Source organism: Brenneria sp. L4-2C, from assembly GCF_040240335.1.
Classification (GTDB): domain Bacteria; phylum Pseudomonadota; class Gammaproteobacteria; order Enterobacterales; family Enterobacteriaceae; genus Brenneria.
The window spans coordinates 1-57,671 of sequence record NZ_JBEIAC010000024.1 but is presented as its reverse complement, the minus strand read 5'-3'; the positions used below and the strand labels follow the sequence as shown (position 1 = coordinate 57,671).

52 protein-coding genes, 1 tRNA gene and 2 pseudogenes (1 of these 55 running past the window's edge) are annotated in these 57,671 nt (G+C 51.5%); 29 read left to right on the top strand and 26 right to left on the bottom strand.

The genetic code is table 11. The features are described from left to right. The 11 genes from argF to nrdG all read left to right on the top strand — a co-directional run. On the top strand, positions 1 to 745 hold the 3' portion of the coding sequence (gene argF / locus ABRZ26_RS22400; RefSeq protein ID WP_319606312.1) for an ornithine carbamoyltransferase. 263 nt of this gene lie to the left of the window's left edge; 745 of the gene's 1,008 nt are visible here — the last part of the coding sequence; its start codon lies beyond the left edge, outside the window; it ends in the stop codon at positions 743 to 745. Between the two features lie 182 nt (positions 746 to 927). Beyond that, complete coding sequence (locus ABRZ26_RS22395) at positions 928 to 1,143, top strand: hypothetical protein (RefSeq protein WP_319606311.1); 216 nt, start codon at positions 928 to 930, stop codon at positions 1,141 to 1,143. A 121-nt stretch (positions 1,144 to 1,264) separates the two neighbouring features. Next, positions 1,265 to 2,200, top strand: coding sequence for an aspartate carbamoyltransferase (gene pyrB / locus ABRZ26_RS22390; protein ID WP_319606310.1), 936 nt, complete (start codon positions 1,265 to 1,267; stop codon positions 2,198 to 2,200). Between the two features lie 18 nt (positions 2,201 to 2,218). Then, entirely contained in the window at positions 2,219 to 2,683 is a 465-nt protein-coding gene (pyrI, locus tag ABRZ26_RS22385; RefSeq protein ID WP_319606309.1) for an aspartate carbamoyltransferase regulatory subunit, read from the top strand. 138 nt (positions 2,684 to 2,821) lie between these two features. Then, a complete protein-coding gene (gene ridA, locus ABRZ26_RS22380) occupies positions 2,822 to 3,208 on the top strand; it encodes a 2-iminobutanoate/2-iminopropanoate deaminase (RefSeq protein WP_319606308.1) in 387 nt (128 codons plus the stop codon). A 309-nt stretch (positions 3,209 to 3,517) separates the two neighbouring features. Further along, positions 3,518 to 4,951 (top strand): circularly permuted type 2 ATP-grasp protein, encoded by a 1,434-nt coding sequence (locus tag ABRZ26_RS22375; protein WP_319606307.1) that lies wholly within the window; start codon positions 3,518 to 3,520, stop codon positions 4,949 to 4,951. Then, positions 4,951 to 5,880 carry an alpha-E domain-containing protein gene (locus tag ABRZ26_RS22370; protein WP_319606306.1) on the top strand — a complete coding sequence of 310 codons (930 nt, stop codon included), beginning with the start codon at positions 4,951 to 4,953 and terminating at the stop codon, positions 5,878 to 5,880. Before ABRZ26_RS22375 ends, ABRZ26_RS22370 begins: the two co-directional genes overlap by 1 nt. After that, the gene (locus ABRZ26_RS22365) at positions 5,877 to 6,701 is read left to right on the top strand and encodes a transglutaminase family protein (RefSeq protein WP_319606305.1); all 825 of its coding nucleotides are present in this window, start codon (positions 5,877 to 5,879) and stop codon (positions 6,699 to 6,701) included. Before ABRZ26_RS22370 ends, ABRZ26_RS22365 begins: the two co-directional genes overlap by 4 nt. A 21-nt stretch (positions 6,702 to 6,722) precedes the next feature. Next, positions 6,723 to 7,460 (top strand): proteasome-type protease, encoded by a 738-nt coding sequence (locus ABRZ26_RS22360; protein WP_319606304.1) that lies wholly within the window; start codon positions 6,723 to 6,725, stop codon positions 7,458 to 7,460. Positions 7,461 to 7,877: 417 nt separating this feature from the next. Then, the gene (gene nrdD, locus ABRZ26_RS22355) at positions 7,878 to 10,016 is read left to right on the top strand and encodes an anaerobic ribonucleoside-triphosphate reductase (RefSeq protein ID WP_319606303.1); all 2,139 of its coding nucleotides are present in this window, start codon (positions 7,878 to 7,880) and stop codon (positions 10,014 to 10,016) included. Positions 10,017 to 10,135: 119 nt separating this feature from the next. Further along, positions 10,136 to 10,600, top strand: a complete 465-nt coding sequence (nrdG, locus tag ABRZ26_RS22350; protein WP_319606302.1) for an anaerobic ribonucleoside-triphosphate reductase-activating protein — start codon at positions 10,136 to 10,138, stop codon at positions 10,598 to 10,600. 16 nt (positions 10,601 to 10,616) lie between these two features. On the opposite strand, the gene ABRZ26_RS22345 is transcribed toward nrdG, so the two are convergent. From ABRZ26_RS22345 to ABRZ26_RS22335, 3 genes are read right to left on the bottom strand one after another with little or no spacing between them, the layout of a single operon-like run. Continuing rightward, complete coding sequence (locus tag ABRZ26_RS22345; RefSeq protein ID WP_319606301.1) at positions 10,617 to 11,270, bottom strand: Rossmann-fold NAD(P)-binding domain-containing protein; 654 nt, start codon at positions 11,268 to 11,270, stop codon at positions 10,617 to 10,619. Between the two features lie 30 nt (positions 11,271 to 11,300). Next, positions 11,301 to 11,732 (bottom strand): YhbP family protein, encoded by a 432-nt coding sequence (locus ABRZ26_RS22340; protein ID WP_319606300.1) that lies wholly within the window; start codon positions 11,730 to 11,732, stop codon positions 11,301 to 11,303. Positions 11,733 to 11,758: 26 nt separating this feature from the next. After that, the gene (locus ABRZ26_RS22335; protein WP_319606299.1) at positions 11,759 to 12,205 is read right to left on the bottom strand and encodes a winged helix-turn-helix transcriptional regulator; all 447 of its coding nucleotides are present in this window, start codon (positions 12,203 to 12,205) and stop codon (positions 11,759 to 11,761) included. Between the two features lie 150 nt (positions 12,206 to 12,355). Here ABRZ26_RS22335 and ABRZ26_RS22330 point away from each other — a divergent pair, with 150 nt between their 5' ends. Further along, a complete protein-coding gene (locus ABRZ26_RS22330; RefSeq protein ID WP_319606298.1) occupies positions 12,356 to 13,582 on the top strand; it encodes an MFS transporter in 1,227 nt (408 codons plus the stop codon). Positions 13,583 to 13,604: 22 nt separating this feature from the next. Here the strand turns inward: ABRZ26_RS22330 and ABRZ26_RS22325 are convergent, their stop codons facing one another. Together ABRZ26_RS22325 and ABRZ26_RS22320 are read right to left on the bottom strand one after the other, a co-directional pair. Beyond that, the gene (locus ABRZ26_RS22325; protein WP_319606297.1) at positions 13,605 to 15,839 is read right to left on the bottom strand and encodes a YgiQ family radical SAM protein; all 2,235 of its coding nucleotides are present in this window, start codon (positions 15,837 to 15,839) and stop codon (positions 13,605 to 13,607) included. A 212-nt stretch (positions 15,840 to 16,051) separates the two neighbouring features. After that, positions 16,052 to 16,732 carry a bactofilin family protein gene (locus tag ABRZ26_RS22320; RefSeq protein ID WP_319606296.1) on the bottom strand — a complete coding sequence of 227 codons (681 nt, stop codon included), beginning with the start codon at positions 16,730 to 16,732 and terminating at the stop codon, positions 16,052 to 16,054. A gap of 397 nt (positions 16,733 to 17,129) precedes the next feature. On the opposite strand from ABRZ26_RS22320, the gene cscK reads away from it, so the two are divergent. The 5 genes from cscK to ABRZ26_RS22295 all read left to right on the top strand — a co-directional run bounded on the left by cscK (position 17,130) and on the right by ABRZ26_RS22295 (position 23,701). After that, positions 17,130 to 18,065, top strand: coding sequence for a fructokinase (gene cscK, locus ABRZ26_RS22315; RefSeq protein ID WP_319606295.1), 936 nt, complete (start codon positions 17,130 to 17,132; stop codon positions 18,063 to 18,065). 189 nt (positions 18,066 to 18,254) lie between these two features. Then, entirely contained in the window at positions 18,255 to 19,787 is a 1,533-nt protein-coding gene (locus tag ABRZ26_RS22310; RefSeq protein ID WP_319606294.1) for a carbohydrate porin, read from the top strand. Positions 19,788 to 19,868: 81 nt separating this feature from the next. Then, complete coding sequence (locus ABRZ26_RS22305) at positions 19,869 to 21,239, top strand: sucrose-specific PTS transporter subunit IIBC (RefSeq protein ID WP_319606293.1); 1,371 nt, start codon at positions 19,869 to 19,871, stop codon at positions 21,237 to 21,239. Further along, positions 21,239 to 22,648, top strand: a complete 1,410-nt coding sequence (locus tag ABRZ26_RS22300; RefSeq protein ID WP_319606292.1) for a glycoside hydrolase family 32 protein — start codon at positions 21,239 to 21,241, stop codon at positions 22,646 to 22,648. The genes ABRZ26_RS22305 and ABRZ26_RS22300 overlap by 1 nt, the downstream gene beginning before the upstream one ends. A gap of 33 nt (positions 22,649 to 22,681) precedes the next feature. Further along, positions 22,682 to 23,701 (top strand): substrate-binding domain-containing protein, encoded by a 1,020-nt coding sequence (locus ABRZ26_RS22295; protein WP_319606291.1) that lies wholly within the window; start codon positions 22,682 to 22,684, stop codon positions 23,699 to 23,701. Between the two features lie 147 nt (positions 23,702 to 23,848). Here ABRZ26_RS22295 and exbD read toward each other — a convergent pair whose 3' ends face one another. The 5 genes from exbD to pepA all read right to left on the bottom strand — a co-directional run bounded on the left by exbD (position 23,849) and on the right by pepA (position 30,595). After that, the gene (gene exbD / locus ABRZ26_RS22290) at positions 23,849 to 24,271 is read right to left on the bottom strand and encodes a TonB system transport protein ExbD (RefSeq protein WP_319606290.1); all 423 of its coding nucleotides are present in this window, start codon (positions 24,269 to 24,271) and stop codon (positions 23,849 to 23,851) included. 3 nt (positions 24,272 to 24,274) lie between these two features. After that, entirely contained in the window at positions 24,275 to 25,306 is a 1,032-nt protein-coding gene (gene exbB / locus ABRZ26_RS22285; protein ID WP_319606289.1) for a tol-pal system-associated acyl-CoA thioesterase, read from the bottom strand. Between the two features lie 372 nt (positions 25,307 to 25,678). Continuing rightward, complete coding sequence (locus ABRZ26_RS22280; protein WP_319606288.1) at positions 25,679 to 28,534, bottom strand: valine--tRNA ligase; 2,856 nt, start codon at positions 28,532 to 28,534, stop codon at positions 25,679 to 25,681. 12 nt (positions 28,535 to 28,546) lie between these two features. Then, positions 28,547 to 28,996 (bottom strand): DNA polymerase III subunit chi, encoded by a 450-nt coding sequence (locus ABRZ26_RS22275; protein ID WP_319606287.1) that lies wholly within the window; start codon positions 28,994 to 28,996, stop codon positions 28,547 to 28,549. A gap of 87 nt (positions 28,997 to 29,083) precedes the next feature. Then, positions 29,084 to 30,595, bottom strand: a complete 1,512-nt coding sequence (gene pepA / locus ABRZ26_RS22270; RefSeq protein ID WP_319606286.1) for a leucyl aminopeptidase — start codon at positions 30,593 to 30,595, stop codon at positions 29,084 to 29,086. Positions 30,596 to 30,877: 282 nt separating this feature from the next. Between pepA and lptF the strand changes: the two genes are divergently transcribed. The 12 genes and pseudogenes from lptF to ABRZ26_RS22210 form a co-directional block, all read left to right on the top strand. Further along, positions 30,878 to 31,978, top strand: coding sequence for an LPS export ABC transporter permease LptF (gene lptF, locus ABRZ26_RS22265; protein ID WP_319606285.1), 1,101 nt, complete (start codon positions 30,878 to 30,880; stop codon positions 31,976 to 31,978). Further along, the gene (lptG, locus tag ABRZ26_RS22260; protein WP_319606284.1) at positions 31,978 to 33,048 is read left to right on the top strand and encodes an LPS export ABC transporter permease LptG; all 1,071 of its coding nucleotides are present in this window, start codon (positions 31,978 to 31,980) and stop codon (positions 33,046 to 33,048) included. Before lptF ends, lptG begins: the two co-directional genes overlap by 1 nt. A gap of 206 nt (positions 33,049 to 33,254) precedes the next feature. Next, positions 33,255 to 33,339: transfer RNA gene (locus tag ABRZ26_RS22255), tRNA-Leu, on the top strand. 186 nt (positions 33,340 to 33,525) lie between these two features. Then, a complete protein-coding gene (locus ABRZ26_RS22250; RefSeq protein WP_319606283.1) occupies positions 33,526 to 34,779 on the top strand; it encodes a tyrosine-type recombinase/integrase in 1,254 nt (417 codons plus the stop codon). Between the two features lie 271 nt (positions 34,780 to 35,050). After that, positions 35,051 to 35,320 (top strand): hypothetical protein, encoded by a 270-nt coding sequence (locus ABRZ26_RS22245; RefSeq protein ID WP_151243114.1) that lies wholly within the window; start codon positions 35,051 to 35,053, stop codon positions 35,318 to 35,320. A 51-nt stretch (positions 35,321 to 35,371) separates the two neighbouring features. Then, positions 35,372 to 35,944 (top strand): restriction endonuclease subunit S, encoded by a 573-nt coding sequence (locus ABRZ26_RS22240; protein WP_319606282.1) that lies wholly within the window; start codon positions 35,372 to 35,374, stop codon positions 35,942 to 35,944. Between the two features lie 6 nt (positions 35,945 to 35,950). Next, the gene (locus ABRZ26_RS22235; RefSeq protein ID WP_319606281.1) at positions 35,951 to 37,474 is read left to right on the top strand and encodes a type I restriction-modification system subunit M; all 1,524 of its coding nucleotides are present in this window, start codon (positions 35,951 to 35,953) and stop codon (positions 37,472 to 37,474) included. After that, positions 37,464 to 38,687: a restriction endonuclease subunit S gene (locus ABRZ26_RS22230; RefSeq protein ID WP_319606280.1), complete on the top strand. Its 1,224-nt coding sequence runs from the start codon at positions 37,464 to 37,466 to the stop codon at positions 38,685 to 38,687. Before ABRZ26_RS22235 ends, ABRZ26_RS22230 begins: the two co-directional genes overlap by 11 nt. Continuing rightward, positions 38,684 to 39,733, top strand: coding sequence for a virulence RhuM family protein (locus ABRZ26_RS22225; protein ID WP_319606279.1), 1,050 nt, complete (start codon positions 38,684 to 38,686; stop codon positions 39,731 to 39,733). Before ABRZ26_RS22230 ends, ABRZ26_RS22225 begins: the two co-directional genes overlap by 4 nt. Further along, entirely contained in the window at positions 39,730 to 43,014 is a 3,285-nt protein-coding gene (locus ABRZ26_RS22220) for a type I restriction endonuclease subunit R (RefSeq protein ID WP_319606278.1), read from the top strand. The genes ABRZ26_RS22225 and ABRZ26_RS22220 overlap by 4 nt, the downstream gene beginning before the upstream one ends. 30 nt (positions 43,015 to 43,044) lie before the next feature. Further along, on the top strand, positions 43,045 to 43,770 hold the full coding sequence (locus ABRZ26_RS22215) for a M48 family metallopeptidase (protein WP_319606318.1): 726 nt from the start codon (positions 43,045 to 43,047) through the stop codon (positions 43,768 to 43,770). 14 nt (positions 43,771 to 43,784) lie between these two features. Then, positions 43,785 to 43,997, top strand: a pseudogene (locus ABRZ26_RS22210) (hypothetical protein); the annotation flags it as partial. Here ABRZ26_RS22210 and ABRZ26_RS22205 read toward each other — a convergent pair. The 16 genes and pseudogenes from ABRZ26_RS22205 to ABRZ26_RS22130 form a co-directional block, all read right to left on the bottom strand. Further along, entirely contained in the window at positions 43,927 to 44,094 is a 168-nt protein-coding gene (locus ABRZ26_RS22205; RefSeq protein WP_222431670.1) for a hypothetical protein, read from the bottom strand. The pseudogene ABRZ26_RS22210 and the gene ABRZ26_RS22205 overlap by 71 nt on opposite strands. A 149-nt stretch (positions 44,095 to 44,243) precedes the next feature. Further along, positions 44,244 to 45,707 carry a radical SAM/SPASM domain-containing protein gene (locus tag ABRZ26_RS22200; RefSeq protein ID WP_319606277.1) on the bottom strand — a complete coding sequence of 488 codons (1,464 nt, stop codon included), beginning with the start codon at positions 45,705 to 45,707 and terminating at the stop codon, positions 44,244 to 44,246. Positions 45,708 to 46,443: 736 nt separating this feature from the next. Continuing rightward, positions 46,444 to 47,155 (bottom strand): annotated as a pseudogene (locus ABRZ26_RS22195) (phosphorothioated DNA-binding restriction endonuclease). A 181-nt stretch (positions 47,156 to 47,336) separates the two neighbouring features. Further along, on the bottom strand, positions 47,337 to 47,618 hold the full coding sequence (locus ABRZ26_RS22190) for a hypothetical protein (RefSeq protein WP_319606276.1): 282 nt from the start codon (positions 47,616 to 47,618) through the stop codon (positions 47,337 to 47,339). A gap of 200 nt (positions 47,619 to 47,818) precedes the next feature. Beyond that, positions 47,819 to 48,286, bottom strand: coding sequence for a transcriptional regulator (locus ABRZ26_RS22185; protein WP_319606275.1), 468 nt, complete (start codon positions 48,284 to 48,286; stop codon positions 47,819 to 47,821). Between the two features lie 108 nt (positions 48,287 to 48,394). Further along, the gene (locus ABRZ26_RS22180) at positions 48,395 to 49,843 is read right to left on the bottom strand and encodes a flagellin N-terminal helical domain-containing protein (protein WP_319606274.1); all 1,449 of its coding nucleotides are present in this window, start codon (positions 49,841 to 49,843) and stop codon (positions 48,395 to 48,397) included. Between the two features lie 16 nt (positions 49,844 to 49,859). Next, entirely contained in the window at positions 49,860 to 50,306 is a 447-nt protein-coding gene (locus ABRZ26_RS22175; RefSeq protein WP_319606273.1) for an IrmA family protein, read from the bottom strand. A gap of 134 nt (positions 50,307 to 50,440) precedes the next feature. Further along, positions 50,441 to 50,725, bottom strand: coding sequence for a YkgJ family cysteine cluster protein (locus ABRZ26_RS22170; protein ID WP_151243106.1), 285 nt, complete (start codon positions 50,723 to 50,725; stop codon positions 50,441 to 50,443). Between the two features lie 48 nt (positions 50,726 to 50,773). After that, a complete protein-coding gene (locus ABRZ26_RS22165) occupies positions 50,774 to 51,802 on the bottom strand; it encodes a hypothetical protein (RefSeq protein WP_136165049.1) in 1,029 nt (342 codons plus the stop codon). A gap of 12 nt (positions 51,803 to 51,814) precedes the next feature. Continuing rightward, positions 51,815 to 52,399, bottom strand: coding sequence for a hypothetical protein (locus ABRZ26_RS22160; RefSeq protein WP_319606272.1), 585 nt, complete (start codon positions 52,397 to 52,399; stop codon positions 51,815 to 51,817). A 19-nt stretch (positions 52,400 to 52,418) separates the two neighbouring features. After that, positions 52,419 to 53,990, bottom strand: a complete 1,572-nt coding sequence (locus ABRZ26_RS22155; protein ID WP_319606271.1) for a hypothetical protein — start codon at positions 53,988 to 53,990, stop codon at positions 52,419 to 52,421. Positions 53,991 to 54,019: 29 nt separating this feature from the next. After that, the gene (locus ABRZ26_RS22150; protein ID WP_319606270.1) at positions 54,020 to 55,045 is read right to left on the bottom strand and encodes a helix-turn-helix transcriptional regulator; all 1,026 of its coding nucleotides are present in this window, start codon (positions 55,043 to 55,045) and stop codon (positions 54,020 to 54,022) included. A 39-nt stretch (positions 55,046 to 55,084) separates the two neighbouring features. After that, the gene (locus ABRZ26_RS22145) at positions 55,085 to 55,228 is read right to left on the bottom strand and encodes a hypothetical protein (RefSeq protein ID WP_168197563.1); all 144 of its coding nucleotides are present in this window, start codon (positions 55,226 to 55,228) and stop codon (positions 55,085 to 55,087) included. 549 nt (positions 55,229 to 55,777) lie between these two features. Next, entirely contained in the window at positions 55,778 to 55,984 is a 207-nt protein-coding gene (locus ABRZ26_RS22140; RefSeq protein ID WP_136165127.1) for a helix-turn-helix transcriptional regulator, read from the bottom strand. A 173-nt stretch (positions 55,985 to 56,157) separates the two neighbouring features. After that, positions 56,158 to 56,748, bottom strand: a complete 591-nt coding sequence (locus ABRZ26_RS22135; RefSeq protein WP_319606269.1) for an inovirus Gp2 family protein — start codon at positions 56,746 to 56,748, stop codon at positions 56,158 to 56,160. Between the two features lie 784 nt (positions 56,749 to 57,532). After that, the coding region (locus ABRZ26_RS22130) for an IS3 family transposase (protein WP_319602909.1) at positions 57,533 to 57,671 on the bottom strand (139 nt) is incomplete at its 5' end.

Below are 57,671 nucleotides of genomic sequence, written 5' to 3'. Positions count from 1 at the left end.
ATCCATCAAGGATACGGCGCGCGTCCTGGGAAGAATGTACGACGGCATTCAGTATCGCGGCTACGGCCAGCAAATCGTCGAAACGCTGGCGCAATATGCCGGCGTCCCGGTCTGGAACGGGCTGACGGATGAATTCCATCCGACGCAACTGCTGGCGGATCTGCTGACAATGCAGGAACATTTACCGGCCAAACCGCTGTCGGAGATGAAAATGGCCTACGTGGGCGACGCCCGTAACAATATGGGCAATACCATGCTGGAAGCCGCCGCCTTGACCGGGCTCGATTTACGTCTGATCGCGCCCAGGGCCTGCTGGCCGGAAGCGGGACTGGTGGCGGAGTGTCAGGCGGTCGCCAAACAAACCGGCGGCAACATCACCCTGACGGAGGATATCGCCGCCGGCGTGACCGATGTCGACTACATCTATACCGACGTCTGGGTATCCATGGGCGAACCCAAGGAAGTCTGGCAGGAACGTATCGCCCTGCTGAAACCTTATCAGGTCAACATGGCGATGATTGCCGCGACCGGTAATCCACAGGTGAAATTCCTGCACTGTCTGCCGGCGTTTCATGACGACCAGACCACGCTCGGCAAACAAATGGCCGAACAGTACGGCCTGCATGGCGGTATGGAAGTCACCGATGAGGTGTTCGAGTCCGCGCACAGCATCGTGTTCGATCAGGCGGAAAACCGCATGCACACCATTAAAGCCGTGATGGTGGCGACGCTGAGCCAGGATTGATTCTGCCGGTTGGTATATCGGAGAGGAACGCCGGCGTTATCAGCCACGCTTTCCCCGTCCCCCCTTGCAATACTCCCGTCCCGTCATCCCCGCGCTGGCGGGAATCAGTCAAGGGCTATTCACGGTTCCAGCGGCAGATCCCCGCCTACTGACGCGGGGATGACGGTATTGGAACTGCGGGGATGGCGGCATTGGGAATCACGGGGTGCGGGATTGTAAAAAAATCAGGTTTCACGCTTGAATTGGCCTCTTCTGAGCGTATAATTCCCGACAATTTGCCGGGAGGGAACATGCGCCGCTGCATAAAAAAATTCGCCGTTCATGCTGGTTATCAACCACAACTGCCGTCCGGCAGCCGGCAGGCGTTTTCCTTCCATTGCTTGACCGATCGTTCATAAAAAAGCCCCTCGTTGAGGGGCTTTTTTTTTGTGGCCAGCCATCCCTGGCGGTCACCCTTCGAGCCGTCGTTTGTGGCGAATATCTGCTTATCAGGCCTAACCGTTGGGAGAAAATATAAAAATGGTCAATCCGCTTTATCAAAAACATGTCATTTCAATTAACGATCTCAGTCGCGAGGATCTGGAACTGGCATTGCAGGTTGCCGCCAGTCTGAAAGCGAATCCCCAACCCGAGTTGTTAAAACACAAAGTGATCGCCAGCTGTTTTTTCGAGGCGTCAACGCGCACCCGGTTATCTTTTGAAACCGCCATGCACCGCCTGGGCGCCTCCGTCGTTGGCTTTGCCGACAGCAGCAACACCTCGCTGGGCAAAAAAGGCGAAACGCTGGCCGACACCATCTCGGTCATCAGCCAGTATGTGGATGCGATCGTCATGCGTCATCCCCAGGAAGGCGCCTCCCGCCTCGCCACCGAATTTTCCGGCGGTATTCCGGTACTCAACGCCGGCGACGGCGCCAACCAGCATCCGACGCAAACGCTGCTCGACCTGTTCACCATACAAGAAACCCAGGGCCGCCTGAGCAACATCAATATCGCCATGGTGGGCGACCTGAAATACGGCCGCACCGTTCACTCGCTTACCCAGGCGCTGGCGAAATTCGAGGGCAACCGTTTCTACTTCATCGCCCCGGATGCGCTGGCGATGCCGGATTACATTCTGAAAATGCTGGAAGAAAAAAACATTACCTACAGCCTGCACAGCAGCATTGAGGATGTGGTCGCCGATCTGGATATTCTGTACATGACCCGGGTACAGAAAGAGCGTTTGGACCCGTCCGAATACATCAACATCAAGGCGCAGTTCATTCTGCGGGCCGCCGATCTGGACCACGCGCGCGCCAACCTGAAAGTGCTGCACCCGCTGCCGCGCATTGACGAAATCACCACTGACGTGGATAAAACCCCCTACGCTTACTACTTCCAACAGGCGGGAAATGGTATTTACGCCCGTCAGGCGCTGCTGGCGATGGTATTGAATCGCGAACTGGTTCTGTGAGAGAAAAGAGGAATAGTCATGACTCACGATAATAAATTACAGGTGGAAGCCATCAAACGCGGCACGGTTATCGACCACATCCCCGCGCAGGTGGGCTTTAAGCTGCTGACCTTATTCAAACTGACCGCGACCGACCAGCGTATTACCATCGGCCTGAACCTGCCCTCCAACCAGCTTGGCCGCAAGGATCTGATCAAAATCGAAAATGTTTTCCTCACCGAACAGCAGGCGAACCAACTGGCGATATATGCGCCGCAGGCCACGGTAAACCAGATCGATGACTACAATGTGGTGCGCAAACTGGCGCCGACGCTGCCCGATCACATCGACGATGTCTTAACCTGCCCGAACAGCAACTGCATCAGCCGCACAGAGCCGGTTTCATCCTCATTCCGCGTGAAGCTGCGCGAAGGCGAAGTGCAGTTGAAGTGTAAATACTGCGAAAAAGAATTTGAGCGGCAGGCGGTATTGCAGAATCACTGATTCCGCCCTTTGATATTAATCATAAAAGAACGCGCCGACGGTTTCTTCGGCGCGTTCCGCTCGCAATCATTGCCTGAGGCGGCGCTTTTTTGAATAATGGCATCTTCGCGTTATTGATACGTCACACAAGGAGATACTATGTCACGCAACATCAGCACCGAACACGCTCCGGCAGCCATTGGCCCTTATGTTCAGGGCGTCGATCTGGGCAGCCTTATCATCACTTCCGGCCAGATCCCCGTCGATCCGAAAACCGGTCTGGTCGCCGATGACGTGACGGCTCAGGCGCGCCAGTCTCTGGCTAACGTTCAGGCGATTGTGGAAGCCGCCGGTCTGAAAGTTTCCGATATCGTTAAAACGACGGTATTCGTTAAAGATTTGAACGATTTCACCACCGTCAACGCCGCCTATGAGGCTTTCTTTAGCGAACATAATGCGCCGTTTCCCGCCCGTTCCTGCGTCGAAGTCGCTCGTCTGCCCAAAGATGTAAAAATCGAAATTGAAGCGATCGCGGTACGTCGCTAAGCCCCATTATTGAGCATCATGCCCCAAAGACGCACCCTTTAGTGGCGTCTTGTTGCCGGCGGGTGGTTTTTTGCCCGCCACGCCGCAGGCCGACGCATTGCTTTATTGAGAAACGTTCCCAGCCGTTTTCCCCGCCCTTGCTCGCCATGACGTTTTCTCGCCCCACCGAAATAGTGCATTCATGGAAAGCCACGCACCAGCGCAGTGCGAAAAAATGGCAATACCGGCACATTCGCTCGTTTTTTCAATATGGCGCATTTTATGCATCATCCTGTTATCACTTTTTCAGCGTGATGCCAGAGGATGACAATGATAAAAATGACGCTTCCAATACCGTCTTACTATGACGAGATGCTTTCCGCAGAAGGCGAACAACGCCAACACTACAATTCCTATTGGCAATGGCTGCAACAGACCGATCAACAGGCAATCAGGCAAAAAAAAGAGCAGGCTGAACTGTTGTTTCACCGCGTAGGCATCACCTTCAACGTCTATGGCGAAGAAGGCGGCACCGAACGTTTAATTCCTTTCGACAGCGTCCCGCGCATTATTCCCGCTCACGAATGGCGCCTGCTCGATCTCGGCATTCGCCAGCGGGTACAGGCGTTGAATGCCTTTTTGTACGATATCTATCATCAACAGCATATTCTTAAAGCCGGTATTATTCCCAGCGAACAGGTGCTGGCGAACGAGCAATACCAACCCTGTATGCAGGGGGTGCATTTACACAACAACATTTACGCCCATATCACCGGTATCGATATGGTGCGCAACAGCGATGGTAATTATTACGTGCTGGAGGATAACCTGCGCACCCCTTCCGGCGTGTCCTACATGCTGGAAAACCGCAAAATGATGATGCGGCTCTATCCGGATCTCTTCGCCAGACAGCATATCGCCCCCGTCGAACGTTACCCCAGCTATCTGCTGCAAACGCTGCGGGAAAGCACGCTGGTCGACGACCCCACCGTGGTGGTGATGACGCCGGGGCGATTCAACAGCGCCTATTTCGAACACAGTTTCCTCGCTCAGCAGATGGGCGTCGAACTGGTGGAAAGCGCCGATCTGTTTGTGAAAGAAGGCGCGGTCTACATGCGCACCACCGAAGGCCCGTGCCGGGTGGACGTCATTTATCGCCGGGTGGATGACGCGTTCCTCGATCCGCTGGCGTTCCGCTCGGACTCCATGCTGGGCGTCCCCGGTCTGCTGTCGGTGTACCGCGCCGGCGGCGTGGTGCTGGCGAACGCCATCGGCACCGGCGTCGCGGATGATAAGTCCATCTATCCTTACGTCCCGGAGATGATTCGCTTCTACCTGTCTGAAGAACCGATTTTGGGCAATATCCCGACCTGGCAGTGCCGCGATCCCAAAGCGTTGAGCCATGTACTCAACAACCTGGATAGCATGGTGGTGAAAGAAGTACACGGCGCGGGAGGATACGGCATGTTGGTCGGCCCGCGGGCGACGCGTCGGGAAATCGAGGATTTCCGCCAGCGCCTGTTGGCGAATCCGCACAATTATATCGCTCAGGAAACGCTGGCGCTCTCCACCTGCCCGACCTTTGTGGAAGACGGACTGGCTCCCCGCCATATCGATTTGCGCCCGTTCGCGCTGTCAGGGGAAGAGATCCGCCTGATTCCCGGCGGTCTGACCCGCGTCGCATTAACGGAAGGTTCATTGGTGGTCAACTCCTCGCAAGGCGGCGGCACCAAAGATACCTGGGTCATGGAGGAGGATGAATAATGTTAAGCCGTACAGCCAGTGAACTCTATTGGATGGCCCGTTATCTGGAGCGGGCCGAAAGCCTCGCCCGGGTTCTGGACGTGACCTACAAGCTGTCCATGATGCCGCGTCACAGCCAGCAGCAGCGCGATTTGGCGCTACCGCTGAACCTGACCTATACGCATGAGTTGTTTCAGGAACGTTATTCGCGTTTCTCCATGAACAACCTGCTGAATTTCTTCGCGCTGGACAGCCAAAACCCCAGCAGTATTTATAACTGCATCGAGATGGCCTGGAATAACGCCCACGCCGTGCGCGGCAGCCTCTCTTCCGAAATCTGGGAATGCATCAACGCCACCCGGATCGATATTCGTAACCTGCGCTATCAGGGGGTGGATAAAATCGGCATTGACGCCTTCTTCGACTGGGTTAAGGAGCGCGCGCACCTGTTCCGGGGCGCGATGTTCGGCACCTTGCTGCGCGGCGACGCGCAAAACTTTATCCGGCTCGGCACGCTGATCGAACGCGCCTACGCCACCGCGCAACTGCTCGATTTGAAAAACCAGCAGTTGAATAGCGACCCGGATCCCGTGCGTGAATATTACCGGCTGGATACGCTGCTGCGGGCGGTCAGCGCCCGCGAGGCCTACCATAGCATCTATCGCCAGCCGATCAGCCGTGAAACCGTGACCGAACTGCTGATATTACGTGAGGATGTGCCGCGTTCGCTGCACGCCTGCGTGGACGATCTGGTGCAGCAGTTGGAGGCCATCGGCAGCAAGCGGGCCAAAGAGCCCCGACGCCTGGCCCATCTTCTGAACGTCGAACTGCGTTTCAGCACGATGGACGACATTATGGAAGAGGGGCTGGACGCCTATCTGAAGCACTTTTTAATTAAAATCAATGAACTGGCTGACAGTATCCGTCACACCTATCTGGAGGCGCTATGAAACTGACCATTAATCACCTGACGCATTATCGTTACGATGAGGAAGTGAAGTTCAGCACCCAGTATCTGCGCCTGACGCCGCAGAATTCAGCCCGTCAGCAGATTCAGTCGTGGAACCTGACGCTGCCCGCTTCGGCCGTCGCCACCACCGATACCTACGGCAACATCATGCATGTGCTGACCCTCGACATGCCGCATCGCGACATCACCATTCACGCTCAAGGTGTGGTGGAAATCGCCGATAACGCAGAAGAGTCTTATTACTACAGCGAGACCGATACGCTCTCGCCGCTGGTATTCTTGCGCGTCACGCCGTTGACGGAGGCCGATCGCAATATCCGCGAATTCGCCAGGCGTTATTATCAGCCGGCGTCGCCCGAAGAAAGTCTGATCGCATTGATGACGGAATTGCGGTTGAAAATGCCGTATACTCCCGGCGCAACGCAGGTGCAGGACACCGCGGCCGAAGCGTTCGCCATGCAAAAGGGCGTCTGTCAGGATCATACCCATGTTTTTCTGGCCTGCTGCCGCAGCCTGAATATCCCCGCCCGCTATGCCAGCGGCTATGTCTACAGTGAGGATACGCAGCATGTGGCTATGCACGCCTGGGCGCAGGCGTGGCTCAATGATCGCTGGCAAAGTTTTGATATTACGAACAATACCTGTCAGCTCAATCAGCATTTGCTGTTGGCGGTCGGCATGGATTATCTTGATGCCTGTCCGGTTCGCGGTACGCGGGTCGGCGGCGGATGTGAAGAGATGTTTTCCGAGGCTGAAGTCCGGCTGTTTGAACGACAACAGCAGGTACAGCAGCAACAGTAAATTTTTAACGAGAAGGTGGTTATGACGTACTGTGTGGCCATGCGTCTGTCCGACGGTTTAGTGTTTGCTTCAGATTCCCGTACCAATGCCGGAGTCGATCATATTGCGACTTTCAAAAAACTTCATGTTTTTCATGATGAGGGTCAACGCGTTCTGGTGATCCAATCCGCCGGCAATCTGGCCACCACGCAAAGCATCATCAGCCTGCTTAGCGCGCGCATCGAGGCGCAGGAAACGCCGAACCTGTTGCAGGCCGACTCCATGTACGATGCGGCGATGCTGCTGGGGGAAACCGTGCGCGAAGTGATCTACCGCGACAGTCAATCCCAGCAAAGCGGCAGCAATACCAATTTCGGCTGCAACCTTATTCTCGGCGGTCAGATTAGCGGCGAAGAGCCGCGGCTGTTCCATATTTACCCGGAAGGCAACTTTATCGAGGCCACCAAAGACACGCCGTATTTTCAGATTGGCGAGAGCAAGTACGGTAAACCGATTATCGACCGGGTGCTGAGCATGGATACGCCGCTCGAACAGGCGATGTGCTGCGCGCTGATCTCCATTGACTCAACCCTGCGCAGCAACCTGTCGGTGGGGCTGCCGCTGGACGTGATGATTTATCGTGCGGACAGTTTCGATGCCGGCGGACAGCAGCGTATCACCGAAAGCGATGACTACTTCATCAAGATCCGCAAGGCGTGGTCGGAAGGGCTGCTGAATACGTTTCGCCAGCTCCCGCCTTTTCCGGTTGCTGAGCGATAAGGGAAAACGGAGCGCCGCATATCAGGCGCTGTAAAGGTGACAGGCGACCCGCCGTCCATCATCGAACGTAATATCCGGTATCGCTGAAAACGAGTGACAAGCGCAAAAATGCGCCAGCAATAAAAAAGCTGACGCCTTCTTCAAAAATGCAACATGTTGACCCCATCCAAAAAAATGAGCCAAATCAAGCGTCTTTAACTGTACAAAAAATGCGCGCTGAGCAGCCTTTCGGCTGAGTTCTGAATTCTTTGTTTTAGATCAACAAAACGCGTACTTTCTCGAACCAAGAACTACATATAGGGTCTATTATATTAAAAATATCCATATATAGTGGTTATCCACAATGTCATCCACAGCGGACCTTCTTTATTTACCGCTGTGGTTTACCTGTGGATAACATCAACAGAGGAACAGAACGTGAAACCAGTAGTGATTAAACGGGATGGCTGCCAGGTACCTTTTGATGAAATTCGTATCAAAGAGGCCGTAGAGCGAGCGGCACAAGCTGCTGGTATCGACGATTCTGATTACTGTGCGACCGTGGCCGCCGCCGTCGCCCAACAAATGCAGGATAAACGACGCGTAGATATTCGCCATATCCAGGATGCAGTTGAAAATCTGTTGATGTCCGGCAAATACAAGCAGCTGGCGCGTACCTATATAGAATATCGCCATGACCGCGATATCGCGCGCGAACGCCACGGCCGGCTGAACCAGGAGATCCGCGGGCTGGTGGAGCAGAGCAATATGGCTTTGCTGAACGAAAACGCCAATAAAGACAGTAAAGTCATCCCTACCCAGCGCGATCTGCTGGCCGGCATCGTGGCCAAACACTACGCCAAACAGTATATCCTGCCGCGTGATGTGGTGCTTGCCCATGAGCGCGGCGAGATCCACTACCACGATCTTGATTACTCGCCCTTTTTCCCGATGTTCAACTGCATGCTGATTGACCTCGGCGGCATGCTGACCAAAGGATTCAAGATGGGCAACGCGGAAATCGAACCGCCGAAATCGATTTCTACCGCCACCGCCGTCACCGCGCAGATTATTGCTCAGGTCGCCAGCCATATTTACGGCGGCACGACGATTAACCGCATCGATGAAATTCTGGCGCCGTTCGTCGCCGCCAGCCATAAAAAGCATCAGGCCGTGGCGCGGGAATGGCATATTCCCGATGAGGAAGGCTATGCCCGCACCCGGACGGAAAAAGAGTGTTACGACGCCTTCCAGTCCCTGGAGTACGAAGTCAACACCCTGCATACCGCCAACGGCCAGACGCCGTTCGTCACCTTCGGTTTTGGGCTGGGTACCAGTTGGGAATCCAGATTGATCCAGGAATCGATTCTGCGCAATCGTATCGCCGGGTTAGGCAAAAATCACAAAACGGCGGTATTCCCCAAACTGGTGTTTGCCGTGCGCGACGGGCTGAACCGTAAGCCTGGCGATGCGAATTACAGCATCAAGCAACTGGCGCTGGAATGCGCCAGCAAGCGCATGTATCCGGATATTCTGAATTACGATCGGGTCGTTGAAGTGACCGGCTCATTCAAAACGCCGATGGGCTGCCGCAGCTTCCTTGGCGTCTACGAGGAAAACGGCGAGCAAATCCACGACGGCCGCAACAATCTTGGGGTCATCAGCCTGAACCTGCCGCGTATCGCGCTGGAAGCCGACGGCGATGAAAACCGCTTCTGGACGCTGCTCGACCAGCGTTTGGCGTTGGCGAAAAAAGCGCTGATGACGCGTATCGCCCGGCTGGAAAACGTGAAGGCGCGCGTCGCGCCGATTCTGTATATGGAAGGCGCCTGCGGCGTGCGCTTAAAAGCGGACGACAGCGTGGCGGAGATCTTCAAAAATGGGCGCGCGTCCATTTCTCTGGGTTACATCGGCATCCACGAAACCATCAACGCGCTGTTCGGCAACGAGGTACACGTATTCGACAATGACACGCTGCGTGAAAAAGCGGTGGCTATCGTCGCACGCCTGAAAAAAGCGACCGACCAATGGAAAGAAGAAACCGGTTATGGCTTCAGCCTGTACAGCACGCCGAGCGAAAACCTGTGCGATCGCTTCTGCCGTCTGGATACCGCCGAATTCGGCGTGATCAAAGGCGTGACGGACAAAGGCTATTACACCAACAGCTTCCATCTGGATGTGGAGAAGAAGGTCAACCCGTACGAGAAAATCGACTTCGAAGCGCCTTACCCGCATCTGGCGAACGGCGGCTTCATCTGCTACGGCGAGTATCCCAACCTGCAACATAACCTGAAGGCGCTGGAAGACGTCTGGGATTACAGCTACAACCGCGTACCTTATTACGGCACCAATACGCCGATCGATGAATGCTACGAATGCGGCTTCACCGGCGAGTTCGAGTGTACCAGCAAGGGGTTTACCTGCCCGAAATGCGGCAATCACGATTCGTCGCGCGTATCCGTTACCCGGCGGGTTTGCGGCTACCTCGGCAGCCCGGACGCCCGCCCGTTCAACGCCGGTAAGCAGGAAGAAGTCAAACGCCGGATCAAACACTTAGGCAACGGGCAACTCGGTTAATTTACGCCGGATAGATCTCGTCGCACTCCGGCAAGGCGCCCTTGCCGGAGATATCTCCCCGCGGACGTGACGAACCGCGATACATTGCGATAAGCCCCATTACGGTAGTAAAAGACGCCATGAATTATCACCAGTATTACCCGGTTGATGTGGTCAACGGTCCCGGAACGCGCTGCACGTTGTTTGTGTCAGGGTGCGTACACCAATGCCCCGGTTGCTACAACAAAAGCACCTGGCGGCTCAACTCCGGCCAACCGTTTACCCAGGCGTTACAGGACCGGATCATCGCCGATCTTCAGGATACCGAGATTCCCCGCCAGGGGATTACGCTGTCTGGCGGCGATCCGCTTCACCCGCAGAACGTTCCCGATATTCTGCAACTGGTACGGCGGATACGCACGGAGTGTCCGGGTAAAGACATATGGGTCTGGACGGGCTACGTGCTCGCCGAATTGACCGAAGCGCAACAGCAGGTGGTATCGCTGATTAACGTGCTGGTGGACGGCAAATTTGTGCAGGATCTCAAAGATCCCGCCCTGATCTGGCGAGGCAGCAGTAATCAGGTTATCCACTACCTGCGCTAATCTTTGCGTTCGCCTGCTACAAGAATGCATTCTGCTTGCCCAGCGCGCGTAACCGATTTGACTCCAAAATCGTTACCTTTGGTTTGGGCTCGGGAGAAAAAGCCTGGTTCAATAACGCTTGCGCTACCGTCTTCCCTTCGATAGCCCGCCATTTTGCCGGGAAAATACGCAATAGCGGCGCAGTCAGACTCTCCAAAGGACGGTTCTCCCGCCTTTTCCCCAATAATAGCGACGGCCGGGCCAAGGTCAGATGCTGCCATCCCTGCCCACGTAACGCTTTCTCGGTTTCGCCCTTCACCCGCGAATAAAAGAAAAGCGAATTCGCACTCGCGCCAAGGGCGCTGACCGCCAGCAACTGTTTCGCGCCCAATGCCAAAGCCGCTTTTGCCCCCTCCACCACCAGCGTGTAGTCCACATGACGAAACGCCTGTTTACTGCCTGCCGCCTTGATGGTCGATCCCAGACAGCAAAACGCGATATCAATAGGCTCGGTAATCTGGGAAAACGCCGCCGACAGATCTGGATCATGCGGATTAACCACGATTTCCGATGGCGGCAAAGGTTTACGGGTCGGCGCATAAATCACTTCCACCCGGTTGTTGGCCTTCAATAGCTGCAACAATTCATTCCCTACCAGCCCCGTCGCTCCCAATAGCAATATCCGGCTCATACTTCTCCCCCTGTTGCCGGCAGCCAACGACTAACGCTGCCAGCGATGCTTTTTTCCGAATCCCAACGTGTTGTCCGTCATCTTCAATTCCGTCAGATACAAGCGCCAGATGGGCGTATGCGCCGCTCTGGCGATCGGGAAACGCCGATTGTAAGCTGTCCGAGCCTGTTGTTCGTCCTCCCCTTCCAGTCGTTCCGCGCGCGCGCGGAACTGTACGCCTTTAATCAGCATGACGCTTTTCGGCTGGCCGCTTACCGTCCCGGCGATCTGCGGTTGCCGCGACATCAGTTCGCCATGGCGAGTGTGTAATTCCGTCATCACATAAAAAGCGACCTGTTGTTCGTCATAAGTGTAGAAGCAACTCGCACACCATAAATCCGAATTTTCACCCGCGCATAACGTCAGTACGTGCAGCTTCTTCAAATAACGCGCGATGGCGCCAAGATCGTTGTCTGTTTCCACCTATCCTCCCGTCATCTGTCGGCGTCTCAGTCGACCTTCTGAACGTAGGTATCCCGCGCCGCCAATAAACGCCCCTCGGCGGAGCGCGGCGTCATAACCGGCAGAGGCTTGCCGGTTTGCCGATCCAGCAACTGCGAACGCGGCTCATCTTGTTCAAACAGATTTCGCTCCCCCCACTGCCGCAATCCGACCAACAACGGGAAAAGCTGAACCCCCTTTGGCGTCAGCACATATTCCTGATAGGCCGAACCATCGGACGCGGGCCGAACCGTCAGAATCCCCTCGTCCACCAGACGGCGCAGACGATCGGTAAGAATATTTCGCGCCACCCCCAGGCTACGCTGAAAATCACTGAAACGTCGACGCTCGTCAAACGCATCGCGGATAATCAGCAACGACCAGCGATCGCCGATCACATCCAGCGCACGCGCCACCGGACACGCATCTTCTTTCATACTTTTGCGTTTCACCATCGTTCTCTTATCCCGTTTCCGTCTTATCAGACTCCGCGCCAGCCGGCTGGTTTTTCACTGACGCCGTTCAATTTAGTTGCATTTTAAAACCACAATAACTACCCTGCAATCAGTTGCATTTTGAAACTCATTGCTATGCGGAATAGTATCATGACCACAGAAAATCGTATTGCCGTATCAATCTTACCCGCTCCCGCGCCGCCGGCCATGCCACGCCTGAAGGTGCTCTTGCTGGCGGCCGCCTGCGGGCTCAGCGTGGCGAACGTCTATTATGCGCAACCGTTGTTAGACGCGCTGTCGGCGGATTTTAACATCGGCGCCGCGGCGATCGGCGGCGTCATCACCGCCACCCAGGTCGGCTGCGCGCTGGCGTTATTGCTGCTGGTGCCGTTGGGCGATCTCGTCAACCGACGTCATTTAATGCTAGCCCAGCTTGGCGCGCTGACGGCGGCGCTGCTCGCGGTCGGGCTGACGACCTCGCCGGTTTATTTACTGGCCGGCATGCTGGCCGTCGGGATGCTGGGTACCGCAATGACGCAAGGGCTGATCGCTTATGCCGCGAGCGCGGCGGCGCCACAGGAGCGTGGATGCGTCGTCGGCGCGGCGCAGGGCGGCGTGGTGATCGGCCTGCTGCTGGCGCGCGTGATGTCAGGCATGATTAGCGATTTAACGGGCTGGCGCGGCGTTTATCTCTTTTCCGCCCTGCTGATGTTATTGCTGGCCGTCGCGCTGTGGCGCGCGCTGCCGCATCAGTCCCCGCCCGCACGGCGCTTATCCTATCCGGCGATGCTGCTCTCTATGCTGGCGCTGCTGCGCGAGGAGCGCGCGTTGCAAATACGCGGCGGCATCGCTCTGTTGATGTTCGCCGCCCTGAACATATTCTGGAGCGCGCTGGTGTTGCCGCTGAGCGCCGCGCCATATTCTCTTTCCCACACCGCGATCGGCGCCTTTGGTTTAGCGGGCGTACTCGGCGCGCTGGCCGCCGTCAAGGCGGGCGACTGGGCGGATAAAGGGCGAGGACAATGGGTCAGCGGATGCGCCCTGTTATTGTTGCTGGCGGCGTGGCTGCCGCTGGGGCTGACGCTCTCTTCGCTGTATGCGTTGATCATCGGTATTATCGCGCTGGATCTCGCGGTTCAGGCGATTCATGTGGCTAACCAAAACATGATTTTCAATACCCGCCCGGATGCCCATAGCCGACTGGTGGGGTGTTATATGCTGTTTTACAGCGTCGGCAGCGGGCTGGGCGCGATGGCGACCACTCTGGTCTATGACTCTGCCGGCTGGACGGGCGTCTGCATGCTCGGCGCCGCCGTCAGCCTGTCGGCGTTGATTTTCTGGGGCATCACCCTGCGTATGATGCCCGCGCCGGCATGACCGACGCCGGGCGGCTGCGATCTTAACGCGTTTTTCTACCCTGTTTGACCGGCTTGTTTTTTGACCTGCCATCTCTGCCGGTTGCGGTATTTTTACCGCCCGGCGCCGCTTGTTTGCCGGCGGGTTTGTCGGCTACGGCCGGCGCGGTAAAACGGGTCAACGCCGGTCGAGCGGGCGCGCGGCCTTTTGCGCCGGAGCCGGCGCGCGCAGCGGCGCGTTCTCCCGGCGCCTGGGCGGGGATCAGACAATCGGGCCGGTTTCCAATCAGGCGTTTCAGCCCCATCGCGGTCAGCGCGTCGCGCAGCAACGGCCAGTTCGCCGGATCGTGATAACGCAGCAGCGCTTTATGCAGACGGCGTTGGCGTTCGCCCCGCGGCACCACCACGTCCTCGCTTTTGTAATCCACCTTGCCGAGCGGATTCTTACCGCTGTAATACATGGTAGTCGCATTTGCCAATGGCGAAGGGTAAAAGTTTTGCACCTGATCCAATCGGAAACGATTCTTTTTCAGCCACAGCGCCAGATTGACCATATCTTTATCCTCGGTTCCGGGATGCGCGGAAATAAAATAGGGGATCAAATACTGTTGTTTTCCCGCCTGCTCTGAATAATGGTCAAAAAGCGCCTTGAAACGATGATAGCTGCCCATTCCCGGCTTCATCATTTTCGACAGCGGCCCGTCCTCGGTATGCTCAGGGGCGATCTTCAGATATCCGCCGACATGATGCTCGGCCAGCTCCTTGATATAGCGCGGATCGGCCACCGCCAGATCGTAACGGACGCCGGAAGCGATGAGAATTTTCTTGATCCCTTTCAGACTGCGGGTGCGCCGATAAAGCTTGATGGTCGGCTCATGGTTGGTATCCATATGCGGACAGATTGCCGGATAAACGCAGGAAGCCCGCCGGCAGCTCTGCTCGGCGCGCGGCGACTGGCAGCGCAGCATATACATATTCGCCGTCGGGCCGCCCAGATCGGAGATCACGCCGGTAAACCCCGGCACGTTATCGCGGATCTCCTCGATCTCTTTGACAATCGATTCCTCCGAACGGCTCTGAATGATCCGGCCTTCGTGCTCAGTGATCGAACAGAAGGAACAACCGCCATAACACCCGCGCATGATATTGATCGAAAAGCGAATCATGTCATAGGCCGGAATGATCGCCTTACCGTAGGAAGGATGCGGGACACGCTGAAACGGCAGTGCAAACACCGCATCCATTTCTTCGGTAGAGAGCGGGATCGCCGGCGGATTAATCCAAACATAGCGGTCGCCGTGCTTTTGCATCAACGCCCTGGCGCAGCCGGGATTGGTTTCATGATGTAATATCCGCGACGCATGGGCGTACATCACCTTATCGCCTTTCACTTTTTCAAACGACGGCAACAGCACGTAGGTTTTTTCCCACGGTTTAGGCTTGGGCGCGCGCACGGTTATCGGCTGAGCCGCATCCGGCGCGGGCGTCTCCCCGTCGGAACAAGGCAGATCCTCGCCGTAGGGATTGATAATCGGCTCAATGCGGCCGGGTTTATCAAGCCGGGTTGAATCAACGCCCGTCCAGCCGCTGAGCGCGGTTTTGCGCATCACCGCGGTATTGCGCACGTCTTGAATATCGCCAATCGCCTCGCCCGCCGCCAGCCGGTGCGTAATCTCAACCATCGGGCGTTCGCCGTTGCCGTAGACCAGCATGTCCGCCTTGGCGTCCACCAATACCGAGCGCCGCACGGTATCGGACCAGTAATCATAGTGCGCGATACGCCGCAGGCTGGCTTCGATACCGCCGAGGATCACCGGAACATCGTTATAGGCTTCCTTGCAGCGCTGGCTATACGCCAGCGTCGCCCGATCCGGCCTTTTCCCCGCGACATTGCCGGGCGTATAGGCATCGTCGTGGCGTAATTTTCGATCCGCTGTGTAGCGGTTGATCATCGAGTCCATGTTGCCGGCCGTCACGCCAAAATAGAGATTAGGCTTGCCAAGACGCATAAAATCGTCTTTCGACGTCCAGTCGGGCTGAGAGATGATGCCGACGCGAAACCCTTGCGCTTCCAGCATCCGCCCGACAATCGCCATGCCGAAACTCGGATGATCCACGTACGCATCGCCGGTGACGATAACCACATCGCAACTATCCCAGCCCAGTTGCGCCATCTCCGCTTTCGACATAGGGAAAAACGGCGCCGTGCCGTAACACTCGGCCCAATAGCGTGGGTAGGAGAATAGCGTGCGTTCGGGCTGAATCAGGCTGATTGGCATAAAAATTCTTCGTCGTCAGAAAAGAGGATGATTAATAACCCGCCCCAATGATTGCGTATTTATTCACCACCGGACAGGGGCCGTGAATTATACGTGGACAAAAGTAAAGCTGCCGACCAGAGTGCCTCCGGCATGCGTCGGATCAAACTTTTCAGCCGGAAATCTCGCTTAATCGCGACTTTTCCCCATGACGACAGGTTGTCGTCGCCCCATCACCCCGCCTCGACGCCGTCACGCAATTCCCCATAGCCAGAATAACCGCCGCCCTGCGCGTAAACGCTTCGCTCCTGATTCTGCTGCGATGGGTTCGCCTGACCATTGAAGACGCCGCCTCTCTCAATGGATAACTCGTCTGAAAAAATATCCCCGACCACTTTCCCCTGCGCCAATACCGACACCGAGCAAGCCTCAAGCCGTCCGTCGACATAGCCATCGATAATGATCTTTCGCGCCTTTATTTCACCAATCACTTTCCCCGAATTCTCTACTTTAATGGTATTTTCACAGAATAAATCGCCAATAACGTGGCCTTCAACGGTTATATTACCCGCGGCTTTCACCTCGCCGGCGATTTGCGCGCCCTGGGAAATAACCGTGTCCTTATCGCCGTTAGGGGGACTCACCGGGCGAAGCGATTCAGTGAAATACTTTATCTCGCCCGCCTCTTGCGAGGCGGTCACTGCATTTTTATTTTCATCAAATGAAGACATTAACCGATTCCTTTTCGTTTTATAAAACCAGACCATCAGCGCAGGCAGGGCAAGTCCCAGAACGACGGCCAACGCTTTCCCATAAAACAGGGCGGGTAAATCCATATGGATATCGACCAGCCAGCCCGCCACCAGTAAACCCCATACCGCCCACACGCCCCATAACAGATTGTAATTACGCACAATTATTACGCCTATCCGGCCGCTGGCGCGCCGTAACATTTTTCATAGGTTGTAAAGAGGGCATGACGATTAGCGCAATGGGTTGAAATTCGGCAACGCAATGAACATTGCGTCGAATCCGGCAAGATCCGTAGTGAATCATATCCTTTCTCCTTTTCGCCATGCATCCTGATAGCTGGCTCTCCGCCAGATCATTTCCCGTAAGACATCGGATAAAACCTGTTTTTGTTCACTTGGCAAGCAATTCGGCAAATATCCGTGTTTTTAAGGGCAAAACTATGATGCAGGTATCACTTTTTGTGCCTGCCGCTTAACATATTTCGTTAATAAGTTGCGTAGCTAAACCGATTCTTCTATTTTAGCAAGCGTTTCTAATATCCCTGACAAGAGTAATTTTATGGCACACAAAATTTGGGTGATGGGTGACGCCGTCGTCGATCTCATTCCGGAAGATGCGGAGCGTTATCTCAAATGTCCGGGCGGCGCGCCTGCCAATGTGGCGGTAGGTATTGCCCGCCTGGATGGCCGTAGCGCCTTTATCGGCCGGGTCGGCGACGATGTCTTCGGTCATTTTCTGCGCGACGTGTTAAACCGGGAACAGGTTGATACGCACCACATGGTTGGGGATAGCGCCCACCGGACCTCCACCGTGGTGGTCAGTCTTGACCAGTATGGCGAGCGTTCGTTTACCTTTATGGTTCGCCCAAGTGCCGATCTGTTTATACAACCGGGCGATCTGCCTGAGTTTAAGCAAGGCGAATGGCTGCACCTCTGTTCCATCGCCTTATCCCAGGAGCCGTCGCGCGGCACCGCCTTTGAAGCCATGCGGCGCATCAAAGCCGCAAACGGGTGGATCAGCTTCGATCCCAATATCCGCGCGGATCTTTGGTCCAGCGAACAGACGTTGAAAACTTGCCTCGATCAGGCGTTGGCGTTGGCGGACGTCGTTAAGCTATCGAGCGAAGAGCTGGCGTTTCTCAGTACCACCGCCGATGTGGAACAAGGCATTGAAGAGCTGATGCAACGCTATCCGATTAAATTGTTGCTGGTCACCATGGGCAGCGAAGGCGTTTGGCTGCGCGATCGCCAGCAACGACAGCACTTCCCTGCCCCTTATGTCGCGCCGGTGGATACCACTGGAGCAGGCGATGCCTTTGTTGCCGGTCTGCTGCAAGGACTTGCCGAGTATGACGACTTATCTCAGCCAGTTTCATGGGATAGTGTGATCGAACAAGCACAATTGTGCGGCGCGCTGGCGACCACGGCGAAAGGCGCCATGACGGCCCTGCCATTTGCCCGACAACTCCAGTCCACCTTGCAGGCCAAGCCTTAATTTCAGGCTCAGATCCGCTTACAAAAGTTGTTTTGCAGCCAGGATCACAGTTACAGAAACAGGTTGGTAAAGTTCCTTGCCAACCTGATCTCCCCCCCTTATTTTCTCTTCGGAAAACCGGTTTAGCATTTTAGCAAAAACGGATTTTTAGCCGACAAAAGCTCCCCTAAAAATAAGAAGAGAAAAAAAATGAAACCAAACCGACTCGCCATAGTAATTGGATTACTACTCTCATCTCCGCTCTATGCTTCCGCTGCCAGTTCCGGCAGCATCGAAGCCCGTCTAAATGCGCTGGAACAAAGGCTGCAACAGGCCGAACAGCGTGCGCAGATAGCCGAAGCCAGAGCGGATGCCGCTGAAAAACACACGCAACAGTTGGAGGCCCGCACCGCGCAAACCGAACAGAAAGCGCAACAGGTTGAACAACGCACAACCGAACTGGCCAGCCAGAAATCGTTCGCCGACGGTTTCGAATTTCATGGCTATGCCCGCTCCGGTCTATTGGCAAATGACTCATCAGTCAGCTCAAATGCGGATATTGGGCCAGGGATGTCGCCGGCAGGCAGCACTGGCGGTCACATCGGCCGTCTGGGCAACGAAGACGACACTTACCTTGAATTAAAACTGGAGCACAAACAAAAACTGGATAACGGCGCGACGACGCGTTTCAAAGTCATGATGGCTGACGGCCAGCGCAGTTATAACGACTGGACCGCGGCCAGCAGCGACCTCAACGTGCGCGAAGCCTTCGTCGAGTTAGGCTCCCTGCCGACCTTTACGGGGATCTGGAAAGACACCACGTTATGGGCCGGTAAACGTTTCGACCGCGACAACTTCGACATCCACTGGCTGGATAGCGACGTGGTCTTCCTGGCCGGCACCGGCGGCGGTATCTACGACGTGAAATGGGCGGATAGCTTCAAAAGCAACTTCTCTGTTTATGGTCGTAGTCTGGGAGCCATTACTTCGCTGGATAACGACATCAAAAACTACGTCTTCACCGCCAATAACTACGTCGGCCCGTTCCAGTTTATGCTCAGCGGGTTGACGGCGAATAATAACGACGCGAAAACCAATACCGGAAATAACAGCGCCAATACGGTCACCAATACCAACGCCGGCGACCGAGGTTATCATGCGATGGCGGCCTGGCATGGCGACAGCTTCTATGGGCTGAGCGAAGGTAGCTCGAAAGTAGCCATCCTATACGGTCACGGTTTGGGCGCGGAGGTGAAGAATGTCGGTTCCGACGGTAATCTGACCGATGACGCCAGCACCTGGCGCCTGGCTACCTACGGCACCACGCCGCTGAGCAGCAACTGGAGCTTCGCTCCGGCCATTCTGGCTCAGAGCAGCAAGGATCGCTACGTTAATGGAGACAGCTATGAATGGATCACCTTTAACGCCCGTCTGATTCAGGAAATCACCGAAAACTTCGCGCTGGCCTATGAAGGCAGCTACCAATATATGGATCTCGATCCGCGCGGCTACAACGCGCTTAACAAGGTCAGCGGCGGTTTCTACAAGCTGACGTTCGCCCCTACCTTCAAAGCCGGCGATATCGCCAACTTCTTCAGCCGTCCCGAGTTACGTCTGTTCGCCAGCTACGTGAACTGGGATAAGCGGCTGGATAACTACTCCAGCGAAGACACCTTCGGCTCGACCGGTTTCACCGCCGGCGGAGAATGGAATTTCGGCGTCCAGATGGAAACCTGGTTCTAAGTCAGCGTAACACAGCAACGAGCGCCGGTTAGCGGGGTTTGCGCTAACCGGCGACGAGGACACCTATAAAAGAGGAATAAAATGGACATTAACGCCACAGCGACAGCACTGATCCCCCTGTTGGGCGGAAAAGAAAATATCGCCAGTGCCGCCCACTGCGCCACCCGTCTGCGGCTGGTGCTGAATGACGATAGCCTGGCCGATAAAAAAGCGATTGAAAAGGTTGATGGAGTCAAAGGCTGTTTTCACAATGCGGGACAAATCCAGATAATTTTCGGCACCGGACTGGTCAATAAAGTTTATGCCGAATTTATCAAAGCGGCCAACATCAGCGAATCCAGCAAATCTGAAGCCGCCACGGCGGCCGCACAGAAGCTAAACCCGCTGCAACGTCTGGCCCGTCTGCTGTCAAACATCTTTGTCCCCATTATCCCGGCGATCGTGGCATCCGGTCTGCTGATGGGGCTGCTCGGGTTGATTAAAACCTATGGCTGGGCCGATGCCGGCAGCGCCATCTTCATCATGCTGGACATGTTCAGCTCCGCCGCCTTTATCATTCTGCCCATTCTTATCGGCTTCACCGCCGCACGGGAATTTGGCGGCAACCCCTACCTTGGCGCGACGCTGGGCGGCATTCTCACCCACCCCGCGCTCACCAACGCCTGGGGCGTCGCCGGCGGCTTCCAGACCATGAGCCTGTTCGGTCTGGATATCGCCATGGTGGGCTATCAGGGAACGGTATTCCCGGTACTGCTGGCCGTCTGGTTTATGAGTCTGGTGGAAAAGCGCCTGCGCAAGGTGGTGCCGGAGGCGTTAGACATTATTATTACGCCGTTCCTGACCGTGGTCATTTCCGGCTTTATCGCCTTGCTTATCATCGGTCCGGCGGGGCGTATGCTGGGCGACGGCATCTCTTTTGTGTTAAACACCTTGATTACCCATGCCGGCTGGCTGGCTGGACTGCTGTTCGGCGGTCTCTATTCGGCGATCGTCATCACCGGCGTCCACCACAGCTTCCATGCCATTGAGGCCGGGCTGCTGGGCAACCCCGCTATCGGCGTTAACTTCCTGCTGCCTATCTGGGCGATGGCTAACGTCGCGCAGGGCGGAGCCTGTCTGGCCGTTTATTTCAAAACGCGCGATGCAAAAATCAAAGCCATTGCCGTCCCTGCCGGATTTTCCTGTCTGCTGGGGATAACCGAAGCGGCGATATTTGGTATTAATCTGCGTTTCATCAAACCGTTCCTGGCAGCCCTTGCGGGCGGCGCGCTCGGCGGCGCGTGGGTGGTATTCAACCATGTCAGCATGACGGCGGTAGGATTGACCGGCTTTCCCGGACTGGCAATCGTAAAAGCAGGCTCTATGCTTAGCTACCTGATTGGCATGCTCATCGCCTTCGGCGCGGCGTTTATCATTTCATTCCTGCTGAAATATAAAACGGATAGCGAATAATGAAAGAAGTCCACTTGTTAAAGCGCATGGCGCACGCCCTGATGTCTAATCAGGCCCGGCTCGGCGACGATCCTCACCGTCCGTATTGGCATCTGTCGCCCAGCGTGGGGTTGCTCAACGATCCGAACGGATTTATTCATCATGATGGGCGCTACCATCTGTTTTATCAGTGGAATCCTTTAGCCTGTGCCCACGGAGCAAAATTCTGGGGGCACTGGAGCTCGACCAATCTGGTGCATTGGCGGCATGAACCTGTCGCCCTGGTACCCAGTGAAAGCTACGAAACGCATGGCTGTTACTCCGGCTCCGCCGTCGTGGATAACGGTGCGATCACCCTGATTTATACCGGTAATGTCAAATACGGCGACGGTTCGCGCACGGCATTCCAATGTCTGGCCAGAGAGAACGCCGACGGCGAGTATGACAAACTGGGGCCCGTGCTGGATCTGCCGGAAGGCTATACCGGTCATGTGCGCGACCCGAAAGTGTGGAAACATGACGCGCACTGGTACATGGTGCTGGGCGCGCAGGATAAGCAGCGACAGGGTAAGGTGTTGCTATTTCGCTCAAGCGATCTGCGCCGCTGGGATAAAATCGCCGAAATTGCCGGCTCCCGACTCGGCGGGTTGGGTGATTTTGGTTACATGTGGGAATGTCCCGACCTGTTCCGGTTGAATGAACAGGACGTTTTAATCTGCTGCCCGCAGGGTATCGCCGCGCAAGACGAGCGTTATCTGAACACCTTTCAGGCGGGTTATTTTATCGGCGAGCTGGATTACCAAAGCGGTCATTATCCGCACCGTGAATTCCATGAACTGGATCTTGGCTTCGAATTTTACGCCCCGCAAACCACGGCAAGTGAGGATGGGCGACGTTTGATGTTCGGCTGGATGTCCATCCCTGATGAGAACGAGTTTTTTGACCCCACTATCGAGCAGGGCTGGATCCACACCATGACCTGCCCGCGCGAGCTGACGCTGCGCGATGGCAAGCTCTATCAGCATCCTGTTCGCGAATTGCAACAGTTGCGTACGCAGCACTTCACATGGCAAGGCGTCGCCAGCTATGCGCCGCCGCTCCCGATAAACAGCGCCGAAGTCATCATTGATTCTCAAGGTGAATTTCAGCTTGATATCGCCTCGCGGCTGGTTGTTTGCTGGGACGGCGAACGCCTGACCCTGAGCCGGCGCAATCTGAGAACCGGCGAGCCGGAACACCGCTATTGGCGCGGAGAACTACGCCAATTGCAGATCTTGTTCGACCGTACCAGCGTCGAGATTTTCATCAATGACGGCGTCGCAACGATGTCCGCCAATTGTTTCCCTGACGGAGACGCAACGCTTTCTTTCAGCGGCTCGGGACGATTAACATTGCAGCACTGGCTGTTAGCGCCATGCGTGATAGAATGACATCCCTTTTTCCGACGATAGAAAGTTCAAGCGGTGAAACAGACTAAACGCGTAACAATCAGTGATATTGCCGCGCTTTCGGGCGTATCAAAATCGACGGCCAGCGTGGTGCTCAATGGTCGGAGTAAAGAGTTCCGCGTTTCTGATGCAACCCGCGATCGTATTCTGGCCATCGCTCACGAGCAGCGTTATCAGCCCAGTATCCATGCCCGTTCACTGCGATCGTCCCGTAGCAATACGCTGGGCCTGGTGGTGCCGGAAATGACCAACTATGGTTTCGCCATTATCTCGCGCGACCTGGAAATGCTGTGCCGCGAAGCGGGATTGCAGCTCCTTATCGCCTGTACGGATGAAAATCCCAGTCAGGAGATGATGGCGGTCAACAGTCTGGTACAGCGTCAGGTCGACGGGATCATTGTGGCATCCAGCATGCTCAGCGATATCGAATACCAGAAAATCAATCAGCAATTGCCGGTTGTGCAATTTGACCGGGTAATCGGCGAATCTCAATTACCTCTGGTGATGACCGAGTCGATCGAATCGACGGCCGAACTCGTCGAGCGCGTCGCTCGCCGGCACGGTGATGAGTTCTATTTCATTGGCGGCCAATCGCGCATTTCCCCGACCCGCGACCGTCTGGCCGGCTTCCAGTTGGGATTACAACGCGCAGGGATTGAGTGCCGTCCTGAATGGATTATTCATGGTAATTATCACCCCAGTTCAGGCTATGAAATGTTCGCCCAGCTCTGTGCCGAACTGGGGCGACCGCCGAAAGCGCTATTTACCGCGGCCTGCGGCCTGCTGGAAGGGGTTTTGCGCTATCTGAGCCAGCATAACCTGATGGAGAGCGATATCCATCTGTGCAGCTTTGACGATCACTACCTGTTTGATTGTTTGCCGTTGAAGATTGACACTATCGCTCAGGATAGCGAACGTCTGGCGGGAAATAGCTTTGACATGATTACGACGTTGATCGAAGAACGTCCATTGAAACAGGATAAGCGCTATCTTCCGCCAGCGCATATCTACTGGCGGCATCCTGAATCACGCTAGTGGCGGAACTTGCCCTGCCAATGGCGCTAATCCGTGGAGACAGGCGTCATCATCAATCGACTGCAATCTACGCGTAAAAGGTTTGCGACCCGGTCGACTGGTTACCAGACGACCGGATATGACTGCGAAAACACGATGATGTCAGGGTTATCTGGCCGCCGACTCAGCGCCAACCAGCCCCACTTTGAGATATCCGGCTTTGCGTAACGCGTCCATTACCCTCATCATGGTTTCATAATCCACGCTCTTATCCGCCTGGAAGAAAATGGTGGTGTCTTTATTACCGCTCGTGGTGACATCCAGCGCCTGAGCCAGCGACTGTTCGCTCACTACATCATCGCCGACATATAGCTGTTTATCGGCTTTCACCGTCAGGTAAACCGGCTTCTCAGGGCGCGGCTGAGGCGCGGCGGATGAAGCCGGCAAATCCACGCGAATATCCACCGTAGCCAGGGGCGCGGCAACCATAAAAATAATCAACAGAACCAGCATGACGTCAATAAACGGCGTCACGTTGATATCGTGCATTTCGCCGTTTTCGCTCACATCGTCGTTCAAATGTATCGCCATAACTTATCCCACCCGCAATTTCTGCGCCGATGAAGATGCCCGGTTATCATTGCTGGCCGCCACGTCCAGGTCGCGGCTCAGCAGCAGCAGCACCTGTGCGGCGACATCGCCCACCAGCGCTTTATAGCCGGTAATCCAGCGAGCGAAGATGTTATAAATCACTACCGCCGGGATCGCGGCCACCAGGCCGATTGCCGTCGCCAGCAGCGCTTCGGCAATACCTGGCGCGACGACGGCCAGATTAGTGGTCTGCGTTTGCGCGATACCGATAAAGCTGTTCATGATGCCCCACACGGTACCAAACAGCCCGATGAATGGCGCCACCGCGCCGACCGTCGCCAGATAACCATTACCGCGTCCCATATGACGACCGGTAGCGGCAACTCGACGTTCCAGACGGAAAGCCGTACGCTCTTTAATCCCGTTGTTGTCATCGGAGCGCGCGGACAGTTCCAGCTCATTCTGCGCATCCGCCAGCAGTTGTCGCGCCACGCCCCCGGACTTGAACGCCTCAGCCGCATCCACGGCATCATCCAGGGTTTTAGCTTGTTCCAGCAGTTGGTATTCCCGACGCGCGCGACGTTTGGCGCCCATCAGTTCCACGCTTTTACTAAAGAAAATCGCCCAGGTAATGACAGAGGCCAGCAACAGGCCGATCATCACCGTCTTCACCACCAGGTCGGCATGCTGATACATGCCCCAGACGGACAGGTCAGTTCTCATCAGGTTACTGGCGCCCGGCGCCGCATTGGGCGGTAATGAAAGCGGCGACGCCTCCGGCGCGACGGGGAGCGGCGCGGCGATAGAAGAATCAACAGCGGGAGAATCAGGCGTAGCCGGTGCGGCGACCGCTTCACTGGTGCTGTCACCGGATAAAGGCGCGCTGACCGGTGGAGCCGCCAGCGTATTTCCACTGAGTCCCGCAGTCAAAAGCAGGGTAACCAGCACGCTACGAGAAATTACGCTAAATGCGCCACGTTTTTTTTGCCAGGCTGATGATACCTGTTGGGTAATATTACTGACAGCCGTATTCACGCTGTGCCTCCACCGTTAATCCATCACAATGACACAATAAATCAGCCTGAAATAATATCAAACCCTGAGTGAATTGATAGTTGTTCTCATTATTATTTATGCTTATTGAAAATATTATTCTTACCTTACAGCCCGTTCGGCCCGGACATTGATATGACTGGCAGCGTATAACCGAGAATAAATAAGAAATCGCGGAGGGATCCGGCAAGCCGTTTAGCGGCCTTAAATCGTGTTTTCATGCGGCCGTGAGGTTACTGCAAATGAGGAATACGAAGGGAGAATGAATGGCAAAACGCCAGAAACTGATCGGCGCTCAACGCCCGATGTGATATCGGACGTTGAGCGCCTGCGGTGAAGAAAATCCGGCAGCCGTTACAGCGCGGCGATAGTCGCCTGCTGTTCCAACAGTTTCGCTTTTGCTACCGCGTAGCCATCCAGTTTGGCCCGCTCTTTGTCCACGACGGCTTGCGGCGCGCGCGCCACAAAACCTTCATTGGCCAGTTTGCTTTCGATGCGGCCAATTTCCGCTTCAATTTTGGCGACTTCTTTGGCCAGACGATCCAGCTCGGCGGCTTTGTCTATCAGGCCGGCCATCGGGATCGACAGCTCAGCGCCATCCACCAGTTTGGTGACGGATACCGGGCCTTTATCGCCCGCCGGCAACAGCGTGATGCTATCCAGACGAGCCAGCGTTTGAATAAAGCCGCGGTTTTCTTCCACCCGACGTACAGCCTCAGGATTGGCGTCACGCAACAGCAGTTCCAGCGGTTTACCCGGCGCGATATTCATTTCCGCACGAATATTACGCACGGCAATAATCGCCTGCTTGATCCATTCCAGATCGTTCAGCGCCTGCGTATCTTCCTGCGCGGCGTCGAACTCAGGGAAAGGCTGCAACATGATCGTATCGGCGCTAATGCCTTTCAGCGCTTTCACCCGTTGCCAGATGGTTTCAGTAATAAACGGAATGATCGGATGCGCCAGACGCAGCAGCGCTTCCAGCACGTCCACCAGCGTCTGCCGGGTGCCGCGCAGTTCCGCTTCGCTGCCGCCATTCATCACCGGCTTCGCCAGCTCCAGATACCAGTCGCAGAACTGATTCCAGGTGAATTCATACAAAATATTGGCGGCGATATCGAAACGATAGCTATCCAAAGCCTCGCGGTACGCTTTCACCGTGCGGTTGAATTCCGCCCGGATCCAGCGATCGGCCAGCGACAGCACTTTATCGCCGCCCTGTTGTCCGCAGTCCTGCCCCTCGGTATTCATCAGCACAAAACGGCTGGCGTTCCACAGTTTGTTGCAGAAATTGCGGTAACCCTCCAGACGTTTCATATCCCAGTTGATATCACGTCCGGTAGACGCCAGCGCCGCCAGCGTAAAACGCAGCGCATCCGTGCCATGCGGTTCAATCCCATTCGGGAACTGTTTCTCGGTACGCTTACGGATTTTTTCCGCCAACTGCGGCTGCATCATATTGCCGGTGCGTTTTTCCAGCAGCGCTTCCAGCGAAATACCGTCCACCATATCCAGCGGGTCAATCACGTTCCCTTTGGATTTGGACATTTTCTGTCCTTCTTCATCGCGGATCAGCCCCGTCATATAAACCGTATGGAACGGAACCTGCGGCTTGCCGTTTTCATCTTTGATGAAGTGCATGGTCAGCATGATCATGCGGGCAATCCAGAAGAAGATGATGTCGAAGCCGCTGACCATCACGCTGCTGGGATGGAACGCCTTCAGTTCCGGCGTCTGTTCCGGCCACCCCAGCGTGGAGAACGTCCACAACCCGGAGGAGAACCAGGTATCCAGCACATCGTCGTCCTGATTCAACACCACATCGTCAGACAGATTATTTTCGCGGCGCACTTCCGCTTCATCGCGACCGACGTAGACCTTGCCCTGCGCGTCGTACCAGGCCGGAATGCGGTGTCCCCACCACAGCTGACGCGAGATACACCAGTCCTGGATATCACGCATCCAGCTGAAGTACATATTTTCGTACTGTTTCGGGACGAACTGGATTTCCCCCTGCTCCACCGCTTCAATCGCCACTTTCGCCAGCGGCGCGGTACGCACATACCACTGATCGGTCAGCATCGGTTCAATCACTACGCCGCCTCGGTCACCGTACGGCACGGTCAAATCATGCGCCTTGATCTCTTCCAGCAGCCCCATGTCATCAAAAGCCGCGACTATCGCTTTACGGGCGGCGAAACGCTCAAGACCGCGGAATTGCTCGGGGATGTCGCCGCTGTAGGCGGTGCTGGCTTCGCCGTTGGGATCGAAGACTTCGGCTTCCTGACGGATATCGCCGTCAAACGTGAGGATGTTGATCATCGGCAATTGGTGACGCTTGCCGACTTCGTAGTCGTTGAAGTCATGCGCCGGCGTAATTTTCACGCAGCCGGTGCCTTTGGTCATATCGGCGTGTTCGTCGCCGACGATCTGGATGCGGCGGTTAACCAGCGGCAATAGAACCTCTTTGCCGATCAGGTCTTTATAGCGCGGATCTTCCGGGTTTACCGCCACGCCGGTATCGCCCAGCACGGTTTCGGGACGCGTGGTGGCGACCACCAGGTAATCTTTACCGTCAGCCGTTTTCACGCCGTCGGCCAGCGGATAACGCAGGTGCCACATGGAGCCTTTGGATTCGCGGTTTTCCACTTCCAGGTCGGAAATGGCGGTACGCAGTTTCGGATCCCAATTCACCAGACGTTTGCCGCGATAAATCAGATCTTCGTTATACAGGCGAACGAATACTTCTTTCACCGCCTCGGACAGCCCATCGTCCATGGTAAAGCGCTCTCGCTCCCAGTCCACGGAGTTGCCCAGACGACGCATCTGACGGGTAATGGTGCCGCCGGATTCGGCTTTCCACTGCCAGATTTTCTCGATGAAGCCTTCCCGGCCATAATCATGCCGAGTCTTGCCTTCTTCCGCCGCGATTTTACGCTCCACCACCATCTGGGTGGCGATACCGGCGTGGTCGGTACCTGCCTGCCACAGCGTGTTTTTCCCCTGCATACGCTGATAGCGGATCATCGTATCCATAATGGTTTGCTGGAAAGCATGGCCCATATGCAAGCTGCCGGTGACGTTGGGCGGCGGGATCATGATACTGAAGCTTTCTTTGCTCACATCGCCGTTCGGCTTGAAGTAGCCTTGCTCTTCCCAGTGCTCGTAAAGAGGCTGCTCGATATCTTGCGGGTTATATTTCGTTTCCATTATGCTCAAAATTCAGTGAGTTGGCGGCTTAGCCGTAGTCAATTGAAAGCCGACGCTGCGATAGGCTTTATAGCGGTCGCGCGCCAACTGTTTCAGGGATTCTTCGTAAGGGACAAAGTCTATCACTTCATGGAAAGCGGTGGCAAAATCTGCGAAATACGGCAGCAGGCTGATAAGCAGCTCGCGCGGGGCGTTTCCCCGTCGCTCGGGCCATGCCAGTTCAACCGGCGCGCCCTGACGCGGCCCCTCGCCGGCCAGATTATGCGGTACGAACGAATGCGGATCGCGCCGCCACAGCGCCTCATCCAGTCGTATCGCCTGCCGTTCATCCTCGCAGGCGATTAAAACCCGCTTTCCCGCGCGCCAACGTTCCGCCGCCAGATCGCATGCCAGCGCCTCATGGGCGCTGAGATCATCGCTTTTGCTGTCGTGTTCGAGAAGATAGAACGTCGCGTTTTTCATTGTTTACACTATTGATAAGGGCCGGAATTCCCGGCCCGGTATAACTGGTTTATTCAGGCGCGCTTTACTGTACCCGACAGATTACCATCATTCTACGTCATTTAGCCCGGCGCGATTAAGCAGGAACTGTGACAGCAGCGCAACCGGACGCCCCGTCGCGCCTTTGGCTTTTCCTGAACGCCACGCCGTACCGGCGATATCCAGATGCGCCCAGCTATACTTGCGCGTAAAGCGGGACAGGAAGCAACCCGCGGTAATCGCGCCGCCGGGACGACCGCCGATGTTCGCCATATCGGCGAAATTGGACTCCAGTTGTTCCTGGAACTCATCCGTTAACGGCAGGCGCCACGCCCGGTCGCCGGACTGCTCGGATGCGCCCAGCAACTCATGCGCCAGCGGATTATGATTCGACATCATGCCAGTAATATGATGGCCGAGCGCGATCACGCAGGCACCGGTCAAGGTAGCGATATCGATCACTACATCGGGATCGTAGCGTTCCACGTAGGTAAGGGCGTCACACAGCACCAGACGACCTTCAGCATCGGTATTCAACACCTCGACCGTCTGACCCGACATGGTGGTCAGCACGTCGCCCGGACGATACGAACGTCCGTCGACCATGTTTTCGCAACCGGCCAGCACGCCAACGATATTCAGCGGCAGCGCCAGTTCGGCGGCCATGCGCATCACGCCGTAAACCGTCGCCGCGCCGCACATGTCGTATTTCATTTCATCCATGCTGTCGGCCGGCTTGATGGACACGCCGCCGGAGTCAAACGTCAGGCCTTTGCCGACCAGCACGATCGGGCGGGTTTCCGCTGAAGGATCGCCTTTATATTCAATGACCGACATCAGGGATTCATTCTGCGAACCCTGACCGACCGCCAGATAGGCATTCATGCCCAGTTCCTTCATCTGCTGCTCGCCAATCACGCGCGTAATGATGTTCTGGCTGTATGTATCGGCCAGTTGGCGCGCCTGCGAGGCCAGATAGGCGGCATTACAGATGTTGGGCGGCATATTGCCGAGATCTTTCGCCGCCTTGATACCGGCGGCAATTGCCAGACCGTGCTGAATAGCGCGTTCTCCGCTGGTCAGTTCACGCCGCGTCGGCACATTAAATACCATTTTACGCAACGGACGACGTAACTCGACTTTGTTGCTTTTCAACTGATCAAAGGTGTAGAGCGACTCTTTCGCCGTTTCGACCGCCTGACGCACCTTCCAGTAAGTGTTGCGGCCCTTAACGTGCAGTTCGGTCAGAAAACAGACCGCTTCCATGGATCCCGTTTCATTCAACGAGTTGATGGTTTTCTGAATGACCTGCTTGTACTGGCGTTCGTCCAGCTCCCGTTCTTTTCCGCAGCCAATCAGTAAAATGCGTTCCGAAAGGATGTTGGGGACGTGATGCAGCAGCAGTGACTGCCCCACTTTGCCTTCCAGTTCACCCCGGCGAAGCAAAGCGCTGATATAACCATCGCTGATTTTATCAAGCTGTTCGGCAATCGGGGACAAGCGGCGCGGTTCAAACACGCCGACGACAATGCACGCACTGCGTTGTTTTTCCGGGCTACCGCTTTTTACGCTGAACTCCATGTACTCTCCTGAATCTTAAAGACAAAGGCGGGATCAACGGCTAGAATGTGACACTCCGTAATACTTTCCCGCCGTTGCGTTAACATAACCTGTGTTAATCTTAACGACGTAACGAACCTGCTTTGATGAGTATAAGCAGATTCTGATAAAACAGCCCAAACACAGTATGTTGTAATACAGTTTTAGCTACGAAGGTTGCCACAAATGAGTATAAATGGCGAGTTAGCGAAGAAACTATCGGCTTTCCTGCAAAAAGACAAGTTTTCACAGGCGTAATTAAGCGTGATCATCACTCGATATCTGGTACGGGAAACATTTAAAAGCCAACTGGCCATCCTTTTCATTCTGCTGCTGATTTTCTTTTGTCAGAAATTAGTGCGGATACTGGGGGCCGCCGTTGACGGCGATATCCCGACCAATTTGGTTATTTCCTTACTGGGATTAGGCGTGCCTGAAATGGCGCAGCTTATTTTGCCATTAAGTTTGTTTCTCGGGCTACTCATGACATTCGGCCGTTTGTACGCGGAAAGCGAGATCACCGTGATGCATGCCTGCGGCCTCGGCAAAAGCGTACTGCTTAAGGCGGCGCTGCTGCTTGGGTTGCTGACGGCCGCCGTCGCCGCCGTCAATTCGTTATGGCTTGGCCCCTGGTCATCCCGTCATCAGGAAGTGGTGATGGCGGAAGCCAGAGCCAACCCCGGCATGGCGACGCTGGTGGAGGGTCAGTTCCAGTCCGCTCAGGGCGGCAATGCCGTGTTGTTTGTCGGCAACGTTCAGGGCAAGGAGTTCGAACACGTCTTTCTGGCCCAGCTACGGCCCAGAGGCAACGCGCGTCCATCCGTCGTCGTCGCCGATCGCGGACACGTCACCCAGAACGACGACGGAAACCAGGTCGTTACGCTGGATAACGGCGCGCGCTATGAAGGCACCGCGCTGCTGCGTGATTTTCGCATCACTGACTTTACCAACTATCAGGCGGTAATCGGCCATCAGTCCGTCACGCTCGATAGCAGCGCTGTGGAACAGATGGACATGCCGACGCTCTGGCGTTCGGATAGTCATGACGCCCGCGCCGAATTCCACTGGCGTCTGACGCTCATCGTCTCCGTGTTGCTCATGGCGGTGATGGTGGTGCCGCTGAGCGTCGTCAATCCGCGTCAGGGCCGGGTGCTGAGCATGCTCCCCGCCATGCTGCTCTATCTGGTTTTCTTCCTGCTGCAAAGCTCGCTGCGCTCCAATGCCAGCAAAGGGAAAATAGACCCGATGATATGGATATGGATGACAAATCTGGTGTATTTCGGCATAGCCGTGCTGCTGAATATCTGGGATACCGTACCCATGCGTAAAATACGTTCCCGTTTGACACTGAGGGGGGCGGCCTGATGTTTGGCGTACTGGACCGCTATATCGGTAAAACGATTTTTACCACCATTATGGCGACGCTGTTCATGCTGGTATCCCTTTCCGGCATCATCAAGTTTGTCGATCAGTTGCGCAAAGTCGGACAGGGCAACTATTCGGCATTCGGCGCCGGGCTGTATACGCTGCTCAGCGTGCCGAAAGACATTGAAACCTTTTTCCCGATGGCGGCGCTGCTAGGCGCGCTGTTGGGACTGGGTACGCTGGCGACCCGTAGCGAGCTGGTCGTCATGCAGGCGGCGGGATTTACCCGCTTGCAAATCGCGTCGGCCGTGATGAAGACCGCTATCCCGCTGGTGCTGCTCACCATGGCGATTGGCGAATGGGTATCGCCGAGAGGGGAACAGATGGCGCGCAACTACCGCTCGCAGATGATCTCCGGCGGCTCAATGATCTCGACGCAGAACGGTCTGTGGGCCAAAGACGGCAATGACTTCATCTTCATTGAGCGGGTGGTGAACGATAAAGAGCTCTCCGGGGTTAACATCTATCACTTCGACAATCAAAACAAACTGCTGTCGGTTCGCTATGCCGCATCCGCCTTGTTTGAGGATAACGCATGGAAACTTTCCCAGGTTGACGAGTCCGACCTGCGCGATGGCAAACAGATTGGCGGCAGCCAGACGCTGAGCGGTGAATGGAAAACCAACCTGACGCCCGATAAACTCGGCGTGGCGGCGCTGGAACCGAGCGCCCTTTCCATCAGCGGACTCTACAGCTACGCCAACTACCTCAAGCAGAGCGGACAAGAATCGAGCCGCTACGTATTGAATATGTGGAGCAAGGTATTTGCTCCGCTCTCCGTCGCGGTCATGATGCTGATGGCGTTATCCTTTATCTTTGGACCGCTGCGCAGCGTTCCAGCCGGACTGCGCATCGTCATCGGCATCAGCTTCGGTTTTCTGTTCTACCTGTTAAACGAAATCTTCCGCCCGTTGAGTCTGGTATACGGCATACCGCCGATATTAGGCGCTATCTTGCCAAGCGCCGTGTTCTTGATAATCAGCGTGGCGCTGCTGTTGAAACGCCGTTAAACGCAACTGCATGGTAAAAACAAAAACGCTGAGCGGGAAATCGCTCAGCGTTTTTTATGACCTAAACGCGCGTCCCCTACCCTAAAAGTGCGATAACGCCTTGCCAAAGATGATTTTTTCAGCACTTAACCCAACACGGGACGGATTAGAGTTGCGCCCGAGTCGGCAAAAGGTATAATGCACCCGTTTTCCGCATACCTCTTCGTGCCGAAGTGGCGAAATCGGTAGACGCAGTTGATTCAAAATCAACCGTAGAAATACGTGCCGGTTCGAGTCCGGCCTTCGGCACCAACAGTATGTAAATAGACCTCAACTGAGGTCTTTTTTTATGCCTAAAATCCAGTATTTATCCCTCTTTCCCGCTATATTAACTCTCTCAGGGTCAACCGACTTCAATGTACATCTACCAACAGTTGTTGGTACAGATGATGGTATTTCCGGTTCGATAATGCATATACCAACAGGGAGGGCCTAAACATGGCGCTTACTGATATCAAAGTCAGAACAGCCAAGCCTGCCGATAAGCAATACAAGCTTACCGACGGCAACGGCATGCACCTGCTGATTCATCCCAATGGTTCAAAGTACTGGCGCTTACAGTATCGCTTTGGCGGTAAACAGAAGATGTTGGCGCTGGGTGTTTATCCTGATGTCTCTCTGGCCGATGCACGAGCGCGGCGTGATGAAGCGCGTAAGCTACTGGCGAACGGCAGTGACCCTGGTGATAAAAAGAAATCTGATAAGATTGAACAGAGCGAGGCGTTGACCTTTCGAGAAGTTGCCATTGAATGGCATGCCACCAATAAAAAGTGGTCGGAAGAGCATAGCCGTCGCGTACTGAAAAGCCTGGAGGATAATCTCTTCTCGGTTATCGGCGAACGCAACATCGCTGAACTCAAAACCCGTGACCTGTTAGCGCCTATCAAGGCGGTTGAACAGTCTGGACGTCTTGAAGTCGCCTCACGCCTTCAGCAACGCACCACCGCAATAATGCGCTATGCGGTACAGAGCGGATTAATCGACTACAACCCGGCACAGGAAATGGCAGGGGCAGTGGCGTCCAGCAATCGGCAACATCGTCCTGCACTGGAACTAAAACATACTCCCGAACTGCTTCAGCGCATCGATAACTACACTGGCAGGCCGTTAACCCGTTTGGCGGTCGAGTTGACGCTATTGATCTTTATCCGCTCCAGCGAACTGCGCTTTGCCCGTTGGTCAGAGATCGATTTTGAAACTGCAATGTGGACCATCCCTCCTGAGCGTGAGCCCATCGAAGGTGTAAAACATTCTCATCGTGGCTCTAAGATGCGCACTCCGCACTTGGTACCATTGTCCCGACAGGCGCTGGTTATCCTGAAGCAAATACAGCAATTCAGTGGCGGCCATGAACTGATCTTTATTGGCGATCACGACCCACGTAAGCCAATGAGTGAAAATACAGTGAATAAGGCGCTGCGGGTAATGGGGTATGACACCAAGGTTGAAGTTTGCGGCCACGGTTTTCGCACTATGGCTTGTAGTTCGCTGATTGAATCGGGGTTATGGTCGAGGGATGCGGTAGAACGGCAGATGAGCCATATGGAGCGTAACTCGGTACGTGCGGCCTACATTCACAAGGCGGAGCACCTGGACGAGCGTAAGCTGATGCTGCAATGGTGGGCGGATTTTCTGGATGCGAATCGGGAGAAGGCGGTGAGTCCGTTTGATTTTGGCAAACTTAGTCGTTAACTCCCTAATGAATATATAAGTTTTTGAGGCACCCGTTATAAAGATTGCTGGGTGCTTTTTATTTTTTGCTCCCTAAATTCATATCTGGTATTTCTGTAGACACTCTACTGCAATTATTTTTTCTTGACACCATTCCAAGATTGCACGATGATGAATCCGTCGCCTCACTTTTATCTCTATATTATCTCTATAGAGATCAGTGTGGCGATGCTACAGGCGGCCACCTGTAGCGATCACTTAAACTCCAACTTGCCAGAAGGAAATAGAAGCTATGTCAGTATATCAAATTAACTACGATTTGCGTAAGCAGCGTGACTATTCGCCCCTTATTGAACGTATTCAGTCTTACGGGACCTGGTGCCATCCTCTCAAATCGGCCTGGATTATCGTTACCGATCAAACCGCCGTACAGGTTCGCGATAACCTTGAGGCAGTAATGGATGGCGATGACGGGCTTTTAGTTACTCGCTTACAAGGTGAAGCAGCGTGGTATGGATTATCAAATGAGATCTCTCAGTGGTTGAAAGATAATTTGCAGTAATCACGCTCAGACTTTTATGCGCCAGGGATGGCGCAATAATCAGAGGTAAGAATGCCTACCACCTTAGTGAACCTGGAAAAAGTTGCGGACGTTCGTTCGGGATTTACCTTGCGCGAGGCGATAAAACCGACGCCTGCTGGCGACGTGCATATCTTGCAGATTAAAGATCTCACCCAAGGTTTGCGGATAGAACCAGACGAGCTGCCCGCAGTGGTGTGGGAACAGAATTCCACCCCGCCATTACTTGAACCGGGGGAAATCATCGTTGCGGCACGCGGCAATCGCAATATCGCCGTGGTTTATCAGGGTAAAGCGCCCGTTGTGGCGACGAACCAATTTCTTATCATCAATATCAAAACAAAAGCGGTGTTGCCTGAGTATCTGTGTTGGATCATTAATCATCCAAAGATTCAGCAAATGTTTCATCGCAGCGGCACGAATATTCAGCTGGTTACCAAAGCCGCGCTGCTCAAGGTGCAGCTACCGTTGCCGCCAATCGAAACTCAGCAAAACATCATTGGGTTGCAACAGGTATGGGAACAAGAAGACCAGTTGATTAACCAGCTACAGACTAATCGCCAGAAGCTGAAACTCGGCATTTTGCAAAATTTATTTAAGGATTAATCCGTTATGAGCAACAAGATCGACCAGAACCGTATTAACAATGTGTTATGGAGCGTGTGCGATATTTTCCGTGGCACCATCAGCCCTGACACCTATAAAGACTTTATTCTTACCATGCTGTTCCTTAAATACATCTCGGATGTGTGGCAGGATCACTACGATGGCTATAAGGCTGAATATGGCGATGAACCGGAACTGATCGAAGAGATGATGAAGAACGAGCGTTTCGTTCTGCCAAAACAGGCCAGCTTTTATACGCTCTTTCAGCATCGAAATGAGCCGGGCAACGGCGAGCGTATCGATCAGGCGCTGCACGCGATTGAAGAAGCGAACGGCACCAAGCTGAAAGACGCGGGAAAAAGCGTGTTTCAGGATATCTCTTTTAATACCGACAAGCTGGGCGAAGAGAAGCAAAAGAACGGGATTCTTAAGGATCTGCTGGAAGAGTTTTCCAGCGCTGAGTTGAATCTGAAACCCAGCCGGATAGGTGGTCTGGATGTGATCGGCAACGCCTACGAGTATCTGATTGGCAAGTTCGCCGCCAATAGCGGTCAGAAGGCCGGGGAATACTACACCCCGCCTGAAGTGTCCGATTTAATGGCCGAGTTACTCGATCCGCAACCAGGCGACACCATTTGCGATCCGGCTTGTGGTTCCGCGTCGTTATTGATGAAATGCGGTCGAAAAGTGGTGCAAAACCACGGTAGCAAGCAGTATGAGTTATATGGTCAAGAAGCCATTGGTTCTACCTGGTCGCTGGCGAAAATGAACATGTTTCTGCACGGCGAAGATAACCACAAAATCGAATGGGGCGACACCATTCGTAACCCCAAGCTACTGGATAAAAACAGTAATTTGAAGCTGTTCGATATCGTCACCGCCAACCCGCCTTTCTCGCTGGATAAGTGGGGGTACAGTGACGTGGAAAGCGATAAATTCAGCCGCTTCCGTCGCGGCCTGCCGCCGAAAACCAAGGGTGACTACGCCTTTATTTCACACATGATCGAAACCCTGAAACCGAAAACCGGGCGTATGGGCGTAGTGGTGCCGCACGGCGTGCTGTTCCGGGGTTCCAGCGAAGGGAAAATTCGTCAGAAACTGATTGAAGAAAACCTGTTGGATGCGGTGATCGGCCTGCCGGAAAAGCTGTTTTTCGGCACCGGTATTCCTGCGGCAATCCTGATTTTTAAAAAGCAGAAAGTTGACGATAAAGTGCTGTTTATCGATGCCAGCCGTGAGTTTAAACCGGGTAAAAACCAGAACCACCTGAGCGCGGAGAATATTGCCAAAATCGTTAAAACCTACCGCGACGGTGATAACGTCGACAAATACGCTTATCTCGCCAGCCTGCAAGAGATCCGCGACAACGACTACAACCTGAATATCCCCCGCTATGTCGATACCTTTGAAGAAGAAGAGGAAATCGACCTGCTGGCGGTGCGTGCCGAGCGTAAGCAACTGCAAGCTCAATTGGCTGAGCTGGAAGCAGAAATGGCGAAGTATCTGGAGGAGTTGGATTATGATGCATGAAGGGTGGAGTGATGGGCGCGTAGGAGACCTTTTGGAAGGTTTAGAATCTGGTGTTAGTGTGAACGGTGAAGATCGTCATATTGCTGTTGATGAGAAGGCAGTCCTAAAGGTCAGTGCTGTATCATACGGGGTTTTTGATCCCTCAGCTGCAAAAGCAATTGAAACGAGAGAATTAAATAGGGCAAAAACTAACCCGCGGAAAGGTCAGATAATTATCAGCAGGAGTAATACAGAAGCGTTAGTAGGCGCAAGTGCCTATATTACTCAGGATTATCCTAATCTTTTTTTACCAGATAAGCTTTGGCAAACTATCCCTAAGCCAAACTCAGACATGAAATGGCTAAGCTATATATTAGCATCAAGTCATACTCGTTTTACTCTTTCTAATTTAGCCACTGGTACTAGTGGCTCGATGAAAAATATTACACAGAATGAGTTAATGAGCCTTAAAGTACAAATTCCTCCGGCTAAAGAACAAAAAAAAATCGCCCAAATCCTTTCCACTTGGGATAAGGCGATCGCTACCACTGAGCAACTTCTAGCCAATAGCCAGCAGCAGAAAAAAGCACTGATGCAGCAATTGATTACTGGTAAAAAACGTTTTCCGGGGTTTGAGGGGGAATGGAAAAAGACGACGTTAGAAACAGTTGCCGATATGAACAGCGGTGGAACACCCAAATCCTCTATTGAAGAATATTATAACGGTGGAATTCCTTGGGTTTCTATCGCTGATATGACAGGTAAAGGGAAGTGGATATCATCTACTGATAAAACCCTTTCTAAGTTTGGTTTGGAAAACAGCTCGGCAAGACTATATCCTGAAAATACAGTGCTTTATGCAATGTATGCTTCTATTGGCGAGTGTAGTATCGCGCGGGTTCCGCTTTGTTCTTCACAAGCAATTCTTGGTATACGTCCTAAGACAGAATTGTACTATGAATATTTATATTTTTTCCTAAGCTCGTTAAAGGAAAAAATTAAACTTCAAGGACAACAAGGCACACAATCGAATCTAAATGCTGGCATGGTAAAGAGCTTTATTATTTTTTTACCAACTATTGAAGAACAAAGGATAATTTCAGCGGTACTCAATCTGGCAGATCAGGAAATCGAAACCCTAAAACAAAAGTTCAACTACCTAAAACAAGAAAAAAAAGCCCTGATGCAGCAACTACTCACCGGTAAACGCCGAGTGAAAACGGAGGAGGCATGACGGATAAACACTTACTTCAAGCTCCGGCGGGTGAATTCCTGCTGTTCCAAAGTGACGATGGTCGTGCCCGGGTTGAATGCCGATTTGAAGCGGAAACGCTCTGGCTATCTCAGGCATCAATGGCGGAGCTGTATGGTAAAGATGTGCGAACCATTAACGAGCATCTGGTCAATATTTTTGCTGAAGGCGAACTTGCTCAAAATTCAACTATCCGGAAATTCCGGATAGTTCGTTTAGAGGGTAAGCGGCAGGTGGCAAGGGAGATCGACCATTATAACCTTGAAGCGGTACTGGCCGTCGGCTACCGCGTCCGTTCAACCCGGGGCACCCAGTTCCGCCAGTGGGCCACGCAAACCTTGCAGGAATACCTGATTAAAGGCTTTGTGATGGACGATGAGCGGCTGAAAAATCCGCCGGTCGGCCCGTCGGTGGTGCCCGATTACTTTGGCGAGATGCTGGAACGCATCCGCGATATTCGCGCCAGCGAGCGGCGCGTCTATTTGCGGGTACGAGAAATCTTTGCCCTGGCGGCGGATTATCAGCCTTCGCTGAAAGAGACCACCCGTTTTTTCCAGACCATTCAGAATAAACTGCATTTCGCCTGCACCGGTAAAACGGCCGCAGAGCTGATCCACCAGCGCGCCGATGCCACTCTTCCACATATGGGGCTAACCAGTTTTAAGGGCGACGAAGTGCGTAAAGGGGATATCACCGTCGCCAAAAATTATCTCAACCAAAGCGAAGTTGACGAACTGAACCGCGTAGTCAATATGTGGTTGGATTTTGCTGAAGATCAGGCCAGACGTCGCCAACAAATATTTTTACGTGACTGGCAGGAAAAATTAGATCAATTCCTGCAATTCAACGATCGTGATGTATTAAAAGGCGCGGGTACCATTAGCAAGAAAATGGCGGATGATAAGGCTCAGGCTGAATATGAACAGTTTGCCGAGCAACAGCGCCGTATAAAAGAAGCAGAGGGCGAGCGGGATATCACTGAGTTATTACGGTGGCAAGCCAATCCGAAAGCTAAGGATGCGCCATGAGTACGCAGCATGCGCCAAAATTCCAGGAAGAATACAGCGCTAAAATTCCGGCGCTGGTATTGCTCTCCAATCTCGGTTGGTCATACATTGCGCCTGAACATGCTCTGGCAGCACGTGGTAATAAGTCGGATCAGGTTGTATTAAGCCAGATTCTGCGTGAGCAATTGGAAAAGCGTATCTTCACTTTTGCAGGGCGGGATTACCCGCTCTCTGATAAAGCGATCGATAACCTGATTGCCGAAGTGAACAGCCCAGCGTTAAATGAGGGTTTGTTAACCGCCAATGAACGACTCTATAACCACTTGATGTACGGCATTTCTGTCACTGAGTTTATTGATGGTAAAAAGGCCAACCCCACCATCGCATTGATTGATTGGCATAATCCGGCAAATAACAGCTTTGTCTTTACTGAAGAGTTTAGCGTGACTCGCTCCAACGGTATTGAGTCGCGCAGGCCGGATATTGTTTGCTTCGTGAATGGTATTCCGTTGGCAATCATTGAAGCCAAGCGACCCGATGGCAATGCTAAAAAAGGGCCGACGATTGATGAGGGGATCTCGCAAAGTCTGCGTAATCAGCGCCACGACGAAATTCCGCGCTTGTTCGTCTATAGCCAGTTATTGTTATCGATTAATGGTCATGAAGGCCGTTACGGCACCTGCGGCACGCCGGCCAAGTTCTGGGCGAACTGGCGCGAAGAGGATATCTCCGATGCTGAAATGTCTGCCATCAAGAATCGCCCACTCTCCGCTGAGCAATTCACTGCGTTGTTTAGCCATCGACCTGTGGACGTGGTGAATTGGTATCAACAGCGGGTTTCTGGCGGCGAACTTTCCGTCACCGGCCAGGATAAGATGTTAATCAGCCTGTTGTCGCCCGCTCGTCTTTTGGAGATGACGCGCTACTTCACGCTGTTTGATAAGAAAGCCGGTAAGGTGGTGGCCCGCTATCAGCAGGTGTTTGGCATCAAACGCCTGATTGAGCGAATCAACAACCGACGGCCTGACGGTGGTCGTGAAGGCGGCGTTATCTGGCATACCACCGGCTCCGGTAAATCATTCACCATGGTCTTTCTGAGCAAGGTGCTGATCCTGCATGACACCCTAAAGCAGTGCCGTATTGTGGTAGTGACCGACCGTATCGATCTGGAAAAACAGCTCAGCCGCACCTTTATCTCCGGCGGCGAACTTTCCGGGAAACGCGATAAAGCCTCGGCCATCGCCACTTCCGGCACGCGGCTGGCGGAACAGATTGGCAGAGGGACGGAGCGCATCATCTTTTCGCTGATTCAGAAGTTCAATACCGCCACCCGGTTGCCTGAATGCGTTAATACCAGCCCGGATATCATCGTATTGATTGACGAAGGCCACCGCAGTCAGGGCGGTGAAAACCATATCCGCATGAAACAGGCGCTGCCCAATGCCGCATTTGTCGCTTTTACCGGCACCCCGTTATTGAAAGACGATAAAACCACCAATAAGTTTGGCCCCATTGTGCATGCCTACACCATGCAGCGGGCGGTGGAGGATAAAACGGTCACCCCGCTGCTTTTCGAAGAACGCATTCCCGAGCTTGATGTTAATGAGCGTGCGATTGATCGCTGGTTTGAGCGTATTACCGAAGGCCTGAACGACGAACAAAAAAACGACCTGAAACGTAAGTTCACTCAAAAAAGAAAAATATATAACTCAGAAGATCGTATTCATCTCGTTGCTCTGGACATCGCCAATCACTTCGTCAAGAACATTGATGATGGCTTAAAAGGCCAGTTGGCCTGTGACAGTAAAGCCTCAGCCATCAAGTATAAAAAGTACCTTGATGAAGCCGGGCTATTTGAATCGGCGGTGGTTATCAGTCCTCCCGATAGCCGTGAAGGCAATACCGAGGTTGATGAATCCACCATGCCCGAAGTGACTCAGTGGTGGAAAGATAATGTCGGTTCGCAGGATGAGCAGGTCTATACCCAGCATGTTATTGAACGTTTCGACAAAGACGATTCTCTGAAGATGTTGATTGTGGTCGATAAGCTACTGACGGGCTTTGACGAGCCGAAAAACGCCGTACTCTATATCGACAAGCCGCTTAAAGGGCACAACCTGATCCAGGCGATTGCGCGTGTTAACCGTCTGCATCCGAAAAAGAAGTTCGGCTTGTTGATCGATTATCGAGGCATTCTCAGTGAGCTGGATACCACCATTGAAAAATATCAGAAGCTTGCATCCCGCACTCAGGGCGGTTACGACATCAACGATCTTGTCGGCCTCTATAACCAGATGAGCACGGAGTACAAACGCCTTCCCCAGCTGTATAAAAATCTGTGGGCGATTTTTTCCGGCGTGAAAAACAAGCATGACATCGAACAACTGCGTCAGGTGCTGATACCACGTATTGAAGAGCAAGACGGCGAACTGGTGGACGTTCACCTGAAGGTGCGGGAAGACTTCTACGAAGCGCTGACGGCGTTTGCCAGTTGCCTGAAGGTGGCGCTGCAATCCGCTACTTTCTTTGAAGACAAGAGTTTCAGCGATGCCGACCGCTACCATTATAAGGAGACGGTGAAACAGTTCTCCAGCCTGCGCCAGTTAGTGCAGCAAGACGCCGGTGAGCGCATCGATTACGACGAGTACGCCGAGCAGGTAAAAAAACTGCTGGATAAGCATGTGGTTGGCGTTGAAGTTCGGGAGCCCGACGGGGTATATGAAGTCAGTCAAATGGGGCAACATCATCAGCCCGAAGACTGGAGCGATGAGAAAACCCGCAACGAAACCGATATCATCAAAACCCGCGTCACCCGTATGATCGAACAGCAACTGCGTGATGATCCCTACGCGCAGGAGGCCTTTTCCAAACTGCTGCGTCAGGCGATTGAGGAAGCAAAGAAGTTATTTGATCATCCGCTGAAACAATACCTGCTGTTCCGGGAATTTGAAGAGCAAGTTCAGGAACGTCGGTTGAATGATATTCCCGATGCGTTTGCCGGTAATCACCATGCTCAGGCTTACTTTGGCGTATTCAGAAAAATTTTGCCGGAGGTCTTCGCCATTTCCGACCCGCAAGTACAGGAGAAGTGGGTGAATCTGGCGTTTACCCTCGATGGGCTTGTCGATGTCTCGGTGGCGGAAAACTCGATTAACCCACAAAACATTGAGGCGGATATCCGCAAAAAGCTGCTGCCGATAATGTTTAAAGAGTGTAAAGCGATTGGTGGCGGTATGGATCAAGCCAAAAAGATGGTAGAAATGATCGTGCAAATTATCCGTGTCGGATTGAGCGGAGTATAAGCCGTGTCTATTCAGCGTCCGCAGCGGTCAATGTGCTTTTTCTACGGCGATGAGCGGATTAACTTCGACTGCGTTCCCCGTCCTCAGGCGACTGAACGCGTGCTGATTAAGGTACATCCGGATTGCCGGGTGGTGGTCTCCGCCCCGGAAGCGGCCGATGATCAGACGGTACTGAATGCGGTGAAAAAACGTGGTCGCTGGATTTATCAACAACTGCGAGACTTTCGCCAGCAGCTCGCATACATCACCCCACGGAAATATATCAGCGGAGAGAGCCACTATTACCTGGGTAAGCAATACCTGTTAAAGGTACTGGAAGAGCCCGCCGTTACACAGGGTGTAAAGATGCTGCGCGGCAAACTGGAAGTCACCCTGCACCAGAGAGACGCCGGAAAGGTCCGGCAGTTGCTGACTAACTGGTATAAAACCCGCGCCAAAGAGGTCTTCGCCAGACGGTTGGACGCGATGCTGGAACTGACTCTATGGGTCAGCGAACGCCCGCAACTGCGTCTTTTAACCATGCAGACCCAATGGGGCAGTTGCTCGCCCAATGGCCGGCTAACGCTTAATCCCTATTTAGTTAAAGCCCCGCGCGAATGCATCGATTACGTGATCCTGCATGAGCTTTGTCATATCGCTGAGCATAACCATAGCGAACGCTTTTATCGGCTAATGGGACAGGTGATGCCGGAATGGGAAATAGTAAAAATACGCCTGGATGGCATGGCGGGAGTCATATTTTCCGACCTATGCTAGGCGGGTGATTTTATTATCACACTGAAAATAAAGGATTAAATCGCATACATCAGGCTAATGATTTAATATTCCGACGAATCATTTCATATCTGACGTTAGCGGAGAGTGTCTCAGGACGTTCTCCGCTAATGTTAAGAACAGTGCTGAGCACAGTTCTTAATGGATTTCCACCAGCGTTGCCACGTTCTTCTTTATTACTGACCCAGACTTTCCCATCAGCGTGGTAAACCACTGCTCAGCAAGGCTTTGGAAATCATCCGAAATTTTGCCACTATTGTTAGCACCAACAAGAGTCGTCGTTTTTTTGTCGAAGTTTAAATGCATACATTTCATCTTTCAAAAATTTGTAATTTCGACGAATTTAATTCGCACATTGCCTCCCTAGGCCCCTGCCACAGGGGACTCAACCTCTTGCCTCCATCCGAAGCCGTACAGTGGGCATGCGAGAACCGTGGTAAGAAAATATTTTGCCTCTATTCTTTCTGTTCTAAAGTCATTTCCTTATGAAACTTGGCTATATTGCAGAAGTATGGATTAACTGCTAAATGATCTCCAAGAGGGTTTTCATTTGCATTTCTAACCATGCACATAGTGCAAAATTCTTTATCATCACACTGTAGGCACTTAGGAAAATCATTCCTGCGCAATGCTCTTAAATATCTGATTTTTTTAGAATCGTACCAAATATCGCTCAGAGAGTTTTCTTTTACATTACCCACAACATAATCCTGCCATCCTGCACAAGGATATACATTTCCATTATCGGATATACAAATGGAGGAGTTACAAACACTACAAACAAAATCGTTTGGTTTGAGCATTTTTTTATTTTCAGATTCTATTTTTATTTTCTTTATATAATTTTCATCACTGGATATTTTTTCTCTAATAATCCCTTTCACTTCACTTTCTGAAAGACGACAACTTAGATTTCCTGTTGAATGATTATATCTTGCTATTATAACATAATCATCACCAGCATGAATATTATAGCCTGCCGCCCACTCTATCACTTCATTGTAGCAATTTTTATTTTGTTGCATTATTGGGCAGCTTATTTGCAAAGGAATGTCATTTTCGACCAGTCTCAAAATAGCACTTTTTGTTTTTTCGAAACTTCCTTTTTTTTTAGTTATCTCATCATGAATATCAGGATTCATAGAATACAAAGAGACCTGAACACCCAGGAGATGATTTTTTTTCATTTCATTGAGAATCTCATCATTAAGCAAAGTCAAATTACTTAGAATACTTACTGAAAAATCATATTCTCTACATTTTCTTAAAAAATTGCAAAAATCCTTGTGTAGCATTGGTTCACCGCCGCTAAGTGTCAAATGTAGCACTTTCATATCTTTACATTTTTCTAAAATATCATAAAACAAACCAGAATCTATTCCGCTTTTTTTATTTTCATGAGGAATATAGCAATGAATGCATCGTTCATTACATTTACTGGTAATCTCAACATGTAAAGCGGTGAGTTGCGGCTTACCACTAAAATATTCATCTAAAAAATCCTGAGTAGATTTTCTGGGATGCATAATGACCGATGAAGAAAATTTTTTTGTTTTTTCAAGATGTAAGTCTTTATACGAAAACCTGATATCTTTCTCCTCACATTCCTGAATTGTTTTACCCGTTACAATAAATCCATCACGTTCAAGAAAGGAATAAAATTCCTTCGCATCATTTCTTATTATATCAACATCAACCTCGGTAAATTTATTTTTTAATTTCCTCACCAAATCATCAATAAACTGTGGCTTTATATCTAGAACAGAAAAAAATACAGCACCACTTTCCGATAGAATTTTATCTCCAACAAAGTTATTGTTGTCATTTATCTTCTTATATCCAAAGTTTCTATTATCAGTTATATAGGCAAACGCGTCATAATTTCTAAACATGATATTAGATTTTTTCATTAAAAACATAATAGCATACCTTAAGAGAAAAGAGTGTGTATCAAGATATATGTCGAACGTGAACACTTCATGATAATGAAACCTAGCGAAATCTCAATAGACAAAATATTCTAAATTCATAAAACGGCAAGAGTATTCATTTAAATAATACAATACTTATACATATCTAAATTTCACTTTGTGAAACATTAAAATATTACTTAATCAAACAAAAAAATCACACGTAAGATATAGATAAAATATTCGACCAACAAACATGATCAATTACACTATAGTACGATTTTTTGAAAAGCCTCTTAATCTTAGATTTTTACACCTAATGATACGAGGCTTTATTTTTTACCAAAGAATAATTATTCCATTAACCCATGATAACAAGGTTTGGCTATGTTCAATTAACGTCCGCTTGGACCTGGTGGATTGCAGGGCCTTCCGCTAGGTTTACTATTTGGACGGCATTGAGCCATTTGAGTAGTACTTTGAGCAAGAACTTCAGGTTTTTTATACGTCATAGTAAATCTCCTTTTTGTAAGGCTATGATTTTCTGACATGGTATTATCAATCTATAAGAACAATAGCACATTGTTTTAGATCAATTATTTGACACTATCACCAATTATCCTAAAATAATCAATGCGATAGTTCTTATTGCAGAGAAGCATAATGAGTTTACATTGAAACGTTAATTACTCAAAAAATTATCCGAGATGAAATATAATTCAATACAATTATTCTGAAGTAATATTTAGTACCTAAACACCTGCCCACGATGCCACTCAATAAACTGATCCAGCGGGTAATACTCCTTTTTTTTAGGCAGAAACAGCGGTTTACTCTCAAAATCCCAGAACAGCCGTTCGACGATCCTGCTACCGTTCACGGCTTTCAGAAACCATCAGTTTCATGCTGTCATCAATACCGATAACGCCAATATCAAACGCGGAATGATGTACTGAGCATAAGGCCAGTCCGTTGGTCACGGTGCAAGGGCCACCGTATTGTTTCCATTTGATGTGTGCGGCCTCCAGGCCGACAGGCGTCGTATCGTGGCGTAAATCATAGCCACAGACCGCACAGCGATATTGGTATGTACGTAGTACTGTTTGACGGAAATGAGGATCACGGAACTTGCGTACATCGTCTAAATAGCTGCGCGGAATAGTAGATCAATTGGTGGGAACTCAGCCCGGATTATGCGATCTGATCAATCGCCAAACATCACAAATCACCAACCGGACTGAGCGATAATGAGCACGCCTCAGTGGCCCAAAACTGCCCAGAAGGGCCAGGAGATGCGGACGAATTTCGTCGCCATAGTGAAACAAGCGCGAATGCCCTTTCTGATAGGCGGAAAGCACATAAAGCAATAACAATGGTTTATGTGGCGCACGCTGGTCGCCTTTACGCCACATAGACATATTGGTTATCGCCGTCTGAAGTGCCTGAACAGATGACATACTCAAAGTAGATAAAAAGGGATTATTGCGATGATGCTCGCAAAATCAGTGTGGTTCAAGTGGTTTGCACCACATACTGCATACAGGGATTTGAAGCCGGTAGCTATAGGTTAACTACCGGTAAATAAAGTACTTTTTTTCGATAATAATCTCTTCTTATTATTAATAGTTAGCTAATGATTTATTGCTCAGTTTTAGGCGTATCGACAACCGAAGACAACGCATCAAGATCCTTCAGTCCGCTTTTCTCATACGGATCGCCGATCCAGCGGGTTGCCGGCCTGAACGCCTCGCTGATCAGACTTTTCTCCGGGTCGTAGAAGTCATGGCTTAGCCCCGCTAAATCTGCCCAGGAATGGATGAGATGGGCGATACTGTATTTCCGGTCAACATCCGTAGTGTACTGACGGGGATGGTTTTTGCCATTCGGGCGACGCCACAAAATAAACGTAACAGTGTACATGGCTCGGGTTGGCGCACTTTCGTTACGGCCCAGCACGTTATGCGGTGGGCTTCATATACCTCCTCGCCGTGGTCGGAAAAATAGAGCAAAAAACGTTGAGCTGATGGCGGGAAAAAGTTTCAATCAGGCCGCCCGACAGAAGCTGGTTATTCTATAATGCTTGGCATTGCTGATGCCCTGCATATTTGAAACCTTTGATATCAGTAAAAATGTGAGTAAATCTTTTGTTCCATATTTTTTATAAATATTATTTTTATATTATTAGCCGTTTTGGGGGTGATAGACATGTGTTCTGCGATAAAATTTATTGTTTCCCCGCCAAGCCAATAATCAAAAAATACTTTTTCATGAGGCGATAGCGATATCGTCTTTGATTTTATTTCTCTAAAGAAACAGATGCTATAGATGATTTTTTTAATGATATTGACAGATGTGTGCTTTGATAAAATAATGATTCTTTTCGCTATCATAATTGGACTGTGATTGCGATTATTCAGCACAATAATAAAGTCAGTTGGATAATTGATAATAATTTCACTTAACATATTGATGTCGATAGTGTATTCAGCATCAAAAATAGTTATGGATGCATCAGTGCAATCATATTTCATGATGTTCTCAAAAGCTTTGGTAGTAAACAGGCAAGCGCTGAAGATATTAATGCTCATAATTTTTATTATTACATGAAAATACAAATTTTATTAGCTCATGTTTGAGCTGGAGGTTAATCTATTTCGATGACTTGTAACGTATTTTTTCACCAGATCAATTCACCATTATCCTTGCAATAGCGTCAGCACAATTTCCGATTGCTGATTGGCCTGCGCCAGCATAGAAGTGGTTGTCTGTTGCAGGATCTGTACTTTCGTCATTTCTGATACTTCGACAGCATAATCGGCCTCAGTAATACGAGAGCGAGCGTCAGAAATAACAATAAATCCCTGGGAAAGCTGGGAGGTTATCGATTCAAAACGATTCGTCAAGCTACCGTATTGACTGCGATAACTGTTTATCGTTTCCAGAGCCTGATCGAATGTGGTTATTGCTGCTCCCGCGCTTTCAGCGGAAAGCAGTGAAGCACCAGTTAATCCTAACGTTTCGCTATCGGCAGGCGTCGGGTCGATGGTGATGGCATGCACATCGCTGCCATAATTTGCGCTGACGATAATTGTCGTGGTCTGGCTGGTTGGCGTTCCCGTATCGATTTCTTCCGTTGGCATCGGCAGTTCGTCCCAGCTCGCGCTGGCAGTGAATATACCTGACCCCACCACCATGACAATCAGGTCCTCAGTCACAACATCAATATTCAGCGTTTCTATCGTATTTTCACTGCTAGGAATATTACCGTCGTTATACCCACCGGTTGTATCATCCTCGAAACGATCCTCGTCACCGCTATAGGTGATGATCATCCCGTTGTAACTCAATTGCGTGCCGATGCTGGTATCGTAATCATCCACTTCCAACAGAGAATCAGCCGAATACTCAGCGTCAGGCAGGAAACCATTGGATTCGGTTATTACGGATGCGTTCATGGAAGCCGTACTTGTGATGCCATTTTCTGTCCAGACGGCATCGGCATCGTCGCCCTCTACTGGTGTGCCGGTCAGATGGGTACCATCACGTGTAAACAACTGAATATCGTCTTCCGGGCCGGCGAGACCATCCACGGTGATGGTAATGTTCTTAGCGCCCGCAGGAATAAAGGCCAGAGAAACTATTCCTGAGGTAAAGGTATACGTCTGCCCTTCGACTGGAAATTTTGCACTAATGGATTCCGTGTCGCCTAAATTAACCGGTTGGGTAGTTTCAGCAGAGGCAAGCGGATATTGACCGAATATCTCTGTTGTGGACGCGATGTTATCTATTTCGTCAACAATTTGCAGATATTCGTTGTTCAGGCTCTCCCGGTCGGAATCGGATAATGTGCCGTTTGCCGCCTGAACGGCTAGCGTACGCGCCCTTTGCAGCAGATTATTGATTTCATCGAGCCCACCCTCGGCGGTTTGCATCAGGCTGAGGCCATCTTGAACGCCTTTGGCGATCGTACTGTTAGCGTTCAAATTCGCGGTCATCCGGTTGGCGATAGCCTGACCGGCGGCGTTGTCTTTCGCGCTGTTGATGCGCAATCCGGAGGAAAGTCGCTCAATCGCCTGCCCCAGTTTCGAGGTCGTTTTACTCTGCTGATTCAGAATCGTTAAATAATTGTTGTTAAGAGAAACCATAACGAGCCTCGGAAATTTACAGGGTTGCTTGCTTACCGTCGATCAGGACGGTATATGGCTTAAATTTCCGCGTGGTGAACTCAGAGACTGGAAGGATTTTCTTTTCGCTCCCGACGATTTCAGCCACTTTGGTGATATTGATGGTCAAATCACTTTCACAGTAATTTTCACCTTCCAGTAGTGCGGTTTGATAGCGGGTAGCGTCCGAATCACCAAATGGCTCTACGTTCAGCGTATCCTTTTGCTGCACCTTTCCGCTCTTATCCAGCACATCAACAGAGATTTCCAGTTTCCCTACCGGCTCACCAAACGCTCCGCCGTTATCCAGCGTGAATTGTGCGCTACATGCTCCCTGACCCGCCCAAACGGTATCGGTATGCCAGATTTCTATCGCATGGGCATTTCCGATGGTGACCAGCGTTATCAGCGCAGTGAATGCGGGGACTTTGAATAAACCTGCCATTTTGTTCTCCTTTCCATTCTGTCGGTTGTGACATTTTGAATGAGATATATTCCAGCCTTTAGACGACATTCTGTATCGCTTTATCCGAAAACTTTCATTCTGATAGTATTCAGCGCTACATTATTTATAGCGGCTTAGATATCTCCGTCATTCAATTGCCGGCAAACCGTCAGGTTCAATGCAACAAACTCTTCCCACGAGTAAAAGCGGGCGTAGTTGAGTCGGTATTGCAAGTCCACTCGGCAAATATCCGGACGCTCGTGGTAAATGCTGCATCCTTTACTGGCCGCATCGTAATGCCGGCAGGTGCCGTCTCCCCGGTCAAGATAGCGGGTTTCCTGTGCCAGATTAACGCGTTGGCAGCATAGCCCACATTGGGTGCAGGGAAAGGGAGAGGCGTTTTCGTTACAGTGCGTCATATCTTCCAGAAGTCAGGCTCGCCTGTTACCGCGAGCCTTTTGTCAGGATCAGGCGGCCGGTGTGTCCAGCGCAGATTTTTTGCCATCGGCAACAGCTGAAATATCCAGGATGCGCTTTTCCGTAGATAACACCAGATTACCGTCTTGATCGAGGATAGGCGTGTCGATCAAGGCTTTAAGTAACTGTGCATATTTGACGGAGAGGAAAACGGTTTCCTTGCTTTCCTGAGGGAAGGATGCGAAGTTTTCGCCATGTTTTTCAATTGATTCCTTTATTCCACGCACAGCACCGCGCAGGCGTCCACTGGTATGGGAGAAGGTTTTGTTTGCCAACACCGTGATTTGTTCGATGCACTGGAGTTTTTCCAGCATCAGCTTGCCCTGATCGCAAATGGTTTTTGCCTGCTCCATGTTGCTGCGTGCGTTGTTCAGCGCTTCTTCACCTTTATTTCCCATAATATGGCCGAAAATAGCCAGCGCCGGACCGGCGACAATCCCTCCCAGCACCATCATGCCGCCCGCCATGCCATAACCACCGGCGGCCAGAGTGCCGCCGCCTAACCATGCCAGGGTAGCATTGGTCGCCGCAACGCCCGAAAGGGTCGATATTGCGGTGCCGGTGCCGGCCGTGGCCAGCAGCATTGTGCCGTTGTAGGCGCCGAAAGCCAGCGCTGCGCCGCTGCTCATGCCAGCGCCAAGGCCCAGACCGGCATCTTTGAGCATCTGATAGTTTTGCTGCAAACCTGTGAGGGTCGTTGTTGTAAAATCGCCCGCATTCAGTTTTTCCAGTTCCGGGCTTTCGACCAGATTGACATTCTTCAGGCGGCCGAAGGTTTCGATAAAGTCGCTAACCACGCCGTTAAATGCCCGCAATTTGCGCTGACCATAATCTTCGATAGTGTTATTTGTCGCTTTACGGCTGTTATCAATTTCCTGATTGATGCTGTCCACCATACTCTGAGCGCTTTCATTAATGTCTGTAGCGTTACTTTGATCTATAGCGCCGCTAACGCCTTTAGCAATACCATAAATACCTGCTGCTGCGGCAACGGCGCCGATAATAATTGGAATGGGCATGTCATATCTCCTTTATTCAAGAACGAGGGCAATTGTTTTACTTATTTCATTGTTCAATACTTCAGCGCGATCCAATAGATCCTTAAAGATAAAATCCTGTAGTTGATAATGCAGTTGAATTTCCTTAAGCAGCGACCATTCAATGTTGGAAATATTGCCGTCGCGAAGCGCAATAAGAATCAGTTGGAAAAGAATAATTTTAGGGATGGTAGGTAAATCGGCTCGCTTTTCTTCAAGTAACGTTTTTAAAACCGCAGTGGCGGCCTGCACGCGGCTTTCCGCAGCGTCTATTTTGGTAAGCGGAAAAGCTTTCAGTTTTTCCGTGAGCTTACTTTCGATTGACGTCTCCCATTCCCATAACGTCGCAGATATGCCAATTATCGACAGTGCGGGTGTTTTGACGGATTGTTCCAACTCGGACAGTAGTTCGTTTTCCTGCTCGCCTTGCTGAATGGACAGAGCATTAAGATCGGAATCCGACGTCAGTTCATCCTTGGTTTTCCCGTCCCACAGTAGAGGTTTATCGCAAAGCGCCAATAGTCTGGCGAGGTCAAGAAGAAGCGCTTTTTCATCATCCGGCAACAGTTTGATAAGCATAAGTATCCTGATTTTTTTCTCACAGCGTTAAAGGTTGGTCAGAGTCCATAAATTCCTCGAACTCCGACATCGTCTGGAATTGCAATTTTTTGCCTAACAGCGTGGCATAGTCATTGATGGCAGAAGTCAGGCTATCAATGTCATGAGGGCTATTTGCAACGGCTTTAAACAGAAGTTCTGTTTCTCTGCGTAATTGCGGTATTTCCCGACGGGTAAAATCGTCCAGCATGGCCTGTTCTTTCGCTATGCGGGCACGTGCAACCGTTTGGATGACACTGATATGTTGTAATCTTTCACGTGAAAGGGCTGCACCCCGCGCAGCTTCCAACGCGCTTTGATAGAACATGGAAGAAAGTGTGTAGCCAATCATGCCGCCGATAACCGCACCGACAACAGGTATGGGAATAGCGACCTGCCCAAACGCAGCCATCATGCCGCTGGAAAGCATGCCCGCGCCTTTTTCTCCGACTTCGTTCAGGAGTTCAGCTTCGCTGATTTCGTCATTGACGTAGCGTTTGATAGAACTGCCCAGAGACAAGCAAATATTGACGGCCAGTGCCGGGGCACTGGTGCCTGCAATGGCGCGTAATGTTTGTTTTTCGGATTGTTGCAGAGCCGCTTTGATGGCGGAGCCCGCGAAGGCGGTACCGTAGCCCAGCGCCGCCGTTTTGGCTGTATCGGCGGCAATATCCTGTACTGCATCGCCCAGCGTTTTGTCCTGCTGAACCACGTTGAAAGCGTTGGTTAATAACGAGATCGCTCCGCCAATCGCAGCACCGTATTTGGCGCCTTCAATACCGGCACGGTTGCTGGTGCGCGCAATATCTATTGCGGTAGCTCGTTTGGGATGCTCACGGTAATAAATTGCCTGTTCGGTAGTCAGGCCGCTGTCAGATACATTGTCGGCGAGCTGATCATAATTATCGGCTTCACGGCGCAGCTTATCGGCAACATCCTGTTTGCCCAGTGTTTCAACTTTATCGGCCTGATTGCGAAGCTCCTGGGATTTCTGACGGCAAAACGTCTCTGCACCTTCGAATTGTTCTGACGGTAGCTCAAGTTTGACTCCGCGATAGCGTGCAAATTTGCCGTCTTCTTTTGCGATTTTATTGAAGAGTTGATTCCGGTCGCCGACAAATTTCATCTGGCTTTGTGAACCGTCGATAATATCGCCATCGAGGATCTGCACGCGATCCACGACGTTATGGTTTTTGCCATACTCAGGCAGATCATCGCTGCGAACGGTACGAGTCGGATTACGGCTGATAATCGCCTCTGCATTATCGCGGCTGGTCGCGGCGATTTCTGCGGAGAAACCCGCCTGCTGCTTTATATTTTGTGCTGCATAGTCGGGATTAACTTTGTGCTTCGCCACATCAGCCAGACCTTTAGCAAACTGTTGGCCTGTTTCATTATCGACGCCGCGATACCCTTTCAGGTACTCGGCGCTGGCGCTGCCAAAGCGCTGCACAACTTCATCACTTGCCAGCGCAGTTGCCGTGCGAAACTTATCCTGCTGTATTTCATCCTTACGATTATGGCTTTCGTCGGCCCTGAAGGAAAATAACGTGTCGTGATCATTGTTTTTCATAAAAGACCTCGAATAGATGCGTTTGCTTATTATCTTGCTAATGAACCGTATGCCTGTTTTTCATACATCTGTCTCATTTTCTCCATCTTCTTCTTAATCTCCGCCACCCAAACCTCAGGCTCATATACCCGGATGTTGTCGTTCAGTCCGAAGATCCACCACAGCGTTTCCTGATCCAGTGGTTCGAGAGCACGCAGTCGATACCAATCGCTGCCCGGCAGTGCCTCCAGACTTTGCTGATAGCTAAGTGGTGTTTCACGCAGCAGCCAGGCGGTCTGCGGATGAACATCGGCAATCAGTTCCACCTCTCGTTCACTCTGCCGCGAGGCAAAAGCACCGGACTCGATATAGCTGTCAATATCAAAACCGTCCTGTTCACAGGCTGACTCGTCCAGCGTATCTGCCTGTTGGATGCGGTGCAGGGCAAACTGACGTAAATCGTTATAACCATCAACGGTGCCGACCAGATAACTTATTGAATGGCGAGCCACCAATCCGACAGGGTGGACACGTAAGCTTTTGGACTCGCCTTTACTACGGCTAAGATAAAGAATCTGTAACTGGCGCTTTTCCATCAGCGCGGTGGAAACCTGTTCCCAAATATCCACATCTACTTCTGCGGGATACAACGTTTTGCCATTAGGCAATGCGCGCACGCGTTCTGCCCAGTGTGTTTGCTGTCCCTGTAATTGCTGCCGCGCCATTGAAAAATAAGGTTCCAGCAGACGGAGTACGCTGGGTGGCAACAACTTTTCCAGATAATTTTCAGCAAAAACGAAAGCCAGTACAGTAGGGGTATCTAGCACGGGAAAATCGAACCGAGGCGTGTCCTGGCGGAAACTCCAACGGAATGGACGCGTCCTCTCATCACAAAGCAAGGGGAAATCCAGGCTAAGCCGTCCGCCTAGATCTCGCTGCAAGGTACGTAAATCGATCTCAAACTTCAGATCTTTAAGTTTTTGTAGCAACTCGGTAGTCAAAATATACCTCGGTTCGCGAGGTATCAGGCGCAAGATCGCCAGGTGCCTAAATAGTCTGTCTTTGGGATCGGACATAGCGCTATACTCAATCAATTAATGATACTTGCCGCATATTCACGCGGCTTTGGCCGTATTCGCAGAACTATTGCGGGTACGTTCGCGTATCAGTTCTTTTTTTAATTCATCGGTGGCATAGCTGTTTTTCATCATCCAGGCACCAATCAGCAAACCGGTTGCAAAATAGATAAGCTCTTTCATATAGAACTCCTTAATGTCAGCAGGGAAACGTCTTGAGCAGCATTCTCCAGCCATCACGCGACATTCTGTGTCGCTTTTTGGGATTTTTTATGCTTTACCGGCAATCATCGCTACGGACGACATAAGCTTGTTTATCCAGAAGTGCAGATGATGTTTTAGCTTTGAGGTAGACCATCCTTATATATCGGCGAATTGACGAGAAAACTATGATCGCTTTTACAAATCAATTATTTGTTATTGATCGTTAATTCCGATCGAATATGCATTGTTAGTTGTTCTGGTAAGGCGTTGAAAGGCAATGCCATGATAGATGAGGCAGTAACTAAAATAGATAAAAGGAACAACGGTCTGCTTGTGGAAACAGGCGGGACTGTATATGTATGTTCAGCATTGCTGATTCCAGGCGCGTAAAGATGATTCGTAGCCGGGAATAATTTAGCGCAATCGCTGTGCCTGGCTGTATTCGGATAGCCGGACAATTGACTGATGGCTATCAGTACCGCGTAACGTGGTGAGGAAAAATAAAGATGGTGATGAATATTGAAGTCATTATTTTCGGGATTCAGAAATACGAAAAAGTACCCAGTTCTCTACTTCGCTTTTTAGCCAGCGCGAGCTTCTGCCCATTTTTATTGGTTTAGGAAATGCACCGTCCTGAATTAACTTGTAGAACCATTTATCCGTCAGGCCTGTGAACTGGGTAATAAAGGCCATATCAACCATTCGGTCATCAAGTACATTCATTGATGTGTTCATCATGACAATCTCCTGTATTTCAATTGGAATAAGGAGTCGGTCACCATGGGCTAAACGCGCAGGTGACATACTCCGTCAGGAGATAAAAAAAGATTGTAAAATTTAATTGGCCGATAATACGAATGGCAGGGAGTAGTGGTCTCCTCCACACCATCTATATATCGGTCAATCTGTTAATATTGGCTACAGCCAAATGAACGTTCGCCATCACCGTATTGTTTCGTGCGCTCTTTGGCTAAATAGTTGGTTCGTGATTTTAGCCGCATGGACTGCTGGAAAAAATGGGGGCTGTTTCTTTCCAGCCAGTAACAGGGATTCTCGGGGAAATGTGCCAGAGTGGCATATAGTGGATAATCTAAATGCAAAGCGCTACACCATGCCTGTTTTATTAAGGCAGCCAGAGAACCTTTCGTAACCTGATAATCACCTAAAGAGCACCAGGTATCTTTATTGAAAAGTAATATGGCGTGGTAATGCTTTTTGGTTTCTTCCTGGTTAAATTCCCTGACCCAGGCATAACGTAGCGTACAAGGATGCGCTCGTTTTCCTAATCGTCGTTGATGATTGATATATGATTCAATCCTGGATTTTAGTGAATCTGTAAATCGGGATATTACCGCCGAATCAGTAGCAGCAGGATTATCCGGTAAACGTAAATCCACACGTACCGCTAATGTTCTGGGATGTTCATGTAGTGCTTTTTCAAGCGTTTCTTCAATGCGTTTTAAATAGATTGCATTATAACCTTGACTTGTGTTTCTCATTGATGATTTCCTCTGGGGTGTTATGCATATCCAGAGGAAAAGAGGTAAAAAATAATGAGGAAAGATGAGCTCACTCGTTATGGCCTTCACTAATTATTTTTAATTACATTGTGTTGTTGATACACGCTATATATCTAAGCTATAAATTCACCATATCGAATGGTCTTTTCTCATTATATATATTAACCAATCCGACAGGTGATATTTGGTAAGAACTATAATTAAACTAGCCATATATATCGAAGTGTTTTAATTAAAGATGAATTTCACTCTGGAATTATCCTTTTCTTAAGTGATTAGTTTTTCGTACTGGCGGGGTAAATAATAATCTCCATGAAGTGGGATTAAATTAATTAATAAATAGTCTGCGTTAATATTACTTCTCGGCATGAATCAAATGGATAAGCGTAAGTGCTCCTCTATGGATAGAAAACCCGGTGCCTGGAAGACATATTTCTATTTTTAGAATCTGATTAATGCCTGAGTGAAAATCACTAAATGTCATGATCTGTCCTGCAATCGGAAGGGATATTTTGTCAAAGTAGTGTATGACAAAAGGGAAAATCACAGGACTGTATCTTCTTGATGCCATTATAAATCATAAGGATAGCCCTTAAAACAAAGATAAAAAAGCTACTAAAATATCTTGATCTTAGCTAGTGTATACCTTAATAATAGCATGTGTAAGCATTGTAAATGCTACAAGATCAAATTCTTAGTGACCAGAATTCCTTAATCTTGAATCAATAAAACTTGATCTTGCCCAGCGACGGTGGACACTGCCTTAAGCGAGGTTTCTTTCCTCAAATTGCACCGGGCTTAGCCCGCCGTTGGCACTATGCCGTCGGTGCCGATTGTAGTCTATCTCGATATACTCGAATACCGCCGATTTCATCTCCTCCCGCGTGTTGAACCTCTCACCG

Bases quoted from the DNA above. Each gene is read 5' to 3' on its own strand.
- ABRZ26_RS22330 (WP_319606298.1), top strand. From the start codon at position 12,356: ATGACCACAGAAAATCGTATTGCCGTATCAATCTTACCCGCTCCCGCG.
- ABRZ26_RS22395 (WP_319606311.1), top strand. From the start codon at position 928: ATGGCGGCATTGGGAATCACGGGGTGCGGGATTGTAAAAAAATCAGGT.
- ABRZ26_RS22135 (WP_319606269.1), bottom strand. From the start codon at position 56,748: ATGAGAAACACAAGTCAAGGTTATAATGCAATCTATTTAAAACGCATT.
- ABRZ26_RS22230 (WP_319606280.1), top strand. From the start codon at position 37,464: ATGATGCATGAAGGGTGGAGTGATGGGCGCGTAGGAGACCTTTTGGAA.
- ridA (WP_319606308.1), top strand. From the start codon at position 2,822: ATGTCACGCAACATCAGCACCGAACACGCTCCGGCAGCCATTGGCCCT.
- ABRZ26_RS22275 (WP_319606287.1), bottom strand. From the start codon at position 28,996: ATGAAAAACGCGACGTTCTATCTTCTCGAACACGACAGCAAAAGCGAT.
- pyrB (WP_319606310.1), top strand. From the start codon at position 1,265: ATGGTCAATCCGCTTTATCAAAAACATGTCATTTCAATTAACGATCTC.
- ABRZ26_RS22180 (WP_319606274.1), bottom strand. From the start codon at position 49,843: ATGGTTTCTCTTAACAACAATTATTTAACGATTCTGAATCAGCAGAGT.
- cscK (WP_319606295.1), top strand. From the start codon at position 17,130: ATGGCACACAAAATTTGGGTGATGGGTGACGCCGTCGTCGATCTCATT.
- ABRZ26_RS22165 (WP_136165049.1), bottom strand. From the start codon at position 51,802: ATGCCCATTCCAATTATTATCGGCGCCGTTGCCGCAGCAGCAGGTATT.
- ABRZ26_RS22215 (WP_319606318.1), top strand. From the start codon at position 43,045: ATGTGCTTTTTCTACGGCGATGAGCGGATTAACTTCGACTGCGTTCCC.
- ABRZ26_RS22220 (WP_319606278.1), top strand. From the start codon at position 39,730: ATGAGTACGCAGCATGCGCCAAAATTCCAGGAAGAATACAGCGCTAAA.
- ABRZ26_RS22250 (WP_319606283.1), top strand. From the start codon at position 33,526: ATGGCGCTTACTGATATCAAAGTCAGAACAGCCAAGCCTGCCGATAAG.
- ABRZ26_RS22140 (WP_136165127.1), bottom strand. From the start codon at position 55,984: ATGAACACATCAATGAATGTACTTGATGACCGAATGGTTGATATGGCC.
- ABRZ26_RS22335 (WP_319606299.1), bottom strand. From the start codon at position 12,205: ATGGTGAAACGCAAAAGTATGAAAGAAGATGCGTGTCCGGTGGCGCGT.
- ABRZ26_RS22200 (WP_319606277.1), bottom strand. From the start codon at position 45,707: ATGTTTTTAATGAAAAAATCTAATATCATGTTTAGAAATTATGACGCG.
- ABRZ26_RS22325 (WP_319606297.1), bottom strand. From the start codon at position 15,839: ATGCCAATCAGCCTGATTCAGCCCGAACGCACGCTATTCTCCTACCCA.
- ABRZ26_RS22205 (WP_222431670.1), bottom strand. From the start codon at position 44,094: ATGCATTTAAACTTCGACAAAAAAACGACGACTCTTGTTGGTGCTAAC.
- exbD (WP_319606290.1), bottom strand. From the start codon at position 24,271: ATGGCGATACATTTGAACGACGATGTGAGCGAAAACGGCGAAATGCAC.
- ABRZ26_RS22280 (WP_319606288.1), bottom strand. From the start codon at position 28,534: ATGGAAACGAAATATAACCCGCAAGATATCGAGCAGCCTCTTTACGAG.
- ABRZ26_RS22175 (WP_319606273.1), bottom strand. From the start codon at position 50,306: ATGGCAGGTTTATTCAAAGTCCCCGCATTCACTGCGCTGATAACGCTG.
- ABRZ26_RS22235 (WP_319606281.1), top strand. From the start codon at position 35,951: ATGAGCAACAAGATCGACCAGAACCGTATTAACAATGTGTTATGGAGC.
- ABRZ26_RS22225 (WP_319606279.1), top strand. From the start codon at position 38,684: ATGACGGATAAACACTTACTTCAAGCTCCGGCGGGTGAATTCCTGCTG.
- ABRZ26_RS22190 (WP_319606276.1), bottom strand. From the start codon at position 47,618: ATGTACACTGTTACGTTTATTTTGTGGCGTCGCCCGAATGGCAAAAAC.
- ABRZ26_RS22185 (WP_319606275.1), bottom strand. From the start codon at position 48,286: ATGAGCATTAATATCTTCAGCGCTTGCCTGTTTACTACCAAAGCTTTT.
- pyrI (WP_319606309.1), top strand. From the start codon at position 2,219: ATGACTCACGATAATAAATTACAGGTGGAAGCCATCAAACGCGGCACG.
- ABRZ26_RS22240 (WP_319606282.1), top strand. From the start codon at position 35,372: ATGCCTACCACCTTAGTGAACCTGGAAAAAGTTGCGGACGTTCGTTCG.
- ABRZ26_RS22365 (WP_319606305.1), top strand. From the start codon at position 5,877: ATGAAACTGACCATTAATCACCTGACGCATTATCGTTACGATGAGGAA.
- nrdG (WP_319606302.1), top strand. From the start codon at position 10,136: ATGAATTATCACCAGTATTACCCGGTTGATGTGGTCAACGGTCCCGGA.
- ABRZ26_RS22310 (WP_319606294.1), top strand. From the start codon at position 18,255: ATGAAACCAAACCGACTCGCCATAGTAATTGGATTACTACTCTCATCT.
- ABRZ26_RS22345 (WP_319606301.1), bottom strand. From the start codon at position 11,270: ATGAGCCGGATATTGCTATTGGGAGCGACGGGGCTGGTAGGGAATGAA.
- ABRZ26_RS22300 (WP_319606292.1), top strand. From the start codon at position 21,239: ATGAAAGAAGTCCACTTGTTAAAGCGCATGGCGCACGCCCTGATGTCT.
- ABRZ26_RS22375 (WP_319606307.1), top strand. From the start codon at position 3,518: ATGATAAAAATGACGCTTCCAATACCGTCTTACTATGACGAGATGCTT.
- ABRZ26_RS22145 (WP_168197563.1), bottom strand. From the start codon at position 55,228: ATGAAAGAGCTTATCTATTTTGCAACCGGTTTGCTGATTGGTGCCTGG.
- ABRZ26_RS22170 (WP_151243106.1), bottom strand. From the start codon at position 50,725: ATGACGCACTGTAACGAAAACGCCTCTCCCTTTCCCTGCACCCAATGT.
- ABRZ26_RS22245 (WP_151243114.1), top strand. From the start codon at position 35,051: ATGTCAGTATATCAAATTAACTACGATTTGCGTAAGCAGCGTGACTAT.
- ABRZ26_RS22160 (WP_319606272.1), bottom strand. From the start codon at position 52,399: ATGCTTATCAAACTGTTGCCGGATGATGAAAAAGCGCTTCTTCTTGAC.
- ABRZ26_RS22370 (WP_319606306.1), top strand. From the start codon at position 4,951: ATGTTAAGCCGTACAGCCAGTGAACTCTATTGGATGGCCCGTTATCTG.
- lptG (WP_319606284.1), top strand. From the start codon at position 31,978: ATGTTTGGCGTACTGGACCGCTATATCGGTAAAACGATTTTTACCACC.
- ABRZ26_RS22305 (WP_319606293.1), top strand. From the start codon at position 19,869: ATGGACATTAACGCCACAGCGACAGCACTGATCCCCCTGTTGGGCGGA.
- ABRZ26_RS22360 (WP_319606304.1), top strand. From the start codon at position 6,723: ATGACGTACTGTGTGGCCATGCGTCTGTCCGACGGTTTAGTGTTTGCT.
- ABRZ26_RS22155 (WP_319606271.1), bottom strand. From the start codon at position 53,990: ATGAAAAACAATGATCACGACACGTTATTTTCCTTCAGGGCCGACGAA.
- pepA (WP_319606286.1), bottom strand. From the start codon at position 30,595: ATGGAGTTCAGCGTAAAAAGCGGTAGCCCGGAAAAACAACGCAGTGCG.
- ABRZ26_RS22150 (WP_319606270.1), bottom strand. From the start codon at position 55,045: ATGTCCGATCCCAAAGACAGACTATTTAGGCACCTGGCGATCTTGCGC.